The 57,270-nt window shown below is 52.3% G+C and carries 57 protein-coding genes (1 of these 57 only partly in view); 20 read left to right on the top strand and 37 right to left on the bottom strand.

Annotation, left to right across the window (positions count from 1 at the left end; translation table 11 throughout):
* The 4 genes from BZK41_RS24490 to BZK41_RS24475 all read left to right on the top strand — a co-directional run.
* A protein-coding gene (locus BZK41_RS24490) for a RecT family recombinase (RefSeq protein WP_079939900.1) crosses the window boundary here: on the top strand, positions 1–590 show its 3' portion. Its footprint begins 496 nt before the window's first position; 590 of the gene's 1,086 nt are visible here — the last part of the coding sequence; its start codon lies off the left edge, out of view; its stop codon occupies positions 588–590.
* A 39-nt stretch (positions 591–629) separates the two neighbouring features.
* Positions 630–872 (top strand): DUF4060 family protein, encoded by a 243-nt coding sequence (locus BZK41_RS24485; protein ID WP_047415379.1) that lies wholly within the window; start codon positions 630–632, stop codon positions 870–872.
* Between the two features lie 63 nt (positions 873–935).
* Positions 936–1,208, top strand: a complete 273-nt coding sequence (locus tag BZK41_RS24480) for an excisionase (protein WP_071684411.1) — start codon at positions 936–938, stop codon at positions 1,206–1,208.
* Complete coding sequence (locus BZK41_RS24475; protein ID WP_079939899.1) at positions 1,177–2,262, top strand: tyrosine-type recombinase/integrase; 1,086 nt, start codon at positions 1,177–1,179, stop codon at positions 2,260–2,262. Before BZK41_RS24480 ends, BZK41_RS24475 begins: the two co-directional genes overlap by 32 nt.
* Positions 2,263–2,598: 336 nt before the next feature.
* On the opposite strand, the gene BZK41_RS24470 is transcribed toward BZK41_RS24475, so the two are convergent.
* From BZK41_RS24470 to yobA, 3 genes are read right to left on the bottom strand one after another with little or no spacing between them, the layout of a single operon-like run.
* The gene (locus tag BZK41_RS24470; RefSeq protein WP_003833793.1) at positions 2,599–2,937 is read right to left on the bottom strand and encodes a YebY family protein; all 339 of its coding nucleotides are present in this window, start codon (positions 2,935–2,937) and stop codon (positions 2,599–2,601) included.
* Positions 2,938–2,957: 20 nt separating this feature from the next.
* Complete coding sequence (gene copD, locus BZK41_RS24465) at positions 2,958–3,830, bottom strand: copper homeostasis membrane protein CopD (protein ID WP_079939898.1); 873 nt, start codon at positions 3,828–3,830, stop codon at positions 2,958–2,960.
* Positions 3,831–3,833: 3 nt separating this feature from the next.
* Entirely contained in the window at positions 3,834–4,208 is a 375-nt protein-coding gene (gene yobA / locus BZK41_RS24460) for a CopC domain-containing protein YobA (protein WP_079939897.1), read from the bottom strand.
* 143 nt (positions 4,209–4,351) lie between these two features.
* Between yobA and BZK41_RS24455 the strand changes: the two genes are divergently transcribed.
* The 3 genes from BZK41_RS24455 to exoX all read left to right on the top strand — a co-directional run bounded on the left by BZK41_RS24455 (position 4,352) and on the right by exoX (position 6,031).
* A complete protein-coding gene (locus BZK41_RS24455; protein ID WP_003034925.1) occupies positions 4,352–4,582 on the top strand; it encodes a DNA polymerase III subunit theta in 231 nt (76 codons plus the stop codon).
* 106 nt (positions 4,583–4,688) lie between these two features.
* Positions 4,689–5,345, top strand: a complete 657-nt coding sequence (locus BZK41_RS24450) for a carbon-nitrogen hydrolase family protein (protein ID WP_079939896.1) — start codon at positions 4,689–4,691, stop codon at positions 5,343–5,345.
* Between the two features lie 23 nt (positions 5,346–5,368).
* Positions 5,369–6,031, top strand: a complete 663-nt coding sequence (gene exoX / locus BZK41_RS24445) for an exodeoxyribonuclease X (RefSeq protein WP_079939895.1) — start codon at positions 5,369–5,371, stop codon at positions 6,029–6,031.
* On the opposite strand, the gene ptrB is transcribed toward exoX, so the two are convergent.
* The 4 genes from ptrB to yebG all read right to left on the bottom strand — a co-directional run bounded on the left by ptrB (position 6,013) and on the right by yebG (position 9,682).
* Positions 6,013–8,076: an oligopeptidase B gene (gene ptrB, locus BZK41_RS24440; protein ID WP_172313296.1), complete on the bottom strand. Its 2,064-nt coding sequence runs from the start codon at positions 8,074–8,076 to the stop codon at positions 6,013–6,015. The two genes, exoX and ptrB, sit on opposite strands and share 19 nt — an antisense overlap.
* 86 nt (positions 8,077–8,162) lie before the next feature.
* Positions 8,163–8,822 (bottom strand): tellurite resistance TerB family protein, encoded by a 660-nt coding sequence (locus BZK41_RS24435; protein ID WP_079939893.1) that lies wholly within the window; start codon positions 8,820–8,822, stop codon positions 8,163–8,165.
* Between the two features lie 94 nt (positions 8,823–8,916).
* The gene (yebF, locus tag BZK41_RS24430) at positions 8,917–9,270 is read right to left on the bottom strand and encodes a protein YebF (protein WP_079939892.1); all 354 of its coding nucleotides are present in this window, start codon (positions 9,268–9,270) and stop codon (positions 8,917–8,919) included.
* Positions 9,271–9,391: 121 nt separating this feature from the next.
* Positions 9,392–9,682 carry a DNA damage-inducible protein YebG gene (gene yebG, locus BZK41_RS24425; RefSeq protein WP_003034906.1) on the bottom strand — a complete coding sequence of 97 codons (291 nt, stop codon included), beginning with the start codon at positions 9,680–9,682 and terminating at the stop codon, positions 9,392–9,394.
* A 132-nt stretch (positions 9,683–9,814) separates the two neighbouring features.
* Between yebG and purT the strand changes: the two genes are divergently transcribed.
* Positions 9,815–10,993, top strand: coding sequence for a formate-dependent phosphoribosylglycinamide formyltransferase (purT, locus tag BZK41_RS24420; RefSeq protein WP_079939891.1), 1,179 nt, complete (start codon positions 9,815–9,817; stop codon positions 10,991–10,993).
* A gap of 67 nt (positions 10,994–11,060) precedes the next feature.
* On the opposite strand, the gene kdgA is transcribed toward purT, so the two are convergent.
* The 3 genes from kdgA to zwf form a co-directional block, all read right to left on the bottom strand.
* Positions 11,061–11,702, bottom strand: a complete 642-nt coding sequence (gene kdgA / locus BZK41_RS24415; RefSeq protein ID WP_079939890.1) for a bifunctional 4-hydroxy-2-oxoglutarate aldolase/2-dehydro-3-deoxy-phosphogluconate aldolase — start codon at positions 11,700–11,702, stop codon at positions 11,061–11,063.
* A 34-nt stretch (positions 11,703–11,736) separates the two neighbouring features.
* Positions 11,737–13,548, bottom strand: coding sequence for a phosphogluconate dehydratase (gene edd, locus BZK41_RS24410; protein ID WP_079939889.1), 1,812 nt, complete (start codon positions 13,546–13,548; stop codon positions 11,737–11,739).
* Between the two features lie 233 nt (positions 13,549–13,781).
* Positions 13,782–15,257: a glucose-6-phosphate dehydrogenase gene (zwf, locus tag BZK41_RS24405; RefSeq protein WP_003833817.1), complete on the bottom strand. Its 1,476-nt coding sequence runs from the start codon at positions 15,255–15,257 to the stop codon at positions 13,782–13,784.
* A gap of 364 nt (positions 15,258–15,621) precedes the next feature.
* On the opposite strand from zwf, the gene BZK41_RS24395 reads away from it, so the two are divergent.
* Together BZK41_RS24395 and pyk are read left to right on the top strand one after the other, a co-directional pair.
* Positions 15,622–16,491, top strand: a complete 870-nt coding sequence (locus tag BZK41_RS24395; RefSeq protein WP_003034893.1) for a MurR/RpiR family transcriptional regulator — start codon at positions 15,622–15,624, stop codon at positions 16,489–16,491.
* A 119-nt stretch (positions 16,492–16,610) separates the two neighbouring features.
* Complete coding sequence (gene pyk, locus BZK41_RS24390) at positions 16,611–18,053, top strand: pyruvate kinase (RefSeq protein ID WP_003034890.1); 1,443 nt, start codon at positions 16,611–16,613, stop codon at positions 18,051–18,053.
* A gap of 44 nt (positions 18,054–18,097) precedes the next feature.
* Here pyk and lpxM read toward each other — a convergent pair whose 3' ends face one another.
* The 3 genes from lpxM to znuA form a co-directional block, all read right to left on the bottom strand.
* Positions 18,098–19,069 carry a lauroyl-Kdo(2)-lipid IV(A) myristoyltransferase gene (lpxM, locus tag BZK41_RS24385; protein WP_079939888.1) on the bottom strand — a complete coding sequence of 324 codons (972 nt, stop codon included), beginning with the start codon at positions 19,067–19,069 and terminating at the stop codon, positions 18,098–18,100.
* A 119-nt stretch (positions 19,070–19,188) separates the two neighbouring features.
* Positions 19,189–20,508, bottom strand: a complete 1,320-nt coding sequence (gene mepM / locus BZK41_RS24380) for a murein DD-endopeptidase MepM (protein WP_079939887.1) — start codon at positions 20,506–20,508, stop codon at positions 19,189–19,191.
* Positions 20,509–20,523: 15 nt separating this feature from the next.
* A complete protein-coding gene (gene znuA, locus BZK41_RS24375) occupies positions 20,524–21,468 on the bottom strand; it encodes a zinc ABC transporter substrate-binding protein ZnuA (protein WP_003844151.1) in 945 nt (314 codons plus the stop codon).
* Positions 21,469–21,546: 78 nt separating this feature from the next.
* On the opposite strand from znuA, the gene znuC reads away from it, so the two are divergent.
* Together znuC and znuB are read left to right on the top strand one after the other, a co-directional pair.
* Positions 21,547–22,302 (top strand): zinc ABC transporter ATP-binding protein ZnuC, encoded by a 756-nt coding sequence (znuC, locus tag BZK41_RS24370; RefSeq protein WP_003833829.1) that lies wholly within the window; start codon positions 21,547–21,549, stop codon positions 22,300–22,302.
* On the top strand, positions 22,299–23,084 hold the full coding sequence (znuB, locus tag BZK41_RS24365) for a zinc ABC transporter permease subunit ZnuB (protein ID WP_003034874.1): 786 nt from the start codon (positions 22,299–22,301) through the stop codon (positions 23,082–23,084). The genes znuC and znuB overlap by 4 nt, the downstream gene beginning before the upstream one ends.
* 78 nt (positions 23,085–23,162) lie before the next feature.
* On the opposite strand, the gene ruvB is transcribed toward znuB, so the two are convergent.
* The 6 genes from ruvB to aspS form a co-directional block, all read right to left on the bottom strand.
* Positions 23,163–24,173: a Holliday junction branch migration DNA helicase RuvB gene (gene ruvB, locus BZK41_RS24360; protein WP_079939886.1), complete on the bottom strand. Its 1,011-nt coding sequence runs from the start codon at positions 24,171–24,173 to the stop codon at positions 23,163–23,165.
* Positions 24,174–24,181: 8 nt separating this feature from the next.
* Positions 24,182–24,793, bottom strand: a complete 612-nt coding sequence (ruvA, locus tag BZK41_RS24355; RefSeq protein WP_043016727.1) for a Holliday junction branch migration protein RuvA — start codon at positions 24,791–24,793, stop codon at positions 24,182–24,184.
* A gap of 80 nt (positions 24,794–24,873) precedes the next feature.
* Positions 24,874–25,395 (bottom strand): crossover junction endodeoxyribonuclease RuvC, encoded by a 522-nt coding sequence (gene ruvC, locus BZK41_RS24350; RefSeq protein ID WP_003034867.1) that lies wholly within the window; start codon positions 25,393–25,395, stop codon positions 24,874–24,876.
* A gap of 34 nt (positions 25,396–25,429) precedes the next feature.
* The gene (locus BZK41_RS24345; protein ID WP_003833836.1) at positions 25,430–26,173 is read right to left on the bottom strand and encodes a YebC/PmpR family DNA-binding transcriptional regulator; all 744 of its coding nucleotides are present in this window, start codon (positions 26,171–26,173) and stop codon (positions 25,430–25,432) included.
* 28 nt (positions 26,174–26,201) lie between these two features.
* Positions 26,202–26,645, bottom strand: coding sequence for a dihydroneopterin triphosphate diphosphatase (gene nudB, locus BZK41_RS24340; RefSeq protein ID WP_003034863.1), 444 nt, complete (start codon positions 26,643–26,645; stop codon positions 26,202–26,204).
* 1 nt (position 26,646) lies between these two features.
* A complete protein-coding gene (gene aspS, locus BZK41_RS24335) occupies positions 26,647–28,419 on the bottom strand; it encodes an aspartate--tRNA ligase (RefSeq protein WP_079939885.1) in 1,773 nt (590 codons plus the stop codon).
* A 287-nt stretch (positions 28,420–28,706) separates the two neighbouring features.
* Here aspS and BZK41_RS24330 point away from each other — a divergent pair, with 287 nt between their 5' ends.
* The 5 genes from BZK41_RS24330 to cmoB are packed head-to-tail and all read left to right on the top strand — an operon-like array spanning position 28,707 to position 32,285.
* Positions 28,707–29,273, top strand: coding sequence for a hydrolase (locus tag BZK41_RS24330; RefSeq protein ID WP_079939884.1), 567 nt, complete (start codon positions 28,707–28,709; stop codon positions 29,271–29,273).
* Entirely contained in the window at positions 29,270–30,088 is an 819-nt protein-coding gene (locus BZK41_RS24325; protein ID WP_079939883.1) for a DUF72 domain-containing protein, read from the top strand. The genes BZK41_RS24330 and BZK41_RS24325 overlap by 4 nt, the downstream gene beginning before the upstream one ends.
* 52 nt (positions 30,089–30,140) lie before the next feature.
* Positions 30,141–30,536, top strand: a complete 396-nt coding sequence (locus tag BZK41_RS24320) for an MAPEG family protein (RefSeq protein ID WP_003833847.1) — start codon at positions 30,141–30,143, stop codon at positions 30,534–30,536.
* Between the two features lie 40 nt (positions 30,537–30,576).
* On the top strand, positions 30,577–31,320 hold the full coding sequence (cmoA, locus tag BZK41_RS24315; protein ID WP_079939882.1) for a carboxy-S-adenosyl-L-methionine synthase CmoA: 744 nt from the start codon (positions 30,577–30,579) through the stop codon (positions 31,318–31,320).
* Entirely contained in the window at positions 31,317–32,285 is a 969-nt protein-coding gene (gene cmoB / locus BZK41_RS24310) for a tRNA 5-methoxyuridine(34)/uridine 5-oxyacetic acid(34) synthase CmoB (RefSeq protein WP_079939881.1), read from the top strand. Before cmoA ends, cmoB begins: the two co-directional genes overlap by 4 nt.
* 230 nt (positions 32,286–32,515) lie before the next feature.
* On the opposite strand, the gene cutC is transcribed toward cmoB, so the two are convergent.
* Both cutC and BZK41_RS24300 read right to left on the bottom strand, forming a co-directional pair.
* A complete protein-coding gene (gene cutC / locus BZK41_RS24305; RefSeq protein WP_079939880.1) occupies positions 32,516–33,262 on the bottom strand; it encodes a copper homeostasis protein CutC in 747 nt (248 codons plus the stop codon).
* Positions 33,263–33,264: 2 nt separating this feature from the next.
* Entirely contained in the window at positions 33,265–33,831 is a 567-nt protein-coding gene (locus BZK41_RS24300; protein WP_003833855.1) for a VOC family protein, read from the bottom strand.
* A 238-nt stretch (positions 33,832–34,069) separates the two neighbouring features.
* Between BZK41_RS24300 and argS the strand changes: the two genes are divergently transcribed.
* Positions 34,070–35,803, top strand: a complete 1,734-nt coding sequence (gene argS / locus BZK41_RS24295; RefSeq protein WP_079939879.1) for an arginine--tRNA ligase — start codon at positions 34,070–34,072, stop codon at positions 35,801–35,803.
* 230 nt (positions 35,804–36,033) lie between these two features.
* Positions 36,034–37,971, top strand: a complete 1,938-nt coding sequence (gene mrdA / locus BZK41_RS24290) for a penicillin-binding protein 2 (protein ID WP_079939878.1) — start codon at positions 36,034–36,036, stop codon at positions 37,969–37,971.
* Here the strand turns inward: mrdA and BZK41_RS24285 are convergent.
* The 10 genes from BZK41_RS24285 to tar form a co-directional block, all read right to left on the bottom strand.
* The gene (locus BZK41_RS24285) at positions 37,943–39,082 is read right to left on the bottom strand and encodes a glycoside hydrolase family 105 protein (RefSeq protein ID WP_079939877.1); all 1,140 of its coding nucleotides are present in this window, start codon (positions 39,080–39,082) and stop codon (positions 37,943–37,945) included. The genes mrdA and BZK41_RS24285 overlap by 29 nt on opposite strands.
* A gap of 308 nt (positions 39,083–39,390) precedes the next feature.
* Entirely contained in the window at positions 39,391–39,783 is a 393-nt protein-coding gene (flhe, locus tag BZK41_RS24280) for a flagellar protein FlhE (protein WP_079939876.1), read from the bottom strand.
* Complete coding sequence (gene flhA / locus BZK41_RS24275) at positions 39,783–41,861, bottom strand: flagellar biosynthesis protein FlhA (RefSeq protein ID WP_003034666.1); 2,079 nt, start codon at positions 41,859–41,861, stop codon at positions 39,783–39,785. Before flhA ends, flhe begins: the two co-directional genes overlap by 1 nt.
* A complete protein-coding gene (gene flhB / locus BZK41_RS24270) occupies positions 41,854–43,005 on the bottom strand; it encodes a flagellar biosynthesis protein FlhB (protein WP_079939875.1) in 1,152 nt (383 codons plus the stop codon). The genes flhA and flhB overlap by 8 nt, the downstream gene beginning before the upstream one ends.
* A 158-nt stretch (positions 43,006–43,163) precedes the next feature.
* Positions 43,164–43,808, bottom strand: a complete 645-nt coding sequence (cheZ, locus tag BZK41_RS24265) for a protein phosphatase CheZ (protein WP_003034659.1) — start codon at positions 43,806–43,808, stop codon at positions 43,164–43,166.
* A 10-nt stretch (positions 43,809–43,818) separates the two neighbouring features.
* Complete coding sequence (gene cheY / locus BZK41_RS24260; protein ID WP_003034656.1) at positions 43,819–44,208, bottom strand: chemotaxis response regulator CheY; 390 nt, start codon at positions 44,206–44,208, stop codon at positions 43,819–43,821.
* A gap of 17 nt (positions 44,209–44,225) precedes the next feature.
* Positions 44,226–45,275 (bottom strand): chemotaxis response regulator protein-glutamate methylesterase, encoded by a 1,050-nt coding sequence (locus BZK41_RS24255; RefSeq protein WP_003833872.1) that lies wholly within the window; start codon positions 45,273–45,275, stop codon positions 44,226–44,228.
* Positions 45,272–46,144 (bottom strand): protein-glutamate O-methyltransferase CheR, encoded by an 873-nt coding sequence (gene cheR / locus BZK41_RS24250; protein WP_003833874.1) that lies wholly within the window; start codon positions 46,142–46,144, stop codon positions 45,272–45,274. The genes BZK41_RS24255 and cheR overlap by 4 nt, the downstream gene beginning before the upstream one ends.
* A 19-nt stretch (positions 46,145–46,163) precedes the next feature.
* Complete coding sequence (gene tap / locus BZK41_RS24245; RefSeq protein ID WP_079939874.1) at positions 46,164–47,765, bottom strand: methyl-accepting chemotaxis protein IV; 1,602 nt, start codon at positions 47,763–47,765, stop codon at positions 46,164–46,166.
* A 43-nt stretch (positions 47,766–47,808) separates the two neighbouring features.
* Positions 47,809–49,464, bottom strand: coding sequence for a methyl-accepting chemotaxis protein II (gene tar, locus BZK41_RS24240; protein ID WP_079939873.1), 1,656 nt, complete (start codon positions 49,462–49,464; stop codon positions 47,809–47,811).
* Positions 49,465–49,871: 407 nt separating this feature from the next.
* Between tar and BZK41_RS24235 the strand changes: the two genes are divergently transcribed.
* Positions 49,872–51,131 carry a dicarboxylate/amino acid:cation symporter gene (locus BZK41_RS24235; protein ID WP_079939872.1) on the top strand — a complete coding sequence of 420 codons (1,260 nt, stop codon included), beginning with the start codon at positions 49,872–49,874 and terminating at the stop codon, positions 51,129–51,131.
* Between the two features lie 76 nt (positions 51,132–51,207).
* Here the strand turns inward: BZK41_RS24235 and cheW are convergent, their stop codons facing one another.
* The 6 genes from cheW to flhD form a co-directional block, all read right to left on the bottom strand.
* A complete protein-coding gene (gene cheW / locus BZK41_RS24230) occupies positions 51,208–51,711 on the bottom strand; it encodes a chemotaxis protein CheW (protein WP_079939871.1) in 504 nt (167 codons plus the stop codon).
* A gap of 20 nt (positions 51,712–51,731) precedes the next feature.
* The gene (cheA, locus tag BZK41_RS24225; protein ID WP_079939870.1) at positions 51,732–53,768 is read right to left on the bottom strand and encodes a chemotaxis protein CheA; all 2,037 of its coding nucleotides are present in this window, start codon (positions 53,766–53,768) and stop codon (positions 51,732–51,734) included.
* Between the two features lie 4 nt (positions 53,769–53,772).
* Complete coding sequence (motB, locus tag BZK41_RS24220; RefSeq protein WP_016153441.1) at positions 53,773–54,702, bottom strand: flagellar motor protein MotB; 930 nt, start codon at positions 54,700–54,702, stop codon at positions 53,773–53,775.
* Positions 54,699–55,586 carry a flagellar motor stator protein MotA gene (gene motA, locus BZK41_RS24215; protein WP_016153442.1) on the bottom strand — a complete coding sequence of 296 codons (888 nt, stop codon included), beginning with the start codon at positions 55,584–55,586 and terminating at the stop codon, positions 54,699–54,701. The genes motB and motA overlap by 4 nt, the downstream gene beginning before the upstream one ends.
* Positions 55,587–55,710: 124 nt before the next feature.
* Positions 55,711–56,295 carry a flagellar transcriptional regulator FlhC gene (flhC, locus tag BZK41_RS24210; RefSeq protein WP_008785071.1) on the bottom strand — a complete coding sequence of 195 codons (585 nt, stop codon included), beginning with the start codon at positions 56,293–56,295 and terminating at the stop codon, positions 55,711–55,713.
* Positions 56,292–56,633, bottom strand: a complete 342-nt coding sequence (gene flhD / locus BZK41_RS24205) for a flagellar transcriptional regulator FlhD (RefSeq protein WP_003034622.1) — start codon at positions 56,631–56,633, stop codon at positions 56,292–56,294. Before flhD ends, flhC begins: the two co-directional genes overlap by 4 nt.
* Between the last annotated feature and the right edge of the window lie 637 nt (positions 56,634–57,270).

The following is a 57,270-nucleotide window of genomic DNA, read 5'->3' as shown; positions in this document are numbered from 1 at the left end:
CCAGGACTCGTAATTCAACGCTTTGGGCTGACGACCCTCGCCAGCAGCTCGCTTATCTCGCCGTGAAACGTTGGGCGAGACTGTTCTGCCCGGATGTAATTCTCGGCGTGTATACCCCTGATGAACTGGATGATCGCCGTGAAGAGCGAGAAGTTAACCCTGCTCCGGCGCAACACGTTAGCCTGTCTGAAATTTCAGGTGACACCATAACAACCACGCAGAGCAAGCAGGAAAAATCAGGAAACATCGACTCACTGGCAGATGGTTTCCGCGAACGCATCGATGCCGCACAGGATGTTGATAGCGCCAAAGCACTACGCGCTGATATCGAAAGTGCGAAGGCCACACTGGGTTCAGCCCTGTTCACTGAGCTGAAGAACAAGGCGGTGAAACGTTATTACCTGGTTGATTCACGAAACAAGGTCGAAGCAGCGATCAACTCCCTACCTTCCCCGAATGAGCCTGGAGCATCAGACCGATTTGGGGAAGTTGAGCGAGTTCTTGCGGCGGCCAAACGTCACCTGGGCGATGAGCTGCACGATCAGTTCAGCATCACCCTGGCCGATATGAAACCGGAATACGTGGGCTAACAGATTTGGGAGGGTTCGCCCTCCCATTGAGGAGATGTAATGCGACTGATTAACCGTGCAAATCAGCAATCCCCGTTAGCGCGTCAGGCATGCGACATAGCACTGGCCACTCATGCAGAACGTTACGGCGACTATGGCCGCAGCAAGATGAAGGAGACATACACGGTGAGGGTTGAAGGTGTGAAGGTCTGGGTGGAAGTGGTGAACCGTAAGGCGAGCTACGTGGCCACAGCAATGACAGGTATGCGCCGGTTGCGCGCACTTCCGGGTCAGGTGAGTTGATAACGATATTTCATTAACAGTTTTCCGGCAGCTCTATAATGAGTTGCCAGATCCGGAGGTAGTATGGCCAAGCTTCTTAATCTGCAGGAATGGGCGAATTCAACTTACTCAACCCCGCCGTCTCTTTCAACACTTCGCCGCTGGGCGCGGGAGGGGCGCATTTACCCTGCTCCGGAACTTCACGGCAAAGAATATAAGGTTCAGCCTGACGCCATCTATGTGGATCCGAGCAAGAAGAACCTTCGTCCCAAATCAAAACGCTTATCACTGCCAACTGGCGGCACTCTACTGGAGAGACTGACTCATGGCGAAAAGGCCAGTACGTTACGACGCTAACCTGCCCCGTAACCTGACCTATCGTAAAAGAGACAGGCTTTATAGCTGGCGAAACCCGATTACCGGTCAAGAATTATCTCTTGGCCGCATCGACAGAAAGGACGCTATTTCTCAGGCCATCGAAGCCAATAACTACATCGAACAGAATTATCTTCCGTCAGCGCTGCTGGACCGCATAAAGGAAACACCAACATTTACGGTGAAAGCGTGGCTTGAGCGCTACGAAGTCATTCTTGAGCGAAGAGAATTGAAGCCCAATACGATGAAGGTCAGGCGCAACCAGATCGCCACTATCAGTGATGAATTCGGACGTATGCCGCTATCGGCGGTCAGCACGAAGGATGTATCTACTTTTCTTGAGAGTTACATAATCTGTGATAAGAAGAGCATGGCCTCCGGCCTGCGTTCGGTGTTGTTGGATATTTTCAGGGAGGCGATCGTCGAGGGACATATTGAAAGGAACCCGGCAGAGCCGACAAGAACGCCGACGCCCAAAGTGAAACGTGAGCGTCTTTTGCTCGAGCAGTTTGAAATAATAAGGGATGCCGCAACCGCCCATTCCGAATGGGCTGCAAATGCATGTGACCTGGCACTTGTCACCGGGCAGAGAAGAGAGGACGTATCGTTGTTCAGATTCAGCGATATCAGGGATGGAAGGTTGTTTGTCACGCAGGAAAAGACAGGTCACAAATTGGCGTTGCCACTTGATTTGCGACTGGACTCTGCTGATTTGCTATTGCAGGATGTTATCGATCGTTGCAGGAAAAACAATCCGTCAGACTTCATGCTGTATTCAGCGGTGAGACGTGGCGGAAGGAAGCCCGGTCCGTTAACTCCAGACGGAATTACCCAGGCATTTTCTGATATCAGAGATTCTACAGAGTTAAAGTTTGGTCCCAACCCTCCTCCTTTCCATGAGATCAGGTGCTTGGCGAGCAGACTGTATGAAAGGGAGCGCGGAGAGGATTTCGCACAGAGACTGCTGGGGCATAAAAATTTAACAATGACCAAAAAATACCTGGACGCACGCGGTGCAGAATATGTTATGGTTTAGACAGGATATGGAAATTTCGAGTGATTTTCGTGGGTTTTCGTGAAGGTACCGAAAAAACACAATGAAAACAAGCATATAAAAAGAGACCGAATACGATTCCTGTATTCGGTCCAGGGAAATGGCTCTTGGGAGAGAGCCGTGCGCTAAAAGTTGGCATTAATGCAGGCTAAGTTACCCTGCCATTTAAGAATAGATGACAGCGCCAGGTTTTCCAGTCCGCGACTAAAGTGGCCGGAAAAAAAGGACGTTTGTTACGCATCCAAACGCAAAAACCGCAAGTTCTCCTGCGAGATCCTTGCGGTTTTTTATTGGAAATCAGACTGCTACATCTGACAATTAGCAGAGCTTTTCAGCACGCTCTACAAACGGTGCCAGGCTCATTTTTTCGCCCGGTTTCGCCGGATCATCAATCTGGATAATCTCGATCGGCTTTGCCGTGGTTTTTCCGCTCTCCACCTGCTGTCTGGCAACATCATTCAACGGGTATTGCACCAGCGTACTGGGATTGATGACATACAGCGCGTTACCCGGACGGCAGGTCAGCATCACCTCTTCCCGATTAAATGCCCACTTATCTTTGCCAACCTCAAAACGGCTGACGGTAATGACCTGCGGCGCAGCCAGCGCGGCTCCGGAGCTTGCCAGGAGTAATAAAGAGATAATGATTTTTTTCATGCGTTTCGCCAGTCCATCAATCAGAAAGGTTCAAGGGTTGCAAACAGGCTGACAATCGCCAGCACAACGGCTCCTATACCCCATTCCAGCTTAGTCATCCAAATAAAATAGAGAGTCATGCCGCGGTTATCCTGCCGCATACGTGGTACCAGAACATACCGATTCACCAGCGCAATCGCCACCATTAGCATGACCAGGGCACCTTTTAACAAAAGCAGTCGCCCGTAAGCCATGTGCCAGGGAACAGAAAAACCGACAATAAACAGCGCATTCATAATACCGGTAAGTAAAACACCGATAACGAAAAGATGCCCATAGCGTGAAAAGCGCATCATAGTGCTGATGGCCTGTTCCCGCCAGCGACCTTGCGCCATTCGCATACAGTAAAGTACGGGAAGCAAACCACCGAACCAGGCGGCAGCGCATACCAAATGTAAGGCGTGGTTAACCTGCTGGATTGCGCCTGGGATACCGCTGTGCAGCGTCGCATGTCCGACGCCAGCCAGCAAAATAAACTGCGCTATGGTCAGCATTAACAGCAATCTCGGCATGCTGCGCGGCACCATGATGGTCACCACCAGCGTGACCAACGCGAGGATAATCTGCCATAGCCAGACGCCGCCAAATTGCGTTTGCAATACGGCGAGCCAAACATCAGTAGAGACAACGTCCCGCCAGCCTGAGCCCATTAACCCACCCTGAATCGCCAGCATCAGCGCCGCGCTGATAAAGCTCCACGTCGCAGCATGCCGTTGCAGACGTAAAAAACGACGCATCATTAAACGACGAACCGAAACGGGTGCCAGCCATGCGCCGTAAAGCGCACAGCCAAACACCAGCATCAAAGTGGTAAAATGAATAAACCGTAGTGCGACCCAGGTAAATGCCAGCATTGGTTATTTCACGCTAAAGGTATATTGCCCCTTCGTCTTGTGACCATCCACGGAGACAACGTGCCAGTCGACCGTATATTTTCCTGCTCTAAGCGTTTGAGCAAGCGGAACAATCAGCTGCGTTTTGTCCTGCTCGCTGCGAGATGCCTTGCCCGTTTTGATCTGTTCTTTGTTAGGACCGGTCAGCGTTGCACCGCTGAATCCCGGCTCTACGCCTTCAGAAAAATTCAGCGTCAACGCCTGAGGAGATGCCGCAACTTCAGCGTTAGCCGCCGGACTTTGTTTTGTGAGGTGGGCATGCGCCAATGCCGCAGGTGTTGCCAGAACGCTGGCGAGTACGATGAGCGCGTTGCGAAGCATAGATGCAGATGAAGCCATTTCAACTATTCCTTTTTGTTATGTCTAACCTGTAGAGAATAACCTTCTACAATGGTCGAGTCGAGAATCATCATTTCTGTCTTGCCATTAACGCATACTCTTAGTAACTTTGCGCGCCGAAAGACAGAGAAAAGGAGAAGCCCATGAACATCAATCTGGCCAAACTTGAGCAAGCGGAAATGGATAAGGTCAATGTCGATCTGGCTGCGGCGGGAGTGGCATTTAAGGAGCGATACAACATGCCCGTTGTTGCCGAAGTTGTTGAACGCGAACAGCCAGAACATTTACGCGACTGGTTCCGCGAAAGACTCATCGCGCACCGCCTGGCATCCGTTTCGCTTTCACGTTTACCTTACGAGCCTAAAGTTAAATAAAACTTATATTACGTTACGATTCCTTACATGACGCCTGCTACAGTATAAGCATATTCTTAATCCACAAATTAAGGATGGTTGTAGGCACTATGAAAAGGAAATCATTATGTCATACTGGAAAATCGCAGCAGCACAATACGAACCTCTTCACACTTCAGTTACCGAACATGTCGCGCATCACCTGCAATTCATTCATGCGGCAGCTCAATGCCAATGCGAATTGTTGGTCTTCCCTTCCCTCTCATTGTTGGGTTGTGTTGATGAGAATGACGCGCTTCCTGCCCCACCCGACGAAGCGCTGTTAGAACCTCTCGCACATGCCGCCGCGACTTATCGCATGACGATAATTGCGGGACTATCGGTAGAACATAACAACCGGTTCGTGAAAGGCATTGCGCTTTTCTCCCCCTGGATGACTTCACCATTAACCTTCCATCAGAGCCACGGGGCCTGTATTGCCAGACAGCGAAATGCCATCAGCGTTGTAGATAGCCAACCGGAAGGAATTGATATCGACCCGGCTTATTCGCTGTTCACCAGCTGCCAGTCAGTCAGTGAACCGGAACTGCTCTCCTCCACATCTCGCCTACAAAGTTTCTCACATAAATTCGCCATCGCGGTGTTAATGGCCAATGCGCGAGGAAGCAGTGCGTTATGGGATGAGCGAGGACGATTGATTGTTCGCGCAGGTAGCGGTTCATTGCTGTTAACCGGCCAACGCACACCGCGGGGTTGGCAAGGTGATATCATTCCATTACGCTAGTCGTTTCGGGTCAGGAGCATGGCATGTTGCGCATAATAGATACAGAAACCTGTGGTCTACAGGGAGGCATTGTTGAAATTGCTTCTGTCGACGTGGTTGACGGAAAAATAGTCAATCCCATGAGCCACCTGGTACGCCCTGACCGCCCCATCAGCCCACAGGCAATGGCCATCCATCGCATTACTGAAGCAATGGTGGCCGATAAGCCGTGGATTGAAGACGTCATCCCGCAGTATTACGGCAGCGAGTGGTACGTGGCGCACAATGCCAGCTTTGACCGCCGCGTGTTGCCCGACATGCCCGGGGAATGGATTTGCACTATGAAGCTCTCCCGTCGGTTGTGGCCGGGGATCAAATACAGCAACATGGCGTTGTATAAATCGCGCAAGCTGAGCGTCCAGACGCCAGCGGGTCTCCACCATCACCGTGCCCTGTACGACTGCTACATTACTGCGGCACTGCTGATCGACATCATGCAGACGTCAGGCTGGACAGCCGATCAAATGGCCGATATTACCGGCCGTCCCGCGTTACTCACTACTTTTACTTTTGGTAAGTATCGCGGAAAACCGGTATCAGAAGTGGCTGAACGCGATCCGGGCTATCTGCGCTGGTTATTTAATAACCTTGACAATATGAGCCCGGAACTGCGATTAACGCTAAAACACTATTTGGAACACGCCTGAGCAGGCAGTGTTCCCTGCGCCAGTCCAATCAAAAAAGCGTACTCAAGGGCCACGCCTTCGTAAGATTTATAACGCCCGGATTTACCGCCGTGTCCAGAATCCATATCCGTGCAAAGTAGCAGCAAACAATCGTCCGTTTTCAGCTCACGCAGTTTTGCCACCCATTTTGCCGGCTCCCAGTATTGCACCTGGGAATCGTGTAATCCCGTCGTGACCAACAGATGCGGATACGCCTGCGCGGTTACATTGTCATACGGACTGTAGCTTTTCATGTAAGCGTAATACTCTTCGTCTTGCGGATTACCCCACTCTTCAAACTCACCGGTCGTCAGAGGAATTGACTCATCCAGCATCGTAGTCACCACATCGACAAACGGTACCTGAGCGATAACACCATGAAAGAGTTCTGGGCGCTCATTAATGGCGACGCCCATTAACATGCCTCCTGCGCTTCCTCCCATGCCATAACATAACTCAGGCGCGCCATAGCCCATTTTTAGCAACGCATCACAGACGTCGAGGTAATCATTAAAGGTATTTTTCTTGTGCAGAAACTTACCGTCCTCGTACCACTGTTGTCCTAATTCACCACCGCCACGCACATGGGCAATGGCATAAACAAAGCCGCGATCCAGTAAGCTCAAACGGCTGCTGCTGAAATCGGCGTCCATGCTGGCGCCATATGAGCCATAGCCATAAACCAGTAACGGATTTTTTCCTTTCAGGAAATGCTTTTGATGATAAACCAGCGAAACCGGAACCTCGGTGCCATCACGTGCAGTTATCCATACGTGTTCGCTACGGTAATTCGCCGCTTCAAATCCGGGGACCTCCGTCTGCTTAAGTACACGACGTTCCCCGGTATCCATATCCAGTTCAAACAACGTGTCCGGGGTGGTCATGGAGGAATAGCCATAGCGCAGGCGCGATGTCTCCGGCTCTGGATTATAGGCAAGCCAGGTCACATACGCCGGATCGTCAAAGGCGATCCCGACCACTTCGCGCGTTTTACGATTTATCTGCCGCAGGCTGGTTAAGCCCTGCTGACGCTCTTCTACCACCAGCCAGTCGGTGAATAGCGTAAAGCCCTCCAGCATCACGTTGTCGCGCGCAGGGATCAGCGTCTCCCAGGCTTGCTCATCACGAACGCGAGTACGGTACAGGCCGAAATTTTTCCCCTGACGGTTGGAGCGCAGATAAAAATTGTGTTGATAGTGATCGAGACTGTATTCGTGGTCTTTGCGTCGCGCTAAAAAGACCAACGGTTCGGCATCTGCCAGTTCTGCATCAAGCAACAAAACTTCACTGGTGGTCGCACTGGCAATGTGGATAACCACATAATGCAAGGATGTGGTTTTATGCAGGCTGACATAAAACATATCATCGGCTTCTTCATACACCAGCTCATCCAGTGACGATGGCGAGCCGACTGTATGTCGCCAGACCTGATACGGCAATAACGTCGTTTCGTGCTTGCGCACGTAATAGAAAGTCTGAGAATCATTCGCCCAGACCAGATCCGCTTCGACGTTTTCCAGTACTTCCGGATACCAGTTGCCGCTTTGCAGATTGCGAAAACGCACGCCATATTGCCGGCGAGAGAGATAATCTTCGGCCAGCGCCATGATGGTGTTATCCGGTGATATCGCCAGTCCTCCCAGCGTATAAAACTCGCTGTGTGCCGCGCGCTGGTTCCCATCCAATAGAGTATCCCAATCATCCCACTCTTCACTAAAGGCAGACTGACGCTGATAAATGGCATATTCGCACCCCGGTTGATAAATATACCGGTAGCGATAACCATTCTTCACATAGGGGGCTGATGTATCCTGAGGTGGGATACGGTCGATAATCTCTTTCAGGACGCGATCCTGCAAAGCCTGCTGCGAGGCCATAACCTGGCGGCCATACGCGTTTTCTTGTTGCAGATAATCCAGCACTTCTGGCTGCGAGCGGGTGTCATCTCGCAACCAGTAATAATTATCAACACGAGTATCGCCATGCTGCGTCATGGCGTGAGGAATACGAGAAGCTTTTGGTAGCATGTCATTGTTCTTTTGCTTAAACATCCTATAAGGGTGGCAAAAGACAGCAATGATGCAAGCGAAACATGCGCCTTAGCGGTAAGTAATTAACCCGGTAAAGCCTGTTTTTGTTCTTTGAGATCCTGTTCAATGCCTTCACGAACATCCTGCGGGATCTTTAATGCATCGCCCAGCGCATTGAGATAGCTACGCTCCATAAAGTGGTCGATATCAATCGCCGCACAGCTCAGGAAGTAAATTTCTAGCGCTTCTTCTTCGTTGCGGATGCCCTGCGCCAGGCGCTGAGGATCTAACGGTTGTTCAATGGCACGTTCAATCAGAACGCGGCCCTGCTCTTCCACACCCGCTTCACGGAGCTGCTGCTCAATAGCCGCTCGTTCTTTAGCATCAATATGACCGTCGCTTTTCGCCGCAAAAACCAGAGCCAGGATCAGACGCTCGGTTCGCTCATCCAACGGCGAGCTTTGTACGCCGAACTGCGGCTCATCCTGATGCGCAGCGCGAACTTTATCCTTGTACTTATTCCATAACACGGTACCTGCAACCGCACCACCGCCCACCAGAAGCGCACTGGTGCCGTATTTACTCAGTAACTTACGTGAAGATTTGTTGGCAACCAGTAATCCTGCCAGACCGCCTAACGCGCCTGGAACCAGAAGTTTACTCAGCCCTTGTTCGCCAGAAGATGACGCGGAGGATCCTTTTTGCCCAAGAAGAGATTGTAGTTGATTCAGCCAGTTAGCCATTTTGCCCCTCAAGTACAGACGAATAATCATCAAAGCGTACCCGAGGGGATGTCAGGAAGTGTTCAGGTCATCAAAAGATGTGCAAATACCTGCGTTACTGCGGCTGATACTCCGCCGTTCCGGCTTTGCAGTCGACTTTTACCTGATAGTGAATATCCGCGCTTTTACCACGAACCGTCAGGGGAACTGACCATTTCCCGTCTTTGCCCGTAATATCGGGCGTGCTAACCCAGGCGACAGGGTCGGCTTGCCCGACACGTTTTTGATCGTCAGCCCAGCGCGCGATGCGATTTTGCTGATAGTCACGTTTCACGCTTGCCGCAATACCGTCAGCATCCAGTCCTTCGCATTTGAGGAACTGAACATTCTTGCTTTCCATATTTGCCGCAAATACCGATACGCTGGCAGACAGTAACAGCAGGCTCAACAACGCTCTTTTTTTATACATTCTTTTCTCCTTAATCTCCCCTTCATCCTTCAGATTGCCTGCGGCAACGTGAAATAACGTCAGGGATTGCACAATGATTCAGGGAAAAGCATGGTACAAAACGTCAGGAGCGCAAGTCGTTTCAGGCAGCCTGAGTATCATCCCCAGCGTGCGCATCGTTTTCGACCGCCTGTGGCGAAGGCAGCTTGCCGTTTTTCAGAATGGCGCTCAGCACATCTTTTTGCTCAGCCAGCCACAGGGAAAGTGCTTCACGCTGTTCGTCTTCGAGCGCTACCGGCGATTGTTCCAGCCATGTGTCGAGCAGATCTGCTGTATCCAGCATTTTGTCATACGCATCGGCTTCCTTTTTGCTGGTAAACGACATTTTTTCCTCACCTTCCCGAATGACTACGTATTTAACTTCAACCGCCATTTTTGCAGCCTCTTAAATTACCTGTATTTATGTACAGTATATTCTTTTTACGCCCTGAAATCAACCTGGTAATAAAGACAGACGCAAACGTTTTCGTATATACTGCGCCCAGATAAAACAGGGGATTAATTTATGACGTTATTAGGCACAGCGCTGCGTCCCGCAGCAACGCGAGTGATGTTATTAGGTTCAGGTGAACTGGGTAAAGAGGTGGCGATTGAATGCCAACGCCTGGGTGTGGAAGTCATTGCCGTGGATCGTTACCCCGACGCGCCAGCCATGCACGTTGCCCATCGCTCCTACGTAATTAACATGCTGGATGGCGAGGCATTACGCCAGCTTGTCGAGCGTGAAAAACCACATTATATCGTGCCGGAAATAGAGGCGATTGCCACGGATATGCTGGTCAAACTGGAACAGGAAGGTCAACACGTTGTGCCTTGCGCGCGAGCGACCCAACTGACCATGAACCGGGAAGGAATCCGTCGGCTCGCCGCCGAAGAATTATCTTTGCCCACATCATCTTTCCGTTTTGCAGACACCGAAACACGCTTTCGCGAGGCCGTCGCCGAAATCGGCTATCCCTGCATTGTGAAGCCGGTAATGAGTTCTTCCGGTAAGGGGCAGAGCTTTATCCGTTCAGCCGATCAGCTCACCGAGGCCTGGAACTATGCTCAACAGGGAGGCCGGGCAGGTGCCGGGCGCGTTATCGTCGAAGGTGTAGTGAATTTTGATTTTGAAATCACCCTGCTAACCGTCAGCGCCGTTGATGGCGTGCATTTCTGCGCGCCGGTAGGTCATCGTCAGGAAGATGGTGATTATCGCGAGTCCTGGCAGCCGCAGCAGATGAGTGAACTGGCGCTGGCGCGCGCGCAGGAGATTGCCCGCAAGGTGGTGCTGGCGCTGGGTGGTCACGGACTGTTTGGCGTGGAGCTGTTTGTCTGCGGTGATGAGGTGATTTTCAGCGAAGTCTCCCCTCGCCCTCACGACACGGGTATGGTGACCTTAATTTCGCAGGATCTGTCTGAGTTTGCCCTGCACGTTCGCGCATTTCTCGGTCTGCCCGTTGGTGAAATCCGCCAGTATGGACCTTCTGCTTCCGCCGTTATCCTGCCGCAACTCACCAGCCAGAATATCACGTTTGATAACGTGCAAGCCGCTGTAGGTGCGGGTATGCAAGTGCGTTTCTTTGGCAAGCCGGAAATCGACGGGAGCCGTCGTCTGGGTGTTGTGCTGACCACAGCACAGAGCATTGAAGATGCGGTGATACGCGCGAAAGACGCAGCCGCACAGGTGAAAGTCGCAGGATAAAAACCAGACCAGTAGGTCGGATAAAGCATTGCTGCCGTATCCGACCTACGGTTTACGCATTAACGGATTACTGCTTCGCGCCTTCTACTGCTTCACGAGCCAGTTTGGTAATACGATCGTAATCACCCGCTTCCAGTGCATCCGCCGGAACCAGCCAGGAACCACCGATGCACAGCACGCTTTTCAGTGCCAGGTAGTCGCGGTAGTTCGCCGGAGAGATCCCCCCGGTTGGGCAGAAACGCACCTGAGAGAACGGACCCGCAATTGCCTGCAGCGCTTTGGTACCACCATTTGCTTCAGCAGGGAAGAATTTGAACTCTTTCAAACCGTAGTCCATACCCAGCATCAGTTCAGACACGGTGCTGATACCAGGGATCAGCGGAATAGTGCCTTCCGTTGCGGTTTTCAGCAGCGGCTCGGTCAGACCCGGACTGATAGCAAACTGTGCACCGGCTTCGGTAACTTCAGCCAGCTGTTGTGGATTCAGTACAGTACCTGCACCAACGATAGCGTCCGGAACTTCTTTTGCGATCGCGCGAATGGCATCCATCGCACATGCGGTACGTAAGGTCACTTCCAGAACGCGCACGCCGCCTGCAACCAGCGCTTTTGCCATCGGCACTGCGTGTTCCAGTTTATTAACCACGATAACCGGTACAACCGGGCCAGTGGTCAGGATTGCTTCTGCACTTGTCTTCCAGTTTTTCATCAGAGTTTTCTCTCGCCTGATTACAAAATAAGTCTTAAAAAGTGATACAGGTTGCGCCCTGTTCCGCACCGGACAGCTTTTCACGCAACGCGCTGAACATTTCACGGCCTGTGCCCACGCGCGATGCGCTGAGATCAGGAATGTGAGGCTGACGAGAAGCAAGTTCCTCTTCATCAACCAGCAGCGTCAATTCACCTGTCTGTCCATTCACACGAATGATGTCGCCATCGCGTACTTTTGCCAGCAGCCCGCCATCATAGGCCTCTGGGGTTACATGGATTGCTGAAGGCACTTTACCTGAAGCACCTGAAAGTCGTCCATCGGTAACTAACGCAATTTTGAAACAACGGTCCAATAATACACCAAGTGGCGGCATGAGTTTATGTAATTCTGGCATTCCGTTTGCTTTTGGTCCCTGATGGCGCACAACAACTACGCAATCACGGTCGAGCAGTCCCGCATCGAAGGCCGGCAATACATCATGCTGACTTTCAAAAACAACCGCGGGTGCTTCAATTACCTGATTTTCTACCGGTACCGCCGACGTTTTCATCACCGCACGTCCGAGGTTACCGCTCAGCACTTTGGTGCCGCCGTGGTGGGAGAACGGTTGATCAAAGGTGGCAATCACGTTGCTATCCAGCGACTTCTCAGCCCCTTCACGCCAGTCCAGTTCACCCTCGTTGAGCCAGGGTTCCATGGTGTAACGCGATAAACCGAATCCAGCAACGGTATTCACATCTTCGTGCAGCAGACCCGCGTTCAGCAGTTCACGCATTAACACCGGCACGCCACCCGCCGCCTGGAAGTGGTTGATATCTGCCGGACCATTCGGGTACAGACGCGCCATCAGCGGCACGATATCGGACAGATCGGAGAAGTCATCCCAGTTAATCAGAATCCCGGCTGCACGCGCCATCGCAACCAGGTGCATCGTATGGTTGGTTGAGCCCCCGGTCGCCAGCAGCGCAACAATACCGTTCACAACCACTTTTTCGTCGATCATTTTACCGATCGGCATCCATTCATTGCCGTTGCCGGTCAGACGCGTTACCTGCCGAGCAGCCGCGGCGGTCAACGCTTCGCGCAGCGGCGCATCCGGGTGTACGAATGAGGAGCCTGGCAGTTGCATCCCCATAAACTCCACCACCATCTGGTTGGTGTTTGCCGTGCCATAGAACGTACAGGTCCCCGGTGCGTGATAAGACGCCGCTTCGGATTCAAGCAGCGCCATGCGATCGACTTTGCCTTCAGCGTACAGCTGACGGATACGCACTTTTTCTTTGTTCGCCAGGCCACTCGCCATCGGGCCGGAGGGAATAAAGATCGAAGGCAGATGACCAAATGACAGTGCCGCCATCACCAGACCTGGGACAATTTTGTCGCACACGCCAAGGAATAACGCACCGTCGAACATATTGTGTGAGAGGCCGACAGCAGCCGACATCGCAATCACTTCGCGACTCAGCAACGAAAGCTCCATCCCATCCTGTCCCTGGGTTACACCGTCGCACATCGCAGGAACACCGCCAGCAACCTGGCCTACCGCATTGGCTTCATGCAGCGCTTTACGAATGATGTCCGGATAATGTTCGTACGGCTGATGCGCGGAAAGCATGTCGTTATAGGAGGTAATGATCGCGATATTGTTACGCAGCATGCTTTTCAGCGAGGCCTTGTCATCCGGCTGGCAGGCAGCAAAACCATGCGCCAGGTTACCGCACGCCAGTTGTGAACGATGAACGGTAGTCGATTTCGCTAGTTCAATACGGGCAAGATAGGCGGAACGCGTGTCACGAGAACGTTCGACAATACGTTTTGTTACGCGTAACAAATTCGGATTCATAGAGGCTCCTAAAATTTATCTGTCAGAGCGTTGGATCAACAATGTGTTTCAGTTGGGTTAAAAGCAGCTGAATCGCTTGTTAGCCGTAGCTCAGGGGCAAAATCGTTTCAGGCAGTGTAATAAAAAAAGCCCCGCGGGTGAATCCACGCGAGGCTTAAAAGTGCAAAAATTATTCTACAATCTGTGTTAGATCATGTTACCGGTAAAATAACACCTATGGGCTAGATGATATTTTACTCGAATTCGTTCCAGGAACGGCCATCACGGGTAATCATGGCCACAGAGGCAACCGGTCCCCAGGTTCCGGCCTGATACGGCTTCGGTGCGTCGTTGTCCATTGCCCAGGCTTCGGTAATGGAGTCGACCCACTTCCAGGCTTCTTCAACTTCATCACGGCGCACAAACAACGCCTGAATGCCGCGCATCGTTTCAAGCAGCAGGCGCTCATAAGCGTCGGCCAGATGCGTTTGGTTGAAGGTTTCGGAGTAGCTCAGATCAAGTTTGGTAATTTGCAGGTTGTGCTTGTGATCCAGCCCTGGCACTTTGTTCAGTACCTGGATATCGACACCTTCATCAGGCTGCAAACGGATGGTCAGCTTGTTCTGAGGCAGATCCTGCCAGGACTCTCTGAACAGATTCAGCTCAGGCGTTTTGAAGTAAACCACCACTTCAGAGCACTTGGTCGGTAAACGTTTACCGGTACGCAGGTAGAACGGTACGCCCGCCCAGCGCCAGTTATCGATATCCACACGGATCGCCACAAACGTTTCCGTGTTGCTGCTCTTGTTCGCGCCTTCTTCTTCCAGGTATCCCGGAACTTTTTTGCCCTGGGCAAAACCGGCAGTGTATTGACCACGAACAGTCTTTTCACGTACGTTCGAACGATCGATGCGACGCAGTGATTTCAGTACTTTCACTTTCTCATCACGGATGCTGTCGGCGCTCAGATCGGACGGCGGAGACATCGCGATCATGCACAGGATCTGCAGCAGGTGGTTCTGGATCATGTCGCGCATTTGACCGGCCTGGTCAAAGTAGCCCCAGCGCCCTTCAATGCCCACTTCTTCGGCCACGGTAATTTCTACATGGTCGATAGTGCGGTTATCCCAGTTGTTCACAAACAGGGAGTTGGCAAAACGCAGTGCCAACAGGTTCAGTACCGTCTCTTTGCCGAGATAGTGGTCAATGCGGTAAACCTGACACTCTTCGAAATACTCGCCAACCTGATCGTTGATTTCACGGGATGTTGCCAGTGACGTTCCCAGCGGTTTTTCCATCACCACACGGGCAGGCTTAGCATTCAGCTTTGCTTCACCCAGACCTTTGCAGATCGCGCCAAAGGTGCTCGGCGGCATTGCGAAATAGTTGATGGTGGTACGCGATTTTTGATCCAGCATTTTGCCCAGACGTTTAAACGCGGCGGTGTCGTTGACGTCCAGGTTACAAAACTCAAGACGACCGCTGAGGGTTTCCCACAAGCTTTCATCAATTTTTTCTTTCATGAAGGTTTCGAGCGCTTCGCGCACAACCTTGGTATAGGCTGCTTTGTCCCAGTCGGCACGCCCAACCCCAATAATGCGGGTATCCGGGTTAATCTGGCCGGCCTTTTCCAGTTGATACAGGGAAGGCAGCAATTTCCGTCGCGCCAGGTCGCCCTTCGCGCCGAAAATGACCAGATCACATGCCTGGGCTGTTTGCGTTACCGCCATGTCATTCTCCTCAATTAAGTGCCTGGTGCTTTTGCCAGACACTGGTTGTAATTTTATTACAGTGCACTGTACTGCTTTTACGTGAATCCGGAAACCGTAAACGCTTATCCAGCCGTGCTGTTACCGCGAACAGCCGCTTTATTGGCGTATAACCCATCAAAATGGATAAAAAAGTCGTCTTTTTCGTACCCATGAAGAAGTATGAAAATCCGACTCCGATCATGTAATGAAAAAAAACAACAACTATTCTGTCCATTTTGCCCCGTTACTGCACTAGCAGGGGTACTATCTACCAGAGTTACCGCTCGATTTCCCCTTATCGTTGAAATCGTTTTTGCCCATGACCCATGAGTCTACCTACATCATGAATATGCTGGAAAAAATCCAGTTAAAACTGGAACATTTGAGCAAGTCAGAGCGTAAAGTCGCCGACATTATTCTTGCCTCTCCCGAGCGGGCAATTCACTCAAGCATCGCCGCGCTTGCTGTAGAAGCCAACGTCAGTGAACCGACGGTGAACCGTTTCTGTCGTAGCATGGATACGCGCGGCTTCCCTGATTTTAAACTGCATCTGGCACAAAGTCTGGCAAATGGTACCCCTTATGTTAATCGCAATGTGGATGAGGATGACAGCGTAGAATCTTATACGGGGAAAATCTTCGAATCGGCAATGGCAAGCCTTGACCACGTTCGCCAGTCGCTGGATAACGCGGCAGTAAACCGGGCGGTAGACTTGTTAACCCAGGCGAAGAAAATCGCCTTCTTTGGTTTAGGTTCTTCCGCCGCGGTAGCGCACGACGCGATGAACAAATTTTTCCGCTTTAACGTACCGGTAATCTATTCCGACGACATTGTCCTGCAACGAATGAGTTGTATGAATTGTAGCGACGACGACGTCATTGTGCTTATTTCTCATACCGGAAGAACCAAAAGTCTGGTTGAACTGGCGCAGTTAGCAAGGGAAAACGACGCTATGGTTATCGCCCTCACCTCTCCCGGCACGCCACTGGCGCGTGAAGCCACGCTGGCTATTACCCTCGATGTACCGGAAGATACTGACATTTATATGCCCATGGTCTCTCGACTTGCTCAACTGACCGTGATAGATGTGCTGGCTACAGGATTTACTTTGCGCCGAGGGGCAAAATTTAGAGATAACTTGAAGCGTGTCAAGGAAGCGCTCAAGGAATCGCGTTTTGATAAAGAATTACTCATCAAGAGTGATGACCGCTAAAAGCAATAACAATGTTCTACCCTTTTATCATCCGGGTCGTTCATTTTACCGTTAATGTTTGAGAACGGCCGGATTAATGTTCACGCAACACCTAGTTGTTTCAGTCAACGGAGTATTACATGTCCAGAAGGCTTCGCAGAACCAAAATCGTTACCACGTTAGGCCCGGCAACTGACCGCGATAACAACCTTGAGAAGATTATCGCCGCGGGTGCGAACGTAGTACGTATGAACTTTTCCCACGGCTCTCCAGAAGATCACAAACTGCGGGCGGATAAGGTCCGTGAAATTGCCGCAAAACTGGGACGTCATGTAGCTATTTTGGGTGACCTGCAGGGACCTAAAATCCGCGTATCTACCTTTAAAGAAGGTAAAGTTTTTCTTAATGTTGGCGACAAGTTCCTGTTAGACGCCAACCTCGGTAAAGGCGAAGGCGACAAAGAAAAAGTCGGCATTGATTATAAGGGTCTGCCTGCAGACGTTGTGCCTGGCGATATCCTGCTGCTCGACGACGGTCGCGTACAGCTTAAAGTGCTGGAAGTTCAGGGCATGAAAGTCTTCACCGAAGTCACTGTCGGTGGCCCGCTGTCCAATAACAAGGGCATCAACAAACTGGGCGGCGGTCTCTCTGCTGAAGCCCTGACCGAAAAAGACAAAGCCGACATCATTACCGCAGCGCAAATCAGCGTTGACTATTTGGCTGTCTCCTTCCCGCGCTGCGGCGAAGATCTAAACTATGCCCGCCGTCTGGCGCGCGACGCCGGTTGCGATGCGAAAATTGTCGCCAAGGTAGAACGTGCAGAAGCCGTCTGCGACCAGAATGCGATGGATGACATCATCCTGGCTTCTGACGTAGTCATGGTAGCCCGTGGCGATCTGGGTGTTGAAATCGGTGACCCTGAGCTGGTAGGTATTCAGAAAGCGTTGATTCGCCGTGCGCGTCAGCTGAACCGTGCGGTCATCACCGCCACGCAGATGATGGAGTCGATGATCACCAACCCAATGCCGACTCGTGCGGAAGTAATGGACGTGGCTAACGCCGTCCTCGACGGCACCGATGCCGTGATGCTCTCTGCCGAAACAGCAGCAGGTCAGTACCCGGCGGAAACCGTCGCAGCAATGGCTCGCGTTTGCCTGGGTGCAGAGAAGATCCCTAGCATCAACGTCTCTAAACACCGCCTTGACGTGCAGTTTGATAACGTTGAAGAAGCGATTGCAATGTCAGCGATGTATGCCGCTAACCACCTGAAAGGGGTTACCGCTATTATCGCTATGACGGAGTCCGGTCGTACTGCGCTGATGACTTCTCGTATCAGTTCCGGCCTGCCAATTTTCGCGATGTCTCGTCATGAACGTACGCTGAACCTGACCTCTCTGTATCGCGGCGTCACTCCGGTACACTTTGACAGCGAAACAGATGGCGTCGTTGCCGCCAATGAAGCAGTGAACCTGCTGCGCGATAAAGGCTATCTGGTTTCCGGCGACCTGGTGATTGTGACTCAGGGCGATGTGATGAGCACCATTGGCTCAACTAACACCACGCGTATTCTGACTGTCGAATAACGCAGCGTTTGATGTAAAAAAGCCTCTCGTTTGAGAGGCTTTTTTTATTTCTTCGGATAGAGATCTTTACGCTTATAGGGCTCAATCTCGCCGGGTTTACGCGTCTTAAGCAGTTTCAGTATCCAGGTGTATTGTTCGACATGAGGCGTGACAAAAATCTCCACCTCTTCGTTCATGCGTCTGGCAATGGTGTGGTCATCCGCTGTCAGGATGTCATCCATCGGAGGACGGACCTTAATCGTCAGGCGGTGCGTTTTTCCGTCATACACCGGAAACAGCGGCACTACTCGCGCATGGCAAACCTTCATCAGGCGACCAATTGCCGGTAACGTTGCTTTATAGGTAGCAAAAAAATCGACAAACTCGCTGTGCTCAGGCCCATGGTCCTGATCCGGCAGGTAGTATCCCCAATATCCCTGACGTACAGACTGAATAAACGGTTTGATGCCATCATTACGCGCATGCAAACGACCACCGAAGCGACGGCGTACCTTGTTCCAGACGTAATCAAACACCGGGTTTCCCTGATTGTGGAACATCGCAGCCATTTTCTGTCCCTGGGAAGCCATCAGCATCGCCGGGATATCTACGCCCCAACCATGTGGAACGAGAAAAATCACTTTTTCATCGTTACGGCGCATCTCTTCGATGATTTCAAGACCCTGCCAGTCAACCCGATTCTGAATTTTCTCCGGACCGCGTAGGGCCAGCTCCGCCATCATGACCATCGCCTGAGGGGCTGTCGCGAACATCTCATCGACAATGGCTTCGCGCTCAGCTTCGCTGCGTTCTGGAAAACAAAGGGATAAATTGATCAGTGCTCTGCGACGTGAGCTTTTTCCCAAGCGTCCAGCCAGCCGTCCAAGCTTAGCCAGAATAGGATCGCGAAACGAAGCAGGCGTTAACGCAATCCCAGCTATCGCCGCTACACCCAGCCAGGCGCCCCAGTAGCGCGGATGGCGAAATGATTTATGAAACTCAGGGATATACTCAATATTCTTTTTTTTCGTTTCCATGCTCTTCCAGTGTCTGGTGCCGCGAAAAGTAAATCTGCTGATAGTGTAGCGGCGCACCGTGCGCCGTACAAAATAAAAAAGCCGGCACGCATCGCGTACCGGCTTTATCAGTGTGCTAATTAATCAAAACGTAGCTGAGGCATAACTTCTTTCACCTGCGCCAGGTAGTCGGTGCGATCCGAGCCTGTCAGACCTTCTGTGCGCGGCAGTTTCGCCGTCAGAGGGTTCACGGCCTGCTGGTTGATCCACACTTCGTAGTGCAGATGCGGACCGGTTGAACGCCCGGTGTTACCTGACAGCGCGATACGATCGCCACGTTTCACTTTTTGACCTGGTTTGACCAACAGCTTACGCAGGTGCATATAGCGGGTGGTGTAGGTGCGACCATGACGTACCGCTACATAATATCCGGCGGCGCCGCTACGCTTCGCCACAACCACTTCACCATCGCCTACCGACAGTACCGGCGTCCCCTGCGGCATCGCAAAGTCGACACCTTTGTGCGGCGCTACGCGTCCAGTCACCGGATTCAGGCGACGCGGGTTAAAGTTCGAGGAGATGCGGAACTGTTTCGCCGTCGGGAAACGCATGAAGCCTTTCGCCAGCCCGGTACCGTTACGGTCATAGAACTTACCGTCTTCAGCACGGATGGCGTAATAGTCTTTGCCTTCAGAACGTAAACGCACACCCAGCAGTTGGCTTTGCTCGCGCTTACCGTCCAGCATTTCGCGAGACATCAGCACCGAGAACTCATCGCCTTTTTTCAGTTTGCGGAAATCCATCTGCCACTGCATGGCCTTAATCACCGCGCTGATTTCAGAGCTGGTCAGTCCGGCCTCTTTGGCGCTAGCGACGAAGCTTCCGCCCACAGTGCCTTTGATACGGCTGTTAACCCAATCGCCCTGCTGCATTTCGCTACTCATTTTGAAACCTGTCGCAGTGCGATCGTAAGTGCGGGTTTCACGGCGGGACACTTCCCAGGTCAGGCGCTGCAGATCACCTTCCGCACTTAAGGTCCAGGAAAGCTGCTGACCAATTTTCAGATTACGCAGTTCTTTATCGGAAGCAGCGAGCCGACTGATGTCGCCCATATCGATGCCGTACTGATTCAGAATGCTGCTCAGCGTATCGCCCGTGGAGACGACATACTCATGCACGCCAGCTTCACCAGACGTTTTGTCATCCAGTTCATCCTGCGGAATGGCTTCGTCTTCCTGCGCGGCCTGATCGATAGGTTCACTGGCCTCAGGCAACAGTGAGCGAATCTCGCTTTTTTCCAGCTCGATAGTTTTAACGATGGGTGCAGAATCGGGATGGTAAACATAAGGCCGCCAGACGGCGACGGCCAATGTCAGTACGGTAAGCGACCCCAGCATAACGCGATGGGGTCGCGGCAGATTATTAAATGCCAGAGCGACAGAGCGGGCTATCTGTTGCACGTATTCACTTCCTCATTAATCTCCTTTCAGGCAGCTCGCATACTGGTTGGCTAATTGGTTCAAAAACGCTGAATAGCTTGTTTTACCCAGTTTGATATTCGTTCCGAGCGGATCCAACGTTCCCATTCGAACGGATGTCCCTCTCGCGACGGCTTCAACGACCGCTGGCCTGAACTGTGGCTCAGCAAAAACGCAGGTTGCTTTTTGCTCAACCAACTGTGTTCTTATTTCATGTAAACGCTGCGCACCAGGTTGAATCTCAGGGTTCACGGTAAAGTGACCAAGCGGTGTTAGTCCGTAGTGTTTTTCGTAGTAGCCATAGGCGTCATGAAAAACGAAATAACCTTTTCCCTTGAGCGGTGCGAGCTCGTTACCTACCTGCTTATCGGTTGCGGCTAATTGTGCCTCAAAATCCTTCAGGTTGGCGTCAAGTTTGGCTCGACTTTGCGGCATAAGTTCCACTAATTTTTCATGGATTGCAACCGCTGAGGCCCGCGCTATCTCTGGGGAAAGCCAAAGATGCATATTGTAATCGCCATGATGGTGATGCTCGTCACTTTTTTCACTGCCAGCATCATTGTGTCCATGATCGTCATCGTCGTCATCAGCACCTTTCATGAGTAACGGTTTCACGTCATTAAGCTGCGCAATCGTTACCTGTTTCGCGTTAGGAATATTCTTGACTGATTTTTCCATGAACGCTTCCATCTCAGGTCCAATCCAAACAACTAAGTCCGCGCCCTGTAAGCGTTTTACGTCTGATGGACGCAGTGAATAGTCGTGTTCGGAAGCCCCGTCAGGCAGCAGAACCTCAGTGTCTGTTACCCCGTCTGCAATAGCTGAAGCAATAAATCCCAGCGGCTTGAGCGAGGCCACCACAGCGGCATTTGCTGCCTGTGTTGCACTACCCCAAAGAGCAGCGGATAATGCTGCGAAAAGAAGCGTATTTTTATGTAACATAATGCGACCAATCATCGTAATGAATGTAAGAAATGTGATATTATAACATTCTATAACTTCTGCAAGACTAAAATTGAAATGACGACTTTGGTTTCACTGGAAAATGTCTCGGTCTCTTATGGTCAACGCCGCGTCCTGTCTGACGTATCGCTTGAACTTCGACCCGGTAAAATTTTAACGCTTCTCGGCCCAAATGGTGCCGGGAAGTCTACGCTGGTGCGCGTTGTATTAGGACTGGTAGCGGCTGATGAGGGAGTTATCAAGCGTAATGGTCAATTGCGGATTGGCTATGTACCGCAAAAACTGTACCTCGATACTACGCTTCCGCTGACGGTAAGTCGGTTTATGCGCTTACGTCCCGGCACCAAAAAAGAGGATATCCTTCCGGCACTGAAGCGCGTTCAGGCCGGGCATCTGATGGATGCGCCGATGCAAAAGCTCTCTGGCGGGGAAACGCAACGCGTCCTGTTGGCGCGTGCTTTATTGAATAAACCCCAGCTACTGGTGCTTGATGAACCAACCCAGGGCGTGGATGTCAATGGGCAGGTCGCACTGTACGACCTTATCGACCAGTTGCGACGTGAACTGGATTGCGCCGTACTGATGGTTTCCCATGACTTGCATTTGGTGATGGCCAAAACCGATGAGGTACTGTGCCTGAACCATCATATTTGCTGTTCCGGTGCGCCGGAAGTGGTTTCTATGCACCCGGAATTCATCTCAATGTTCGGGCAACGCGGCGCTGAACAACTCGGAATTTACCGTCATAATCACAATCACCGCCACGATTTACAGGGTCGTATCGTCTTACGCCGGGGAAATGGTCACTCATGATTGAATTGTTATTACCCGGCTGGTTAGCCGGGATCATGCTGGCCTGTGCCGCTGGCCCACTCGGCTCGTTTGTAGTCTGGCGTCGGATGTCATATTTCGGTGATACGCTGGCCCACGCTTCGCTGCTGGGGGTTGCCTTTGGCCTGCTGCTGGATGTAAATCCTTTCTATGCGGTTATCGCCGTCACCCTGTTGCTGGCTGGCGGTCTGGTATGGCTGGAGAAGCGCCCTCACCTCGCGATCGATACTTTACTGGGCATTATGGCGCACAGCGCGTTGTCATTGGGGCTGGTTGTTGTCAGCCTGATGTCCAACATCCGTGTGGATCTGATGGCTTACCTGTTTGGTGATTTGCTCGCCGTGACGCCAGAAGATCTTATCTCCATCGCCATTGGCGTGGTTATTGTTCTGGCGATTCTGTTCTGGCAGTGGCGCAACCTGCTGTCGATGACCATCAGTCCGGATCTGGCATTTGTCGATGGCGTGAAGCTGCAACGCGTGAAGCTGCTGCTGATGCTGGTTACGGCGTTAACGATTGGCGTGGCGATGAAGTTTGTCGGGGCGCTGATTATCACCTCACTGCTTATTATCCCTGCGGCGACCGCCCGTCGCTTTGCCCGTACGCCGGAACAGATGGCAGGGGTTGCCGTTGGTGTGGGAATGATAGCGGTTACAGGCGGGCTGACCTTTTCGGCCTTCTATGACACCCCGGCAGGTCCTTCCGTGGTACTGTGCGCCGCGCTGCTGTTTATTTTCAGCATGATGAAAAAGCAAGCGAGCTAAGCATGCGTTGCCCGGTGGCGCTACGCTTACCGGGCCTACAAAATCGCCCAGGCCTGATGAGCGTCGCGACATCAGACACTAAGGCAACTGTGGCGGCGTAATGCCAAAATGGTTCCAGGCGCGCACGGTTGCCATTCTTCCGCGCGGCGTACGCTGCAGAAAACCTTGCTGAATCAGATACGGCTCCAGCACGTCCTCAATGGTTTCACGCTCTTCTCCGATCGCCGCAGCAAGGTTATCCAGCCCTACCGGTCCACCGAAGAATTTATCGATCACCGCCAGCAGCAGCTTACGGTCCATATAATCGAACCCTTCCGCATCCACATTGAGCATATCTAATGCCTGGGCGGCAATATCTGCTGAAATTGTTCCGTCATGCTTCACTTCGGCGAAATCGCGTACCCGGCGTAATAAGCGGTTGGCGATACGCGGCGTACCGCGGGCGCGGCGTGCCACTTCCAGCGCGCCTTCATCGCTCATTTCCAGGCCCATAAAACGTGCGCTACGCCCAACAATGTGCTGCAGGTCAGCCACCTGATAGAACTCCAGGCGCTGCACAATACCAAAACGGTCACGCAGCGGAGAGGTTAACGACCCGGCGCGCGTCGTCGCCCCGATCAGCGTAAACGGCGGCAGGTCGATCTTGATCGAACGGGCAGCTGGCCCTTCACCAATCATGATATCCAACTGATAATCTTCCATCGCAGGATACAGCACCTCTTCCACCACCGGTGACAGACGATGTATTTCATCGATAAACAGCACATCGTGGGGTTCAAGGTTGGTAAGCATTGCCGCCAGGTCACCCGCTTTTTCCAGTACCGGACCGGAAGTGGTGCGCAGATTAACGCCCATTTCATTGGCGACAATATTGGCAAGCGTGGTTTTACCAAGACCTGGAGGACCGAAAATCAGCAGGTGATCGAGAGCGTCACCGCGCAGCTTCGCCGCCTGGATAAAAATCTCCATTTGCGAACGGACCTGAGGCTGGCCAATATACTCCTCCAGGAATTTGGGGCGGATCGCACGATCCACCAGATCTTCAGGGGCCGTGCTGACAGCCGAAATCAGGCGATCTGCTTCAATCATCCTTTACCTCACAATGCCGCGCGAAGCGCTTCGCGAATCAGGGTTTCACTGCTGGCATCAGGGCGGGCAATTTTGCTCACCATGCGGCTGGCTTCCTGTGGTTTATAGCCCAACGCCACCAGCGCAGCAACCGCTTCCTGCTCAGCGTCGTCCGTTGTCGGGCTTGCCGGAGAAGTCAGGACCAGATCTGCCGCTGGTGTAAAGAGATCGCCATGCAAACCTTTAAAGCGATCTTTCATTTCAACAATCAGGCGTTCAGCGGTTTTCTTACCAATACCCGGTAATTTCACCAGCGCGCCCAGCTCTTCGCGCTCAACGGCATTAACGAACTGCTGAGCAGACATACCGGAGAGGATCGCCAGCGCCAGCTTCGGTCCCACGCCATTGGTTTTGATTAACTCTTTAAACAGCGTGCGTTCTTGCTTGTTGTTAAAGCCATACAATAGCTGAGCATCTTCTCGCACCACAAAATGGGTGAAAATAATCGCTTCTTGCCCGGCTTCCGGCAACTCGTAGAAACAGGTCATCGGCATATGCACTTCATAGCCTACCCCGCCCGTTTCCAGAAGGACCAGCGGGGGTTGTTTTTCAAGAATGATGCCTCTGAGTCTGCCTATCACGTGACGCTCCTGCGTTAAGGGCTAAAAGGTAATGCGCTATCATAAAAAAAGGCTGGATAGATATCCAGCCTCATTTGTCACTAACGTAATCGACCTCGCGCTAAATTCAGCCTCGACTCGCTCATTTGCATGGCGTTCTGACTGACATGGCAGTGGGTAATGGCAATCGCCAGCGCATCCGCGGCATCCGCTTGCGGATTCGCCGGAAGTTTTAGCAGCGTGCGAACCATGTGCTGGACCTGGCTTTTTTCAGCGCTACCGATCCCCACCACGGTCTGTTTCACCTGGCGGGCCGCGTATTCAAAGACCGGAAGATCCTGATTGGTCGCCGCAACGATTGCCACGCCGCGTGCCTGTCCCAGCTTTAGCGCCGAGTCGGCGTTCTTCGCCATAAAGACCTGCTCAATGGCAAAATAGTCCGGCTGGAACTGGGTGATGATTTCCGTCACGCCCGCGTAAATCAACTTCAGACGTGACGGGAGATCGTCAACTTTGGTACGAATGCAGCCGCTCCCGAGGTAGGTCAGCTGTCTGCCGACCTGACGGATTACGCCATAACCGGTGATGCGCGACCCCGGGTCAATGCCGAGAATAATAGACATCACGCACCTCCTGTCAGGTTGCGGTACAGCCACCTCATTCTAAGGTAGCTGCAACCTCATCAGAGATCTCGCCGTTATGGTAAACTTCCTGCACGTCGTCGCAGTCTTCCAGCATATCGATCAGACGCATCAGCTTCGGCGCTGTTTCTGCATCCATATCTGCTTTAGTGGATGGAATCATAGACACTTCAGCCGCGTCCGCTTTCAGACCAGCCGCTTCCAGCGCGTCACGCACTTTGCCCATCTCTTCCCACGCGGTGTAAACGTCAATTGCGCCGTCGTCGAAGGTCACAACGTCTTCAGCACCTGCTTCCAGCGCTGCTTCCATGATGGCGTCTTCATCGCCTTGTTCAAAGGAGATCACGCCTTTTTTGCTGAACAGGTAAGCCACTGAACCGTCGGTACCGAGGTTGCCGCCCGTTTTCGTGAACGCGTGACGCACTTCCGCAACGGTACGGTTACGGTTGTCAGACAGACATTCAATCATAACGGCTGTACCGCCAGGACCGTAACCTTCATAGATGATGGTTTCCATGTTGGAATCTTCATCACCACCCACGCCGCGCGCAATTGCACGGTTCAGGGTGTCACGGGTCATGTTGTTAGCCAGCGCTTTATCAACCGCTGCACGCAGACGCGGGTTAGCGTCCGGATCGCCGCCGCCCAGTTTAGCCGCCGTCACCAGCTCACGAATTATTTTGGTGAAAATTTTACCGCGTTTAGCATCCTGCGCTGCTTTACGGTGTCTGGTGTTGGCCCATTTACTATGACCTGCCATAAATAATATCTCCAAAAAGCGCGCCTTTTCAGGCGACGTTAATTACAAACTCTTCAATCGCCTGCCGGTTACTCCACGACTTGGTTAATTGGGCGGCTTCAACCGCATTAACCCAACGATAGGTCAGATGTTCGGTGAACACGATCTCTCGTTCTGAGGGAAGTGCCAGGCAAAACCAGGATTCAGTATTACGTTCAATTCCCGGTGCATAGCGATGACGTAAATGGCTAAAAATCTCAAACTCCACCGTGCGCTGACAGTCAATTAAGGTCAGTTGCTCAGATGCAACATCAATGGCGACCTCTTCCTTTACTTCGCGCATAGCGGCTTGCGACGCGGTTTCACCTTCTTCAAGGCTGCCGGTGACCGACTGCCAGAAATCAGGATCGTCGCGTCGCTGTAACATCAGCACTCTCCCGGTGTCCTTTGCATAAATCACGACTAACACCGAGACAGGCTGTTTATATGTCATATCAGTTATTCTCGGCCTTCTTAACAACCTGAATGCTCAGTTCCGCCAGCGCTGCTTCGTTGGCAAAGCTTGGCGCTTCAGTCATCAGACACGCTGCAGCCGTGGTTTTCGGGAAAGCGATAACGTCACGAATGTTATCAGTACCGGTCAACAGCATAGTCAGACGGTCCAGACCAAATGCCAGGCCCGCATGCGGCGGTGTACCGTATTTTAGCGCATCCAGCAGGAAGCCGAATTTCTCACGCTGCTCTTGCTCGTTAATGCCCAGAATACCGAATACGGTTTGCTGCATGTCGCCGTTGTGAATACGCACGGAACCGCCGCCCACTTCGTAGCCGTTGATGACCATATCGTACGCGTTGGCAACCGCGTCTTCCGGCGCAGCTTTCAGCTCAGCGGCCGTCATATCTTTCGGCGCGGTGAACGGGTGGTGCATGGCGGTCAGTCCGCCTTCACCATCGTCTTCAAACATTGGGAAGTCGATAACCCACAGCGGCGCCCATTTGGCTTCGTCGGTGATGTTCAGGTCTTTACCCAGTTTCAGACGCAGCGCGCCCATCGCGTCGGCAACTACTTTCTTGTTGTCGGCACCGAAGAAAATCATGTCGCCGTCTTGCGCACCGGTACGCGCCAGAATCGCTTCCACGATTTCTGCGTTCAGGAACTTAGCAACCGGGCTGGTGATACCTTCCAGACCTTTCGCACGTTCGGTGACTTTGATGTAAGCCAGGCCTTTCGCGCCGTAAATCTTAATAAAGTTACCGTAATCGTCGATCTGCTTACGGCTAAGTGCAGCACCGCCCGGTACACGCAGAGCAGCTACGCGGCCTTTCGCATCGTTTGCCGGACCAGAGAACACTGCGAACTCAACGTTTTTCACCAGATCGGCAACGTCAACCAGCTCCATCGGGTTACGCAGGTCTGGTTTATCGGAACCGTAACGACGCTCAGCTTCGGCAAAGGTCATGATCGGGAAATCACCCAGATCCACACCTTTCACTTCCAGCCACAGGTTACGCACCAGCGCTTCCATCACTTCACGCACCTGCGGTGCGGTCATGAAGGAAGTCTCAACGTCGATCTGGGTAAATTCTGGCTGACGGTCAGCACGTAAGTCTTCATCACGGAAGCATTTTACGATCTGATAGTAGCGATCAAAGCCAGACATCATCAGCAGCTGTTTAAACAACTGAGGTGATTGCGGCAGTGCGTAGAATTTACCTTTATGTACGCGAGAAGGTACCAGGTAATCGCGCGCACCTTCCGGCGTCGCTTTAGTCAGCATCGGTGTTTCGATGTCGAGGAAGCCGTGGTCGTCCATAAAGCGACGCACCAGACTGGTGATTTTGGCACGCGTTTTCAGGCGCTGCGCCATTTCAGGGCGACGCAGATCTAAATAGCGATACTTCAGTCGCGCTTCTTCAGTGTTGACGTGGTTAGAGTCCAGCGGCAGCGAGTCTGAACGGTTGATGATGGTCAGGTCGGAGGCCAGCACTTCAATTTCGCCCGTCGCCATATCGGCGTTGACGTTTTTCGCGTCACGCGCACGCACGGTGCCCGTAACCCTGATGCAGAACTCATTACGCAGTTCGGAGGCCAGCTTTAACGCGTCCGCACGGTCCGGATCGAAAAATACCTGCACGATACCTTCGCGGTCGCGCATATCGATAAAGATCAGGCTACCAAGATCACGACGACGGTTGACCCAACCACACAGAGTCACCTGCTGCCCCTCGTGGGACAGACGTAGCTGTCCGCAATATTCTGTACGCATGAGATATCCCTTAACTTTGCCGCAGGCGGATTGTCACCTGTCTCGCAGATGACGAAGTCGCAGCTTTAGCTGAATGTCACAACTGAATGAAAAAAGGCGGCTATTATACTGGAAATTCTGCCGCACGATAAGAGCCTACTGGGATAGACTCTCAGTTCGGTACTGACTGTACGCCTGTTTCCTGGACGGGCATTGCGTAATCTCACAAAAAATAACAAAAATTGTCGCCCCTTTCACACTGATTCGCGATTAAGGTGTAACGGAATTCTTTTATTACTGGAGTGACCATGCTGGAATTGAACGCTAAAACAACCGCCCTTGTCGTGATTGATTTACAGGAAGGGATCCTGCCTTTCGCTGGCGGGCCTCATACGGCACATGATGTGGTTACCCGCGCCGCGCAGTTGGCGGAAAAATTCCGTGCCCACGGTTCCCCGGTGGTAATGGTGCGCGTCGGCTGGTCTGACGATTACGCCGAAGCGCTGAAACAACCCGTAGATGCTCAGACTCCGGCAAAAGCGTTGCCCGAAAACTGGTGGGATTACCCGGAGGCTCTGGGGAAATGCGCCAGCGATATCGAAGTGACTAAACGCCAGTGGGGAGCCTTCTATGGCACCGATCTGGAATTGCAGCTGCGTCGCCGGGGTATTGATACCATCGTTCTGTGCGGGATCTCGACGAACATTGGCGTTGAGTCGACGGCGCGAAATGCGTGGGAGCTGGGTTTCAGTCTTATCATTGCAGAGGATGCCTGTAGCGCCGCCAGTGCTGAGCAACACAAGGGCAGCATGACCCATATTTTCCCGCGCATTGCGCGCGTTCGCATCGTGGAGGAGATTCTGCAAGCGCTATGATCTACATCGGTTTACCCCAGTGGTCGCATCCAAAATGGGTGCGTCTGGGGATCACCAGCCTTGAAGAGTATGCCCGCCACTTTAACTGCGTGGAGGGCAACACTACGCTGTACGCGCTGCCAAAAGCCGATATTGTTTCCCGCTGGCAGGCACAGACTACCGATGCGTTTCGATTTTGTTTTAAATTTCCGGCGACTATTTCGCACCAGGCAGCGCTGCGTAATTGTGATGACCTGGTACAGGAATTTTTTACACGCATGTCGCCACTGGAATCGCGTATTGGACAATACTGGCTGCAATTACCCGCGACTTTTGGCCCACGCGACCTGCCTGCCCTGTGGCAGTTTCTCGATGCGCTCCCGAAATCCTTTACCTACGGTGTGGAAGTTCGCCATCCGGAGTTCTTTGCCAAAGGCGAAGCCGAACAGCTATTTAATCGCGGTTTACACGAGCGTGGAGTAAACCGGGTGATTCTGGACAGTCGACCGGTACATGCCGCAATCCCACATACCGAAGCCATACGTGACGCCCAGCGCAAGAAACCGAAGGTTCCGGTGCATGCCGTGGTGACGGCAAACCATCCGATGGTACGCTTTATCGGTAGCGATAATATGGCGCAAAACAGCGAACTTTTTGCCGTCTGGCTGACCAAGCTGCCGCAATGGCAACGCACCACGACGCCGTATCTGTTTTTGCATACACCGGACATCGCGCAAGCCCCGGAGCTTGTTGATACGCTATGGGCGGATTTACGCAGTGCTCTGCCAGAGATCGGATCAGCTCCCTCTATTCCACAGCAATCTTCTCTTTTCTGAAAATGCCACCTATCATAGTCAGTGCCAGCAGCCATTTTAAAAGGGAGTTTGTATGGTAAGCGCGCTTTATGCCGTATTGGGTGCGTTATTGTTAATAAAGTTCTCCTTTGACGTCGTTCGCCTGCGCATGCAATATCGCGTTGCCTATGGCGATGGAGGTTTTAGCGAGCTGCAAAGCGCTATCCGCATTCACGGTAATGCGGTGGAATATATTCCCGTCGCGTTAGTGCTGCTGTTATTTATGGAAATGAACGGCGCAGAGACGTGGATGGTGCATATTTGCGGGCTGATGTTGATTGCCGGACGTCTGATGCATTATTACGGATTCCACCACCGGCTTTTCCGCTGGCGCCGTTCGGGCATGAGCGCAACCTGGTGTTCGCTGTTGCTAATGGTGCTGGCAAATCTTTGGTATATGCCCTGGGAGTTGGTTTTCTCCCTGCATTAGCGCACAATACGCCACTTTATTTTTCCCGGATTTTTACGTTATGTCTCACCGCGACACGCTTTTTTCTGCGCCTATCGCCAGTCTGGGTGACTGGACCTTTGATGAACGGGTAGCTGAAGTCTTCCCGGATATGATCCAGCGTTCCGTTCCTGGCTATTCCAATATCATTTCTATGATTGGCATGCTGGCCGAACGTTTCGTGCAACCCAACACGCAGATCTACGATCTGGGCTGTTCTTTGGGCGCGGCGACGCTCTCGGTGCGTCGCAATATTCATCACGAGAATTGCAAAATTATTGCCGTCGATAACTCCCCAGCGATGGTTGAGCGCTGCCGTCGTCATATTGACGCCTATAAGGCACCGACCCCGGTTGAGGTTGTCGAAGGCGATATTCGCAACATTACTATCGAAAACGCTTCGATGGTGGTGCTGAATTTTACCCTGCAATTCCTTGAGCCACCTGAGCGCCAGGCATTGTTGGATAAGATTTATCAAGGGCTGAATCCCGGCGGCGCGCTGGTGCTGTCTGAAAAATTCAGCTTTGAAGACGCTAACGTTGGCGAACTGTTGTTCAACATGCACCACGACTTCAAACGGGCCAATGGCTACAGCGAACTGGAAATTAGCCAGAAGCGCAGCATGCTGGAAAACGTGATGCTGACCGACTCGGTCGAAACGCACAAAGCACGGCTGCATCAGGCAGGCTTCGAACACAGCGAATTGTGGTTCCAGTGCTTCAACTTTGGTTCTCTGGTGGCGCTGAAAGCTGAGGTTAGTGCATGATCGACTTTGGTAACTTTTATCAGCTGATAGCCAAAAACCATCTTTCCCACTGGCTGGAAACGCTTCCGGCACAAATCGCTGCCTGGCAGCGCGATCAGCACGGTCTTTTTAAGCAATGGTCAAACGCCGTCGAGTTTCTGCCCGAGCTGACGCCGCATCGTCTGGACTTACTGCACAGCGTTACTGCAGAAAGCAAAGAGCCGCTCAGCGAAGGTCAGCTTAAACGTATCGACACCCTGATGCGTAACCTGATGCCATGGCGTAAAGGACCGTACTCGCTGTACGGCGTCAACATTGATACCGAATGGCGTTCCGACTGGAAGTGGGATCGTGTCCTGCCGCACTTGTCTGATCTCACCGGTCGTACCATTCTTGACGTCGGCTGCGGCAGTGGCTATCACATGTGGCGCATGATTGGCGCGGGGGCACATCTGGCGGTTGGCATCGATCCTACGCAACTGTTCCTGTGCCAGTTTGAGGCGGTACGTAAACTGCTGGGCAATGACCAGCGCGCTCACCTGCTGCCGCTGGGCATTGAGCAACTTCCAGCGCTCAACGCCTTTGACACTGTGTTCTCCATGGGCGTGCTTTATCACCGCCGCTCGCCGCTGGAACATCTGTGGCAGTTAAAGGATCAGTTGGTTAAAGATGGCGAACTGGTGCTGGAAACGCTGGTCGTCGAAGGTGATGAAAATACCGTACTGGTGCCGGGCGATCGCTACGCACAGATGCGTAACGTCTACTTTATTCCATCTGCGCTGGCGCTAAAAAGCTGGCTGGAAAAATGCGGTTTTGTTGATGTGCGCATCGCCGATGTCTGCGTCACCACCACCGAAGAGCAGCGCCGCACCGAGTGGATGGTAACCGAGTCGCTGGCCGACTTCCTCGATCCGAACGACCACAGCAAAACGGTGGAAGGCTACCCTGCTCCATTACGCGCGGTATTGATTGCGCGTAAGCCCTAGTCATTTTTGACTGGTGGCACATTTTCTCCAAAATAGTTCGGTTTGCGACAAGGCGGCGACGCAGCAAATCCTCGGGAGCGTAGATAACTACGTGACCGGGGTGCGCGAGGAAAGCCAACGCAGTAGCAGACCGAAATATGCAGGAGAAGGATAAAAAAAGGCCCCTGTTGAAATTGCAGGGGCCTGGTACGAGCAAGCATCATATTGGGCGACATGATGCAACGGTAAAATCAGCTGGCCTGATGGTGTGCAATGATTGCTTTCATTTCAGCAACCGCCGTCCCGTCTACCGCATAGCGAGAATACTCATCCGCCTGCGCATCCGAAGACATCGACAACCCCGAATTGCGATAACGCATTGGTGAAGCCAGCCATACTCCGGCAGAACTGTGGACTTCCTGCACCCCAGCATCAAGGAACAGGGACAAATTCGAGGCGCGAACCCCCGCTCCGGCCATAATGATTGGAGCACCGGGCTGCGCAATAAGTTCCATTATTTTTGTTAAACCTTGCGCCGCATCTGATTTTTGCCCTGAAGTGAGTACTCTGGAGATGCCCAAACCAGCTAATTTTTTAAGCGCATTGAGTGGGTTAGCACACATATCAAAGGCCCGATGAAAAGTGACTTGCAGCGAACCGGCGGCAATCATTATTTTCTCCATGCGCGGCATATCGACATTGCCATCCGCATCTAAAATGCCGGTCACCAGCCCTGAGAATCCCAGTTCCCTGACCATCGCAATATCATCCAGCATTGCAGCGAATTCACCTTCGGTGTAGCAAAAGTCCCCTCCGCGTGGGCGAATAATGGGATTGACGGGAATCGAAATGTGCTGGTGAACAGAACGCAAGACACCCAGTGACGGCGTTAAGCCCCCTTCTTTGGGTGCCGAGCAAAGCTCAATACGATCCGCGCCGTTTTGCTGCGCCGTACGCGCACACTCCATGCTGTAACAGCAGATTTCCAGTAAAGCCATGCTCACTCCTGACGTTCGCTTGCCACGATGGTTTCAATCGACCACGGATGGAATTTTATCGTTACGCTGCCATCGCTGACCGCCAGCGTCGGATTCGGTAAACGCTCACGTTCACCTTTTGGCGAGCTGGTTTTCACAAATATGCCCGGTTGACTCAGACCGTGATCGGAAAGCAGCGCCAGCGCGCGCGCATTCAACGTTTCCGCCTCTCCCGGCAGAACAATTTCAATATGTTCCCAGCCTTCATGTGGGTAGCGTTTTTCGCCCGGCCACGGCAGCTCGACGATGGAAAATTGCCAATGTTGCACACAAACCGGCTCATGCAGTTTAAAAAGACAAATAGGTCTGCCGTTAATGATGTTTTCTGACAACAATTCACCGCACTGCTCAAACCCACGACGCCAGCGTTCTGCGGTGGTATTTTGATGGCAACGCAAGGAAATGTGATCGGCTTCCAGACCTGTGATATCCAGCCCAAGACGGGTAGAAAGTTCCGTTAATGCCTGCGTGAAATGCGGTAAATCTGCAGAAATATCCTGTAGTTCTGCAACGGTTTGCCAGTTTGCCATATTAAAAGCTCATATCCATGTTCAAAGTCGCTAATTTACTCTGTTGCGCTGCGCCATCCAACAGCTGTTTTTTCCGAACACATCATGAAAAAATTTACACCATTGCATTGTTTATATTTCAGGCTACTGGCGGTACACACAATGCTGACGCCAACGGGCATTTGCAGTATACTCCCGCCCTTAATTCTTAAACTGGTGCGGTGAATTTTAGGCCGCTTCATAAATGTAAGGTATTCCGGTGAATATTCAGGCTCTTCTCTCAGAAAAAGTCAGTCAGGCCATGATTGCTGCAGGCGCGCCTGCAGATTGCGAACCGCAGGTTCGTCAGTCAGCAAAAGTACAGTTCGGCGACTATCAAGCTAACGGCATGATGGCTGTCGCTAAAAAACTGGGTATGGCGCCGCGACAACTGGCTGAGCAGGTGCTGACTCATCTGGATCTCAACGGGATTGCCAGCAAAGTTGAAATTGCAGGCCCGGGCTTTATCAATATTTTTCTCGATCCGGCATTTCTGGCGCAGCACGTTCAGCAGGCGCTGGCTTCCGATCGTCTGGGCGTCACTCAACCGGCTAAACAAACCGTCGTGGTTGACTACTCCGCGCCTAACGTAGCGAAAGAGATGCACGTTGGTCACCTGCGTTCCACCATCATTGGTGACGCGGCGGTGCGTACGCTGGAGTTCCTCGGTCACAAAGTTATCCGCGCCAACCACGTTGGCGACTGGGGTACTCAGTTCGGTATGCTCATTGCATGGCTGGAAAAACAGCAGCAGGAAAATGCGGGAGAGATGGCGCTGGCTGACCTGGAAGGTTTCTACCGTGATGCGAAAAAACATTACGACGAAGATGAAGCCTTCGCGGAACGCGCCCGTAGTTATGTCGTGAAACTACAAGGCGGCGACGAATACTTCCGCGAGATGTGGCGCAAACTGGTCGACATTACCATGTCGCAGAACCAGTTAACCTACGATCGCCTCAACGTTACCCTGACCCGTGACGACGTCATGGGCGAAAGCCTGTACAACCCGATGCTGCCTGGTATCGTGGCCGATCTCAAAGCTAAAGGCCTGGCTGTTGAAAGCGAAGGCGCTACCGTCGTATTCCTTGATGAGTATAAGAACAAGGAAGGCGAACCGATGGGCGTTATCATTCAGAAGAAAGATGGCGGTTATCTCTACACCACAACCGACATCGCCTGCGCCAAATATCGTTACGAAACCCTGCATGCCGATCGCGTACTGTATTACATCGACTCCCGTCAGCATCAGCACTTAATGCAGGCCTGGACCATCGTACGTAAAGCTGGTTATGTGCCGGATTCAGTGCCGCTGGAACACCACATGTTCGGTATGATGCTCGGCAAAGACGGTAAACCGTTCAAAACCCGCGCGGGCGGCACGGTTAAACTGGCCGATCTGCTGGATGAAGCGCTGGAGCGCGCACGTCGTCTGGTCGCGGAGAAGAACCCGGACATGCCTGCCGACGAGCTGGAAAAACTGGCAAATGCGGTCGGTATCGGCGCGGTAAAATATGCGGACCTGTCCAAAAACCGTACTACCGACTACATCTTCGACTGGGACAACATGCTGGCGTTCGAAGGTAACACCGCGCCATATATGCAGTACGCCTATACCCGCGTACTGTCCGTGTTCCGTAAAGCAGATATCGACGAAAGCGCGCTGGCAAATGCGCAGGTCGTTATCAGCGAAGATCGCGAAGCTCAACTGGCGGCGCGTCTGCTGCAGTTTGAAGAAACGCTGACCGTCGTTGCGCGTGAAGGTACGCCACACGTGATGTGTGCTTACCTGTACGACGTTGCTGGTCTGTTCTCCGGCTTCTACGAGCACTGCCCTATTCTCAGCGCTGAAAACGAAGAGATTCGCAACAGCCGACTGAAACTGGCACAGCTGACGGCGAAAACCCTGAAGCTGGGTCTGGATACACTGGGTATCGAAACCGTAGAACGTATGTAATCACCTCCAGTACTGTGAAAGCCCGCGCTATGTCGCGGGCTTTTTTATTTTCCCGAATGACCACCCTCGTAGTCAGCGCTCTCAGGCCGGCGAGAAACGGCTACGCTTACTGTAATTTGTAACAACCCACAAGGAATGACACATTTCCCTAGAGATATGGAACATCTTTTGCCTGTCATCCCGTCTAAGCCTCCGTATCATTAGGCGGCGAATTAATCGGGTACGGGTCAATGACATTCAGAGATTTTGAGGCGGAAGAAAAACTCTTCCAGCGGCGTGTATTGGTGGCCTTTGGCCTGGTAGTCATCTGTTTTGGCATCCTGATTTACAATCTGTATAACTTACAAATCTGTCAGCACCAGTATTACACCACCCGGTCGAATGCAAACGACATCAAAATGCTGCCCGTCGCCCCAACGCGTGGCATGATTTACGATCGCAACGGCATCCCGCTGGTGCGCAACGTTACCTGGTACGATATTTCCGTTACGCCTTATAAAATCAGCGATATGAATGCGTTAATCCAGCAGCTTACGCCGATCGTTGACCTCACTCCTGATGACATAGACCAGTTTCGCCATGAGCTGAAAGCCAGCAGCCGCTATCGTCCTGTGGTGCTAAAAAATGCGCTTACCGATGTCGAAATCGCCCGTTTTTCGGTAAACCAGTTTCATTTTAGCGGCGTCAACATCAATAGCTACGAAGACCGCCAGTATCCCTATGGCGCGGCGCTGGCGCATGTCCTGGGTTATGTTTCAAAAATCAATGACAACGACCTGAAAGCACTGGATCAAAAGGGTCAGGCAGAGAACTACGCCGCCGATCACAACATTGGTAAGCAAGGTATTGAGCGCTATTACGAAAACGAACTGCATGGAAAGACCGGTTATCAGGAGGTGGAAGTAGATAACCACGGACGCATCGTACGCCTGATCAAAGATGTGCCGCCCGTTGCCGGAAAAGATATCCATCTGACGCTGGATTTACATTTACAGCAATATATTGAGAGCCTGTTGGCTGGCCAGCGTGCCGCCGTTTTGGTTGAAGATCCACACGACGGTTCCGTACTGGCGATGGTCTCAAACCCCAGCTATGACCCTAATCCGTTTGTCAAAGGCATCAGCTATCAGGACTATAACAAGCTACTCCAGGATAAAGACCTGCCATTAATCAACCGCGTCACGCAGGGGTTGTACCCTCCCGCTTCAACGGTCAAACCGTATATGGCGATGTCGGCATTACTGAATGGTGTGATCACGCCGCAGACCAGTTTCTTCGGTGCTCCTACCTGGACGCTACCCGGCACCGAGCGACATTACCGTGACTGGAAAAAAACGGGCCACGGTATGCTGGATGTCACCAAAGCGATAGAAGAGTCTGCCGATACGTTCTTCTATCAGGTGGCGTATATGATGGGGATCGACCGGATTAACAGCATGCTCAGCCAGTTTGGTTACGGTAAACCGACCGGCATCGATCTTGATGAGGAGTATAACGGCCTGCTCCCGAGCCGTGAATGGAAGCAAAAAGTGCACAAAAAAGCCTGGTATCAGGGGGATACTATTTCAGTTGGCATCGGCCAGGGCTACTGGATTGCCACGCCTATCCAGATGGTAAAAGCCATGGTCGCACTGATTAACAACGGTAAGGTTATCGTCCCTCACCTGCTGCTCGATGAAGAGAGCGGCAAAACCATCACGCCGTATCAGGCTCCAGAAGCACCGTCACAAATCGCCTCAGCCTCATCGCCCTACTGGGGACTGGTGCGTCAGGCGATGTTCGGCATGGCGAATGAACCCAATGGTACAGGTTATAAGTTCTTTCACACCGCGCCTTATGGCATTGCGGCGAAAAGTGGCACCTCACAGGTCTTTAGCCTGAAAGAAAATCAAACCTACAATGCGAAGATGATCCCTGTCCGATTGCGCGACCACGTGTTTTATACCGCATTTGCACCCTATAAGAACCCGAAAGTCGCGGTGGCATTAATTCTGGAAAACGGCGGCAGCGATGGTGTCACCGCCGCGCCGGTAATGCGTCAAATCATGGATCATCTGTTTGCCCCGCAGGACAACACGGTACAAACAGTGACGACTGAACCATCAGGTCCGATAGCGGTATCGCCATCGAACACCGATATCAAAAATACTTTCGCAAGTATTCGGTAAGACACAGCATCGCCATCGCCTGTCCGTAAGGCATGGAGGTCCGAGGAATATTGCGGTAGAAATCGAGATTGTGTCCCATCCCGGTACCAAACGAGGTGTGCAGCAGTTCACCTTCCGGTGAAATATGCTGCACAATGCCGCGAATGGCTTTTTCGGCCACCAGCGCATACTCTTGCCCAGCATAGCGTTTACGTACTGCTTTGAGGATCCCATAGGCAAATCCGGCAGTTGCCGATGCTTCCAGATACGACTGCGGGTCGTCCAGCAAGGTATGCCACAACCCACTTTCATCCTGGCATTTCGCCAGCGCCGCGATTTGCGCGTTCAGGACCTGTACCAGATAGCGGTGAACAGCATTGTTTTCCGGTAAATCAAGTAATTCAAGGAAGTCCGGGATCACGATAGTTAACCAACTGTTGCCACGCGCCCAGCGGGCATTGGCAAAGTTGTGATTTCCTTCATAGCTCCAGCCGTGGAACCACAGCCCTGTTTCTTTATCCATCAGATTTTGCACGTGCAGCAGGAACTGATACGTTGCCTCTTCGATATAGTCCGGGCGATTGAGTAGCTTGCCAATCTTCGCCAGCGGTAAAACCGTCATCATCAGCGTGTCATCCCACATCTGCTGGTGGTTTTCTTCCGCCAGCGTGATGTGTTGCATACCACCGAATGCGGTACGCGGCATCTCATGCATTGCCCACTCAGCCCAGCTGTCGAGCCACGGCAGATACGCGGGATTACGCGTCTCTTCATAGCGATACGCCAACGTTAAAAATGGCGCCATGGTATTCACATTTTTGGTGGTTGCGCCTTCGGCAAAGCGATCGGTAAACCAGCTGTCGATGATATCGCGCATCGTTTCATCGCCGGTTTGCAGATAGTACTGATACATCCCGTATAAACCGATGCCGTGGGTCCACTCCCATCCCGCCCAGCCCTTGGTATCAATTACGCGTCCATCGTCCAGACGCAGCAAGAACTCGCCGGTTTCGTCATGAATATTGACCAGGTTATGCGTCACCTTTTTGATCAGTGTTTTTAATTCATCCCTGGCAATAAAATGTTCTGGCTGGCGCAATAACGGGCTATGTTTAACCGGGTAAACAATCATTTACTTAACCTCTGTCAATGTCGGATTCAATGCTGTGACCTGCCCCTGTTGCGGCGCAGCAGCTTTATTTGGGAGGCCCCGCAATCCTCGCTTTGACAATGGGCATCCTTATAGAGTCACAGTAAAAGCTAACAGGAAGTGAAACCTTTCTATTTCTGCCAGAGGGATTCGTGAAATGGCAACAATACAAAGAGCCCGGCAACGTACGTCACTTATTTTATAAAACGTCGTTTCCATTTAATTGAATGAGAAGATTGAATGTTGAAACAACCAGCAGTTTCCACTACTGGTCTGAATGACGGAGGGTGTTAACGGTAGTTCACAATCACCTGATTGCTCTGAATGCGTAACGCGGGGATCAGGCGACCACCGCCAGGGACTTCCCAGACAAAATGCATCGGTTCAATGGCCGGAACATTATTGAACCCGTTGGTGGTTCCACTTTGCCCGTCCAGCTCGACACATCGGGACTGAGAACATAAACGCACCCGCAAACCTGCGGGCGTGGGGCCATTCAGCTCATAGCGCCAGGCCACCAGCGTCATCAAACCCGAGACCGGCTGGCTGGGAACTAAAGGCGCAGACGAGGCTGACTGGCCACGGTGATTTAAGGTGATCCCCATTCCGCTAGCCTGCCAGGCCCCTTCTCCGGCGGCCTGCGCCATCAGAGGAAAAAATAACAACCACAGTAACTTTCGCATTATTTACCTCCAATGGTCGCCGTCATGCGGATATGGCGGTTATCGGAAAGCTCCATGTTCGATAACACCACCAACTGCGGGATGCTGCGACGTAAAAACCGCGCCAGTAACGGACGTAACGCGTGATTAACCAGCAAGACCGGCGGCGCGCCCAACATTTCCTGTCGGGACAGCGCTTCCTGAGTCTGGGCCAGCAGTCGGTCTGCCAGCCCAGGCTCCAGGCCGCCGCCGCCCTGCAGTGCTTGCAGCAGCAAACGCTCGAGTGGAGTATCAAGACCGATAACCTGAACCTCTTCATTACCCGGGAACCACTGCTGAGTGATGGCGCGTCCTAACGCAACACGGACGACCGCGGTAAGCTCATGCGGATCGTTTTGCAGCGGCGCGTGTTCCGCCAGCGTTTCAAGGATGGTGCGCATATCGCGAATCGGTACTTTCTCATCCAGCAAGTTCTGCAGCACTTTATGCAGCGTGGTGAGTGTCACAACACCCGGCACCAGATCTTCCGTCAGCTTCGGCATCTCCTGCGACACACGATCCAGTAGCTGTTGCGCCTCCTGACGGCCAAACAGCTCAGCGGCGAACTGCCCAATCAGGTGGTTTAGATGCGTAGCGACAACAGTACTGGCTTCAACCACCGTAAAGCCCTGAATTTGCGCCTGTTCTTTCAATGCGCTTTCAATCCAGATAGCGTCCAGTCCGAAAGCCGGATCGACCGTTTTCTCACCCGGCAGCGACCCGGCGGCAGTACCTGGGTTAATGGCCAGCCAACGTCCCGGATAGGCGTCACCGCTGCCAATTTCCACCCCTTTCATCAAAATTCGATAGCGGGCCGGCTGCAGATCCATGTTGTCACGGATATGTACCACCGGCGGCAGGAAGCCCATATCCTGGGCAAATTTCTTACGAATACTGCGAATTCGCCCCAGCAATTCGCCATCCTGCTGAAAGTCCACCATTGGGATCAGGCGGTAACCTACCTCCATGCCCAGCGAATCTTCCAGCTGCACGTCGTTCCATGTGGCTTCCACCACGGAGTTGTTTTCCGGCATTTTCACCGGCTGCGGTTCATCCGGCGCTTTTTGCTCGCGACCGCGCATCCACCAGGCCAGGCCCAGTAATGCGGCAGTAAACATCAGAAACACCAGGTTCGGCATGCCCGGAACCAGGCCCAAAAGTCCAAGTACCGCCGCACTGAGCAGCATAACGCTGGGGTTGCTGAACAGTTGGGTCACCATCTGTTCACCTACGTCCTGGTCGGTACTCACGCGGGTCACGATAACGCCCGCCGCGGTAGAGATAACCAGCGCGGGAATTTGTGCCACCAGCCCGTCACCGATGGTCAGCAGGGTATAACTTTCCGCAGCGCTGCCCATGCTCATACCATGCTGCAACACCCCAACTAACAGACCGCCGACTACGTTGATCACCATGATCAAAATACCGGCGATGGCGTCTCCACGGACGAATTTACTCGCACCGTCCATTGAGCCGTAAAAATCCGCTTCCTGGGTCACTTCCGAGCGTCGTTTTTTAGCTTCATCTTCGCCAATCAGACCGGCATTCAAATCCGCATCAATCGCCATCTGCTTGCCGGGCATTCCGTCCAGTACAAAGCGCGCGCCTACCTCGGCGATACGTCCTGCACCTTTAGTGATTACCATAAAGTTAATGATGACAAGAATCACGAAGACCACGATACCAATCGCGAAGTTACCGCCCACCAGGAAGTGACCAAAGGCTTCAACCACCTTCCCCGCCGCCGCCGCGCCAGTGTGTCCTTCCATCAAAATGATACGGGTCGACGCGACGTTCAGGGCCAAACGTAATAATGTGGTAAACAGCAAAATCGTCGGGAATGCGGCAAACTCCAGCGTACGCTGGGTGAACATCGCCACCAGCAGCACCATGATCGACAGCGCAATGTTAAATGTGAACAGCAAATCGAGGACGAAAGCCGGCAGCGGCAGCACCATCATCGACAGGATCAGCAGGATGAGGATCGGTCCGGCAAGGATTTGCCATTGCGTGGATTTCAGGTTGCTGGGCAGACGCAGCATCGCGACCAGATTAGCCATCAGTATTCTTCTCGTTCATGAAATCCAGTGCTTCAGGCACCGGAAGGTTTTCAGGTTGTGGTGGACGCTTGCCGCCAGCCAGACGCCAGCGTTTTAGCTGCCATACCCATGCCAGTACTTCGGCAACGGCGGCATACAATTGACCCGGTATTTGCTGACCTATTTCAGCATGGCGATAGAGCGCACGCGCCAGTGGTGGCGCTTCTAACGTAGGAACACGGTGCTCTGCGCCAATTTCACGAATGCGCAGCGCAACCAGTCCGGCCCCCTTAGCGACAACTTTCGGGGCACTCATTTTGTTCTCGTCATACTTCAACGCCACTGAGTAGTGCGTAGGGTTAGTGACAATAACGTCTGCTTTTGGTACATCCGCCATCATGCGACGCTGAGCGGCCGCGCGCTGCATTTGACGAATTTTGCCCTTAACGTGCGGGTCACCTTCGCTTTGCTTAAATTCATCACGGATATCCTGACGCGACATACGCAGTTTTTTCAGATGGCTATAGATCTGGAAAAAGACGTCGAACCCCACCATCGGAATGACGCCAAGCACCACCAGTAGTGCACACATACCGACTAAATCCAGGGCGTTGCCCATCGCCGTAATCGGTGACTCCGCCATCAGACGCATCATCGCTGGCCAGTTATGCCAGAGATAAAATCCGGCCACGCTTCCCACTAACGTGGACTTCAGTATCGCTTTGAGCAGTTCTGCGCCGGTTTGCGCGGAAAACATGCGCTTAATGCCCGGTAACGGATTCAGCTTAGAGAATTTGGGTTGCAGGGATTTACCGCTGAAGATCAAACCGCCAAGCATCACCGGAGAGATTAAAGCCACCAGAACGACGCCGGTAATCAACGGCAACAGCGCAATCATCGCGTCTTTAATCAGCAGGATGATTTGGCTCAGGATCAGATTCGGGTCGTTGACCATACTGTGGTCAAAACGTAATCCGGTCGACAGCATGCCAGCCAGTCTGCGGGCAAGCGACTCCCCACCAATCCAGATAATGCACACACCCACCAGCAAAATAAGTAGTGAGGTCAGCTCTTTGGATCGGGGGATCTGCCCTTCTTCCCGTGCTTTTTCAAGTCGGTGGGGTGTGGGGGCTTCTGTTTTGTCGTCGTCGCTTTCTTCTGCCACGCATCAGACCCTGGATAGAGATATAGGCGAGAATGATGCCAGAACAGCTATCCAGCAATGGGAAGAGTAAGCGGTAAAAAAGACGGGATTTATGGCTTTAAGCAGAATTGCGCGTAAGCCGGATGAGAGGTCCACGCCTCACATCCGGCAAATACTCATCAGAACCCGAGGCTATCCAGCAGGTCGTCAACCTGATCCTGACTTGCCACTACGCCAGCTTTCGAGGCGTCAACCTGCGGGCCGTTAAGCAAGCTTTCGTTTTCACGTTTTGGACGAGCGCCCTGTTCCGGAATGTTTTCCAACAGAACCATCAGCAGCTGACGTTCAATTTCCTGGATAACATCCATCATGCGCTTGATGACCTGTCCGGTGAGATCCTGGAAATCCTGCGCCATCATGATGTCCAGCAACTGGGCATTGGTAAAGCTGGTATGTCCGGGCACATCACCAAGGAATTGACGGGTATCGGTGACCAGTTCTCGAGCGTCGGACAGTTCGATCGGATTTTCGAACCATTCATCCCAGCGTTTGGTCAGGTCTTTGGCCCCTTTTTCCATCGCGTCCTGATGCGGCTGCGAAGCTTCTACACTGTTCAGCGCGCGCTCTGCCGCCTGAGCGGTCATCTGTACAACGTAATCGAGACGATCGCGGGCATCGGGAATCGCTTCTGCCGCTTCGGCAATGGCCTGATCCAGCCCCAGTTCACGCAAGCTGTCGCGCAGCATTCGGGTCAAACTGCCGATGCGCGCGATGATGTCCCCTGCAGAGTGCTCGTCAGCAGGTTTAATTTGTGGTTGCATCATCATCACACCCTCACATGCCCAGTTTCTCAAAGATTTTATTCAGTTTTTCTTCCAGCGTCGCCGCTGTGAACGGTTTCACGACATAGCCACTGGCACCTGCCTGTGCTGCCGCAATGATATTCTCTTTTTTGGCTTCTGCCGTGACCATCAGTACCGGCAGAGAAGCCATCCCGCCATCGGCACGGATGGTTTTCAGCAGTTCCAGCCCATCCATGTTCGGCATGTTCCAGTCAGAAATAACAAAACCGAATCCCCCAGCCTGCAGCTTGTTCAGCGCATCCACGCCGTCCTCAGCTTCTTCAACATTGTTGAATCCCAGCTCTTTGAGCAAGTTACGCACGATGCGACGCATGGTGGAAAAGTCATCCACAACCAAAAACTTAAGCTCTTTATCCGCCATAAAAATAAACTCCTGATTCAAATACGTATTGCCTGTCCGGCACTAATTTTCACCAGCATTTGCTGGCTCACCTGGCTAAGATCGACCACTTCGCTTACGCCACCCATATTGATGGCCTCGCGCGGCATGCCGAACACCACACAACTTGCTTCGTTTTGCGCAATGGTCCAGGCTCCCGCCTGGTTCATCGCTAACATTCCGGCTGCGCCATCGTTGCCCATACCGGTCAGGATCACCCCGACGGCATTGCGCCCCGCATGTTTCGCCACCGAATGGAACAGCACATCCACTGAGGGTCGATGCCGATTAACCGGCGGACCGTCATGAATTTTGATTTGATAGTTCGCGCCGCTGCGCGCCAGTTCCATATGCTTGTCACCCGGCGCGATATATGCATGCCCCGGGAGTACGCGCTCTCCGTCTTCAGCTTCTTTCACGGTTATCTGACACAGTTTGTTCAGACGTTCGGCGAACGAACGGGTAAATCCAGGCGGCATATGCTGGGTAATAAGAATACCGGGACTTGAAAGCGGCAATGGCTGGAGTACATGGCGAATTGCCTCTGTTCCTCCGGTTGAGGCGCCAATCACCAACAGTTTTTCCGAACTGAGTAATGGCCCCGCTTTCAAGGTCGTCGGTGCCGCCATGGGCTTATGGGCCGCCAGTTTTGCCCGCGATGCGGTGCGGATTTTCTCCGCAATCATCTCGCTATACGCCAGCATTCCTTCGCGGATCCCCAGTTGCGGTTTGGTGACAAAATCAATCGCCCCCAGTTCCAGGGCCCGCAGCGTGACCTCTGAACCTTTACCGGTCAGTGAAGAAACCATCACCACCGGCATTGGACGCAGGCGCATCAACTTCTCAAGGAAGTCGAGGCCGTCCATGCGCGGCATTTCCACGTCCAGCGTCAGGACGTCGGGATTGTATTTTTTGATTAAATCCCGGGCGACCAACGGATCCGGCGCCGTCGCCACCATTTCCATATCACTGTGGCTGTTAATAATTTCGGTCATGATTTGACGCATCAATGCAGAATCATCTACCGACAACACCCTGATTTTACTCATGCTTTATCCTTACCTGGCGCATGCGCATACACGGTCTGTCCACGCAGGCTAAACTCGCGCACGAGGTTGCTAAAGTTTTCTGAATGACCTGCAAACAGCAGCCCATCGGGTTTAAGAAGAGGAACAAAACGGTGCAAAATGTCCTGCTGCGTCGTTTTATCGAAATAGATCATCACGTTACGGCAAAATATGGCATCAAAAGGGCCTGGCACGTTGTACTGCTTATCCAGTAAGTTCACGCTGGAAAACTCAACATGACCTGCCAGTTCCTGCCGAACGCGTACCAGCCCTTCATGCGGTCCGGTGCCGCGCATGAAATAACGCTGCAGCTGCTGGGGTGACAGCGTCTTTAGCTCATCGAGGCGATAAATGCCATTTCTGGCCTTTTCCAGCACTTCGGTATCAATGTCGCTGGCAAAAACACGCCAGCGGCCCGGTGCCATACCTAAGGTATCGGCAAGCGTAATCGCAATGCTGTAGGGTTCTTCTCCGGTTGACGCCGCCGCGCTCCAGACGCGGTATTCACCGTTGCGCCGACGAGCATGATCTGACAGCACCGGAAAATGATGCCCTTCGCGAAAAAACGCGGTCAGGTTGGTAGTCAGGGAATTAATAAAAGCCTGCCATTCAGCACTGTTCTGGTTAGCTTCCAGCATGCTGAGATAGCGACCAAAGTCATCCAGCCCCAGGGTACGCAGACGACGAACAAGGCGGTTATAAACCATGTCCCGCTTATGGTCGGCCAGTACGATCCCCGCACGCTGGTAGATTAATTGACATATCCGACGAAAATGCGCGTCAGACAGCGCGAGGCGCTGTGTCATCTGTAACAATAATGACGTTTGCCCGGAGGGCAGAGATGATGTCATAGCGCCTTCTCAATCACATTCAGGATACAACGGGCGCAACCTGAGGCTGCGCCAACTCTTGTTTTGCTACGGTTTGCTCTTCAAGTTTAAAAAATGCGACACAGGCAGAAAGATGATCGGCCTGCGTCGCAAGTTGTCCGGCGGCGGATGCGGCTTCTTCCACCAGCCCGGCGTTTTGCTGCGTCACTGAGTCCATCTGGCTGACGGCCTGCGCCACCTGCTCAATGCCTCTGCGCTGTTCATCGGATGCCGAGGCAATCTCGCCCATGATGTCGTTAACCCGGGTCACCGAACTGACTATTTCCGTCATAGTGCGCGACGCCATATCCACCAGCTGCGAGCCCTGATGCACCCGGGTGACAGATTCCTCAATGAGCCCCTTAATTTCTTTCGCCGCCTGCGCGCTACGGCTTGCCAGATTACGCACTTCACCAGCGACGACGGCAAAACCACGTCCTTGCTCCCCCGCCCTGGCGGCCTCTACCGCGGCATTCAACGCCAGGATATTGGTCTGGAAGGCAATGCTGTCAATCACGCCAATGATGTCGCCGATTTTCTGCGAGCTGGCAGAAATCTCATGCATGGTGCTGGCAACCCGGGACGTCTGCTCGCCACCTTTATGCGCTGTGTCTGCCGCACTTTTGGCAATTCCTGACGCCTGGCGCGCGTTATCAGCGTTCTGGCCGACGGTGGCGGTCAGTTGTTCCATGCTGGCTGCCGTTTGTGCCAGCGCAGCCGCCTGCTGTTCGGTTCGCGAAGATAAATCGTTATTGCCCATCGCGATTTCTGAAATACCGCTATGCATGGCTGAGCTGCCCTGACGAACGTCACTTACCGTTTCGCGTAACGCCTTTTGCATCTTCTGCAGGCTGGCAAAAATGGCCGAGATCTCATTGCGCCCATAAACCGCTACCGGTCGTGCCAGATTTCCCGCGGCAATACTGTCAAAATGGCTGCCAATAATCGCCAGCGGCTGAACGATCATCTTGCGCGACCAGAACAGCGCACCGCTGGTGAGCAGTGCCGCCAGTACCACCATGGTGGCGAAAATCACCCCCGACATGTGATAATTGCGCTGACTCTGCTCTCCTGCCGTTTGCAACACGCTGTCGATGTTGCTCTGCCACGCATTCACATTCGCATCAAAAGCATCCTGAGCCGCCTGCACCGGCGCAGTCAGAAAATCTGACAACTGATTGTTTTCAAGCCAGGTGGCTTGATGCGCGAGAGCGCTATGCCACTGGTTGAAATTTTTCTCAGTTGCGCCTAACAGCGCCTTGCCTTGTTCCGTCGCATCCGACGTCGCTATAAAGCGTTTAAACATCAATTCAGATTGCGCCAGGCTATCGCGCGCGAGGGTCATCAGCGTTTTGATGTCCTCTGGCGGATAGCTCAGGGCGGTCAGCGTCCCTGCCTTATTAAGGGCCGTACTGGCCTGTAATAACACAGCGCGGGTTTGTGCCAGCGCAGCGCGTTGCTGATTACTCCGTTCGACCTGATTCAGGTTCTGAAAACCGTCCCGAAATGCCCAGAAGGACAAGCCATTACTGCCAATCTGCAAAACACCGCAGAGGATTAAAATCAAAAACAGCGTGGTCGAAATTCGAATACGATTAAACATCAACGCTCCCATCGGGCGGCACTGGCCGCGGTTTAACTATCAGTCAAAATGTTTCCCAATTCGTATCTTGTTCAATGCTCTGGCGCGGATAGGATGCGCCCGGGGCTGCTGGTAATCGTGTATCGCGCGGTTTTGTCGAGGCCGGACGTGACGCAAGACGGAAAGTCGATACCGACTGCGTCAGGCGACTGGCCTGTTCTTCAAGAGCGGCCGCTGCGGCAGCTGACTCCTGTACCAAAGAGGCGTTCTGCTGCGTCACGCGATCCATTTCAGAGACCGCGAGCGCAACCTGATCAATCCCCCGGCTTTGCTCGTCGGAGGCTGAGGCAATCTCACCCATGATATCGGTCACCCGCGTCACGGCATTGACGATGTCGTTCATCGTTTCCCCAGCGCTTTCTACCAGTACAGAACCGGTATCAACCCGGGAAACGGAATCTTCAATCAACGCTTTGATCTCTTTTGCCGCCTGCGCACTGCGGCTTGCCAGATTACGCACCTCGCCCGCTACCACGGCAAAGCCACGGCCTTGCTCACCGGCGCGTGCTGCTTCAACCGCCGCGTTCAGTGCGAGAATGTTGGTCTGAAAGGCAATGCCATCGATGACGCTGATGATGTCGGCGATTTTCTTCGAGCTATCGGCGATTTCGTGCATGGTGTTCACCACGCTATCAACCACTTTGCCGCCATGCTGCGCGGTGTCAGAAGCGCTTTTCGCCAGTTGCGAGGCCTGACGCGCGTTGTCCGCGTTTTGCTTCACGGTTGCGGTCAGCTGTTCCATGCTGGCTGCGGTCTCTTCCAGCGCAGAGGCCTGCTGTTCCGTACGAGATGAAAGATCGGTGTTTCCGCTGGCAATTTCGCTGGTACCGGAATAAATCGCATCAGAGCCTTCACGCACCAGAGTGACGGTTTCCGTCAGTGAGCGCTGCATATGATCAACCGTACTGGCCAACTCGCCGATTTCGTTACGACCGCTAACGGTGAGAGTTGCGGTCAGGTTACCGCTGGCGATTTCCCGAATATGGGCAATAACGCGGGAAAGAGGATTAAGCAGGGTATGACGGATACCGTACCAGACCACCACCAGAATCAGTACCAGCACGACGGCCAGCACGCCAAGCTGCCATTGGGCGAAATGGTAATCCCGCGCGCTTTGATCAAATGCCTGAACGTAAAGCTTTTCGCTAACGCTGGCGTACTTGCCCAGCGCCTCGCCGAGCGCGTTTTGCATTCCCTGCGTAGGCTGCGCAAAGTAGGCGTCCATATTGCCGCTTTCCAGAAACTGAACCAGCTCTGCCAGGGCCGCATGGTACTGCTGATATTTTTCCTCAACGTTGCCGCTGGCTTCTGCCATTTCCGGCAACGGTGTGATGTTTTTAAATTTTGCGTAATGCGTTTCAGCCTGCGCCAGCGATGCTTTCGCATTCTTCAGCAGATCGTTTTTGGCGCTGCTTTGCTGGTTAGACGCATCCATCATCATGCGCGCAGAAGAACGGCTTAAATTGATTCGTGTTTGCAGCATCAGATCCCATGTTGAGGTGAGTTCACTTTGCTGCTGTCGAAGATCGTTCGAAATAACAAAACTTTGCTGATTCTGCTGCAATGAAGAAAACAACAGACCACCGGAAACAAGCTGTAGCAGTGCGAAAACCCCCAGCACCATCATCAGCATTGTGACAACGCGGATACGGTTAAACATAAGGCACCTTCCTGAAAACGAGTTATCAACGTTATCGGCAGTGGCTGAGATAACTTTACGTTTGCGAAAAGGAAATCCTGAAGGGATGTGAAGCCTGGCGAGGGGAAGGTAAAAACGCGTGCGCAACAACCACAAATCATTCACATAAAAACACCACATTTATCATGCAAATAACATTTATATTCATCGGTAAGCACGGTCAGATTGGCTGAAACACGCTTTTTTGTGTGATTGAGATCACACAATAACTTTGTAAATACCACAACAAAATGGATAAAAAATTAAAAAAAGTTGTATCCGCTTACGCTTTAATCCAATTTATATGATGAATACTTCGTTACCACTTAATAAGTATAAAAAATGAGTAACCGATCAATAAATGTTAAATCCTTACTGAGGGCTTTTTAGTGGCAAATGCAAACAAACTCACGTTGTTTATCGTGATCTTCATGCTGGCGGGGATCCTGTCGGGTGCGGTGATCCACTCTTATGCCTCCCCCGGCGTTGTAACCGCCTGGGCCGATAATATTACGCTTCTCACCGACATCTTTTTACGTCTGATTAAGATGGTGATCGCGCCTTTAGTATTCAGCACCCTGACCGTTGGTATTATGCGTCTGGGGGAAACGTCCACCATCGGTCGTGTGGGCGGGAAAGCGATGATCTGGTTTATCAGCTCTTCTATATTGTCTATTCTGGTCGGTCTGTTTGTGGTTTCCCTTGAGCAACCCGGCAGCGGGCTGAACCTGGCGATCCCGCAGGAAGCCACCGACACCGGTCTCGCCGTGGGCGGCATGAGCCTGAAAGGTTTTCTGACGCATACCATTCCAACCAGCATCGCCGAAGCGATGGCTAACAATGAGATCCTGCAAATTGTGGTGTTCTCGATGTTCTTCGGTATTGGTGGCGCATCCCTTGGTGAGAAATTCAACGCCCCGCTGGTTGCGGCGCTGGATGTCGTTTCCCACATTATGCTGAAAGTGACTGGCTACGTGATGTACGTTGCACCGCTGGCTATTTTTGCCGCCATCTCTTCCGTAATCTCCACCCAGGGGCTGGGGATCCTGCTTAACTATGCGTCGTTTATCGGCGGCTACTATGTGGCGATTTTACTGACCTGCCTGGTTCTGCTGGCGGTGGGTTATGTCATGCTGAAAAAAGAGGTATTTCGCCTGGTAAGCATGCTGAAAGACCCGGTTCTGGTCGCATTCACTACCAGCAGCTCTGAGGCCGCTTATCCGAAAACGCTGGAGCAATTAACTAAATTTGGCTGCTCACCCAACATCGTGTCATTCGTGCTGCCTATCGGTTATTCGTTTAACCTGGTTGGTTCCATGGTCTACTGTTCATTTGCCTCCATGTTTATCGCGCAGGCCTATAATATTCACCTCTCCTTCGCAGAAATCACCGTCCTGATGCTGACGCTGATGCTGGCGTCCAAAGGGATTGCCGGTGTGCCGCGTTCAGCACTGGTGGTGCTGGCTGCAACCATCCCGAGCTTTAATATTCCGGTCGCCGGGATCCTGTTACTGATGGGAATTGACCACTTCCTGGATATGGGACGTTCAGCAATCAACGTATTAGGTAACGGGATTGCAACGGCGATGCTGGCGCAGGATGAAGGTTTACTGGAAGAAGAACCGGAGCTGGTTGAGCGGGAAGCGTAAGAGGGAAACCTGCCGGATGCACTACGCTAATCCGGCCTACAACAGCACTCATTGTAGGCCGGATGAGTTATGGTGATTATGCGACGTGGGAAGCGGCAATATCCAGCAGCGCCATTTCTTCGCTGTTCAGCAGCTTCTCAATGTTGACCAGAATCAGCATCCGGTCACCCAGCGCACCTAATCCCGTCAAATATTCCGTCGACAGCGTAACCGCAAACTCCGGTGCAGGACGGATTTGATCCGTCGTCAGCGACAGGACATCCGAGACGCCATCAACCACAATCCCAACCACCCGCTGCCCCAGATTCAGCACAATCACCACGGTGTTTTCGTTGTAATCCACATCGCTCTGGCTAAATTTCACGCGCAGGTCGACGATAGGCACAATCACACCACGCAGGTTCGTAACGCCTTTGATAAACGAAGGCGTGTTAGCAATGCGCGTCACCTGATCATAACCACGGATTTCCTGCACTTTCAGGATATCGATACCGTACTCTTCATCCCCCAGCGTAAACACGAGGAATTCCTGACCTGACGGTTCGCCGGCCAGTTTAGTTACATTACTCATACCGGTCATATTATTCCCTTCTCACTCAATCAGGCGGCTGTGATCGCCACACGTTGTTCGCGGTTTAACCCCTGCAATGCAGAGACATCGACAATCAGCGCGACGCTGCCATCGCCGAGGATCGTTGCAGCAGAAATACCTGGCACTTTGCGGTAGTTACTTTCCAGGTTTTTGACCACCACCTGGTGTTGGCCAATTAACTGATCGACCAGCAGCGCATAGCGACGTCCTGCACTTTGTAAAATCACTACAATGCCCTGAGTTGCTTCTGTTTTTGCGCCTTCAACCTCGAAGACTTTCCACAGCTCAACCAGCGGTAAATATTCGCCACGCACTTCCAGCACGCGCTCTCCTCCGGCCAGCGGATGGAGATCTTCTTCGCGCGGTTGCAGCGATTCCATCACGGCATTCAGTGGCAGAATGAAGACCTCATCCGCCACGCGCACGGACATCCCGTCGAGGATCGCCAGCGTCAGCGGCAGCAGAATGCGAATAGTAGTCCCCTGTCCCTGTTTAGACTGGATCTCAACATGGCCGCCCATCTCCTGGATATTTCGCTTCACCACATCCATACCCACGCCGCGTCCGGAAACATCCGTCACCTGTTCAGCGGTCGAAAAGCCTGGCGCGAAGATCAACATACCCACTTCGTCATCGCTCATGTTTTCGTGAATCGGCATGCCCTGAGAGACAGCTTTAGCCAGGATACGTTCGCGGTTCAGGCCAGCGCCATCATCGGTCACTTCAATACAAATATTCCCGCCTTGATGCTCCGCGGAAAGCGTCAGATTGCCAATTGGGCTTTTGCCTGATTCAAGGCGTTTTTCCGGCAGTTCGATACCATGGTCGAGGCTGTTACGCACCAGGTGCGTCAACGGATCGATGATGCGTTCAATCAGGCTCTTATCGAGTTCGGTTGAGCTACCTACCTGCGTCAGCTCGACCTGTTTACCCAGCTTACCGGCCAGATCGCGCACCAGACGAGGGAAACGACTGAACACATACTCCATCGGCATCATACGAATCGACATCACCGACTCTTGCAAATCTCGGGCGTTACGTTGTAACTGACCCATACTGGTGATGAGATCGCCATGATTGACAGGATCCAGTTCGTTAGAGCGCTGGGCCAGCATCGACTGCGTGATCACCAACTCACCGACCAGGTTAATAAGCTGATCAACCTTTTCAACCGCTACGCGGATACTGGTCGACTCGCTGGCGCGGGCTGGTTTTTCACGTTCCACGCGGCTATGTGGTGCTTCACTGGCGGTAGCTTTCACCGCAGGTGCCACAGCAACCGGCTGCGGCTCAGTGACAACAGCCACCTCTTCAGGTTCAACTGCCACAGGCGCTGCACTGACGGTTTCGAATTCAATTTGGTCAGCTTCAATGACAAAGCAGAGCACCGCGATGATGTCATCTTCTGCAAGGTTGCCATCAAGCGTTGCTGATAACGTGTCGCTACCTTTTACCACATCGGTTAAGGTCGCCAGATTCCCCAGTTCCTCTTCCAGTAAATCCACTTCGCTGGCTTTCAGACGCGAGAGAGTAATGCGTTTTTTGCTCTCTTCACTGGCGGGTTCAGGCTTTTCAACCGCCTCTTCCTGCATCGCGGCGCTGTCAACAACGCTCAGTTTTGCTGAGTTGACAACTGCCGGTGCGGTTTCACCTTTCGCTTCGAGCGCTAACTGCCGTAACGCCTGGCAGATGTACTCAAAACTTTCGGCATCAGGCTCCACTGAGCTTTTATAGGCGTCGAGCTGTTCCTGCATAATATCTTTCGTTTCCAAAAACAGGTTGATAATGTCGGCATTGAGCTGCATCTCGCCACGCCGCGCTTCATCCAGCAGGTTTTCCATCAGATGGGTCGTTTCCTGCAAAATGGTAAAGCCGAAGGTGCCCGCCCCGCCTTTAATCGAGTGCGCTGCACGAAAAATGGCATTCAGCTGTTCGGAATCCGGGGCTTCAGGAACCAAATCAAGAAGGTGTTGCTCCATATCAGCCAACAGTTCGTCAGCTTCATCAAAAAATGTCTGATAAAAATCGCTAATATCCATGCTCACGCTATCACCTCGGATTGGCTGGTGGCGATGTGGGAACGCTTGCCGGCGGAAGTTCCGCTGGCTGTTGTAAGACACTTACCGGCTCATTCTGGCTTTCAGCGTTTTCATGCAAAATGGCCTCTTCCGCCTGCTTATTGAGAACCAGCAGGCTAATACGGCGGTTGATAGCGTCTTCGGGACCGCGATCGCTCAGACGCATCGTGGCGGCCATACCTACCACACGTAATACTTTTCCATCATCCAGACCGCCGCTAACCAGCTCGCGACGCGATGCATTTGCGCGATCGGCGGACAATTCCCAGTTGCTGTACCCTTTCTCACCATTCGCGTAAGGGTAATCATCCGTGTGACCGGAAAGGCTGATCCGGTTAGGGATCCCGTTGAGCACCGGAGCAATCGCGCGCAGGATATCGCGCATGTACGGCTCAACTTCAGCGCTACCGGTCTTAAACATCGGGCGATTCTGACTGTCGATAATCTGTATCCGCAGCCCTTCCTGAACTAAATCAATCTTTAAGTGCGGACGCAGCGCTCGCAGTTTGGGATCGGATTCAATCAGTTGATCGAGATCGCCGCGAAGTTTGCTCAAACGGCTCTGTTCCATACGTTTTCTCAGGTCATCAATATTCGGCTGCTTGTTCACCTCGCCCTGCTGCTGGGTGTAATCATCCCCACCGCCAGGAATCGGGCTTTGGCTATTCGAAATACGATTTCCCCCGGTCACTGCGGTGGCCAGCGGCGTACGGAAATATTCGGCAATCTGGATCAATTCTTTAGGGCTGGAAATAGAAATGAGCCACATCACCAGAAAGAAGGCCATCATCGCGGTCATAAAATCGGCGTAGGCGATTTTCCACGAACCATGCGCCCCACCACCGTGACCTTTATGTTTGCGTCGCTTTACAACGATAATGGGATGGGCCTGATTTTTCATGCGTCCTCGGTCGTCTGCTGCGCAGTTGGATTTCTCACCGCACGAACATGCTCTTCCAGCTCGATAAACGATGGTCGTTCGCTGGAATACAGAGTCTTACGACCAAACTCGACGGCAATTGGCGGCGCGTAACCATTCAGATTGGAGAGCAGCGTTATCTTCACGCACTGCATCATTTTGGTTGTTTCAGCGCTTTTCTGCCGCAGAACGCTGGCAAGCGGAGAAATAAATCCATAGGCCAGTAAAATACCCAGGAATGTCCCTACCATCGCATGCGCAATCAGCGAACCCAGCTCAGCCGCCGGACGATCGGCAGAAGCCAGCGCATGGACAACCCCCATGACCGCCGCCACAATGCCGAACGCTGGTAATGAATCACCCACCATTGCCAGACTGTTAGCCGGAACTTCGGCCTCACTTTCGTGAGTCTCAATTTCTTCGTCCATCAGCGCTTCAATTTCAAACGTGTTCATATTGCCGCTGATAATCAAACGCAGATAATCGACAATGAAATCAAGCATTACGGCATCCGCAAGAATGCGCGGATAGCTAGCGAAGATTTCGCTCTCTTTGGGGTTTTCGATGTCGCGTTCAAGCGAGAACATGCCCTGCTGACGTGACTTGGCCATCAGGCGATACAGCAGCGCCAGCAGATCCATATACATCGCTTTGGTGTATTTTGAACGACGAAAAAGCATCGGGATCGCTTTCATCGTCCCTTTGATGGCTTTCCCGTTATTGCCGACGATGAATGCCCCAATACCCGCGCCACCGATAATCACCAGCTCAGCCGGTTGATAGAGTGCCCCAAGGTGTCCGCCGGTCATCATGTAACCGCCGAAAACTGTACCAATAACAACCAGGTAACCTAATAAGATAAGCACGACATCATCCTTTCGCAATTGACTATGACAGGATGCGCAGTCGGGCAATTAACGTAAGGCCAGGACAAAAAAAAGCAGCGGTAATCGCTTACCGCTGCTGGAGTGTTTATCCACACCGTATCAGTTAAACAGCCTGTTCGATCTGTTCATCCAGCAGTTGTGGAATAATATCGGCAGCATTCTGGGAAAGTTTACGTCTTTTTACGGCCCGTGATGGCGGCTGGCATAAACTGCAGGCAAAGCTACCTGCGGGTTGGTGTGCATGGGTGATAAAATTCCCACCGCAGCAATTGCATTGGGACAACTCCAGCAATCCGCTGTCGACAAAACGAACCAGCGTCCATGCGCGAGTTAGCGCCAGCAGCGGCCCCTCTTCCGGCTGCGGGCACTGCTCAAGATATAAACGGTACGCTTTGATCACGGCATCCACGCCGCTGCACAAACCGGTTTTGAGCAGGAATTGCCATGCGTTGCAAAACATTGAAGCATGAATGTTTTGTTCCCACGTCATAAACCAGTCGGTGGAGAACGGCAGCATCCCTTTTGGCGGAGGGCTACCGCGTAATTCTTTGTACAGCTTGATAAGTCGACCACGGCTTAATTGCGTTTCGCTTTCCAGCATTTGCAAACGGGCGCCCAATGTGATTAATTCCATTGCTAACTGGATATCACGCGCTTCCTGAACAATGCTTTTTTCGCTCATCATCAAGCCCTTTTCTTACGTGCTGCATCATCAATGTCGCTTAACAGGCGTGTTGAAAGCATGATACCGGTATGAATTTGCTGAAGATCGTCAACGCGGGAGTCTTGCGTCAGGCGAGTAACAGTCTGGTGATCGTCGAAACGGAAATGACATACCAGTTGGTTTGTTTCGGCCAGTTTGACCATTTGAGGAAGTGTTAATGTTGCCAACGTGTCCGCCATTTCCTCGCTGATACCAAGGCGAAACATCGCAGATGCTTTGTCCTGAACGATCAAACGCTGTGCAAGCAATAAATATGACAAATTGATGTCATAAATGTGTTTCAGCAACTCGGATGTATGCATTATTTGCATCCATAATAACCAACATTGTTTTCATGCGGCAAAACCGCACCCCGTGATGTCGCCGGGAAGGCCCGGTAAAAAAAAAGCAAAAGGTCAAATACATAGCAGCGTGACGACACTTACGCGTTGTCTAAACATTCCTTCTTAAGAAGGCAGCGTCCCTTACAAGCTCACATCAATTCTTACAAATGTCTAAGATTTTTCCTAATTCGACGCAACTCTACCCGCCGTCAGTTACACATACAACGGAGCTATACTGCGAATTTAAAGAATATGTGATCAAGATCACATAAATCAGCCAAACACTTAACATAAATCCATCAGCGCGGCTTTTACTTTGCTTATTTTCTGACCCCATATTCTTCATTTCAATTCCTGGCGTACGAATATTCTTGCATTAAAAGCGAATAGTATTTTGTTCACAAACGTTAATATCACGTCGTGAAATAGCGAGTTGGATCACATATTTAATGTAAAACATTATTTTAATTAAATGCTTTGTAAACAAAGACTTAAATAATAAGGTTGATTAATTAATACCAGACAGTGATAACCACTTAAATGTTAAAATATGTTTATTTTTTATTAACACATTGTTTTCATTAGCAGTGGGTTTTACTTAAGTCACCTGAACATA

Origin of the sequence: Citrobacter sp. A316 (assembly GCF_002042945.1) — a bacterium.
Taxonomy (GTDB): domain Bacteria; phylum Pseudomonadota; class Gammaproteobacteria; order Enterobacterales; family Enterobacteriaceae; genus Citrobacter; species Citrobacter portucalensis.
Note: the sequence above shows the minus strand (reverse complement) of the source record. Positions and strands in the feature narration are given on the sequence as shown.

What these genes read in the sequence shown, in the direction of transcription:
- BZK41_RS24435 (WP_079939893.1), bottom strand. Translation starts at nt 8,822, where the DNA reads ATGGCTAACTGGCTGAATCAACTACAATCTCTTCTTGGGCAAAAAGGA.
- znuC (WP_003833829.1), top strand. Translation starts at nt 21,547, where the DNA reads ATGACGACTTTGGTTTCACTGGAAAATGTCTCGGTCTCTTATGGTCAA.
- yebG (WP_003034906.1), bottom strand. Translation starts at nt 9,682, where the DNA reads ATGGCGGTTGAAGTTAAATACGTAGTCATTCGGGAAGGTGAGGAAAAA.
- BZK41_RS24320 (WP_003833847.1), top strand. Translation starts at nt 30,141, where the DNA reads ATGGTAAGCGCGCTTTATGCCGTATTGGGTGCGTTATTGTTAATAAAG.
- flhA (WP_003034666.1), bottom strand. Translation starts at nt 41,861, where the DNA reads ATGGCTAATCTGGTCGCGATGCTGCGTCTGCCCAGCAACCTGAAATCC.
- zwf (WP_003833817.1), bottom strand. Translation starts at nt 15,257, where the DNA reads ATGGCGGTAACGCAAACAGCCCAGGCATGTGATCTGGTCATTTTCGGC.
- cheZ (WP_003034659.1), bottom strand. Translation starts at nt 43,808, where the DNA reads ATGATGCAACCACAAATTAAACCTGCTGACGAGCACTCTGCAGGGGAC.
- BZK41_RS24330 (WP_079939884.1), top strand. Translation starts at nt 28,707, where the DNA reads ATGCTGGAATTGAACGCTAAAACAACCGCCCTTGTCGTGATTGATTTA.
- lpxM (WP_079939888.1), bottom strand. Translation starts at nt 19,069, where the DNA reads ATGGAAACGAAAAAAAAGAATATTGAGTATATCCCTGAGTTTCATAAA.
- BZK41_RS24480 (WP_071684411.1), top strand. Translation starts at nt 936, where the DNA reads ATGGCCAAGCTTCTTAATCTGCAGGAATGGGCGAATTCAACTTACTCA.
- flhD (WP_003034622.1), bottom strand. Translation starts at nt 56,633, where the DNA reads ATGCATACATCCGAGTTGCTGAAACACATTTATGACATCAATTTGTCA.
- BZK41_RS24470 (WP_003833793.1), bottom strand. Translation starts at nt 2,937, where the DNA reads ATGAAAAAAATCATTATCTCTTTATTACTCCTGGCAAGCTCCGGAGCC.
- copD (WP_079939898.1), bottom strand. Translation starts at nt 3,830, where the DNA reads ATGCTGGCATTTACCTGGGTCGCACTACGGTTTATTCATTTTACCACT.
- cutC (WP_079939880.1), bottom strand. Translation starts at nt 33,262, where the DNA reads ATGGCTTTACTGGAAATCTGCTGTTACAGCATGGAGTGTGCGCGTACG.
- BZK41_RS24450 (WP_079939896.1), top strand. Translation starts at nt 4,689, where the DNA reads ATGTCATACTGGAAAATCGCAGCAGCACAATACGAACCTCTTCACACT.
- cheY (WP_003034656.1), bottom strand. Translation starts at nt 44,208, where the DNA reads ATGGCGGATAAAGAGCTTAAGTTTTTGGTTGTGGATGACTTTTCCACC.
- BZK41_RS24345 (WP_003833836.1), bottom strand. Translation starts at nt 26,173, where the DNA reads ATGGCAGGTCATAGTAAATGGGCCAACACCAGACACCGTAAAGCAGCG.
- cheR (WP_003833874.1), bottom strand. Translation starts at nt 46,144, where the DNA reads ATGACATCATCTCTGCCCTCCGGGCAAACGTCATTATTGTTACAGATG.
- tar (WP_079939873.1), bottom strand. Translation starts at nt 49,464, where the DNA reads ATGTTTAACCGTATCCGCGTTGTCACAATGCTGATGATGGTGCTGGGG.
- BZK41_RS24285 (WP_079939877.1), bottom strand. Translation starts at nt 39,082, where the DNA reads ATGATTGTTTACCCGGTTAAACATAGCCCGTTATTGCGCCAGCCAGAA.
- tap (WP_079939874.1), bottom strand. Translation starts at nt 47,765, where the DNA reads ATGTTTAATCGTATTCGAATTTCGACCACGCTGTTTTTGATTTTAATC.
- cmoB (WP_079939881.1), top strand. Translation starts at nt 31,317, where the DNA reads ATGATCGACTTTGGTAACTTTTATCAGCTGATAGCCAAAAACCATCTT.
- BZK41_RS24455 (WP_003034925.1), top strand. Translation starts at nt 4,352, where the DNA reads ATGAACATCAATCTGGCCAAACTTGAGCAAGCGGAAATGGATAAGGTC.
- BZK41_RS24485 (WP_047415379.1), top strand. Translation starts at nt 630, where the DNA reads ATGCGACTGATTAACCGTGCAAATCAGCAATCCCCGTTAGCGCGTCAG.
- ptrB (WP_172313296.1), bottom strand. Translation starts at nt 8,076, where the DNA reads ATGCTACCAAAAGCTTCTCGTATTCCTCACGCCATGACGCAGCATGGC.
- BZK41_RS24300 (WP_003833855.1), bottom strand. Translation starts at nt 33,831, where the DNA reads ATGGCAAACTGGCAAACCGTTGCAGAACTACAGGATATTTCTGCAGAT.
- cheW (WP_079939871.1), bottom strand. Translation starts at nt 51,711, where the DNA reads ATGACCGGTATGAGTAATGTAACTAAACTGGCCGGCGAACCGTCAGGT.
- BZK41_RS24255 (WP_003833872.1), bottom strand. Translation starts at nt 45,275, where the DNA reads ATGAGTAAAATCAGGGTGTTGTCGGTAGATGATTCTGCATTGATGCGT.
- yebF (WP_079939892.1), bottom strand. Translation starts at nt 9,270, where the DNA reads ATGTATAAAAAAAGAGCGTTGTTGAGCCTGCTGTTACTGTCTGCCAGC.
- BZK41_RS24475 (WP_079939899.1), top strand. Translation starts at nt 1,177, where the DNA reads ATGGCGAAAAGGCCAGTACGTTACGACGCTAACCTGCCCCGTAACCTG.
- motB (WP_016153441.1), bottom strand. Translation starts at nt 54,702, where the DNA reads ATGAAAAATCAGGCCCATCCCATTATCGTTGTAAAGCGACGCAAACAT.
- edd (WP_079939889.1), bottom strand. Translation starts at nt 13,548, where the DNA reads ATGAATCCGAATTTGTTACGCGTAACAAAACGTATTGTCGAACGTTCT.
- znuB (WP_003034874.1), top strand. Translation starts at nt 22,299, where the DNA reads ATGATTGAATTGTTATTACCCGGCTGGTTAGCCGGGATCATGCTGGCC.
- aspS (WP_079939885.1), bottom strand. Translation starts at nt 28,419, where the DNA reads ATGCGTACAGAATATTGCGGACAGCTACGTCTGTCCCACGAGGGGCAG.
- flhe (WP_079939876.1), bottom strand. Translation starts at nt 39,783, where the DNA reads ATGCGAAAGTTACTGTGGTTGTTATTTTTTCCTCTGATGGCGCAGGCC.
- purT (WP_079939891.1), top strand. Translation starts at nt 9,815, where the DNA reads ATGACGTTATTAGGCACAGCGCTGCGTCCCGCAGCAACGCGAGTGATG.
- BZK41_RS24325 (WP_079939883.1), top strand. Translation starts at nt 29,270, where the DNA reads ATGATCTACATCGGTTTACCCCAGTGGTCGCATCCAAAATGGGTGCGT.
- znuA (WP_003844151.1), bottom strand. Translation starts at nt 21,468, where the DNA reads ATGTTACATAAAAATACGCTTCTTTTCGCAGCATTATCCGCTGCTCTT.
- pyk (WP_003034890.1), top strand. Translation starts at nt 16,611, where the DNA reads ATGTCCAGAAGGCTTCGCAGAACCAAAATCGTTACCACGTTAGGCCCG.
- BZK41_RS24395 (WP_003034893.1), top strand. Translation starts at nt 15,622, where the DNA reads ATGAATATGCTGGAAAAAATCCAGTTAAAACTGGAACATTTGAGCAAG.
- mrdA (WP_079939878.1), top strand. Translation starts at nt 36,034, where the DNA reads ATGACATTCAGAGATTTTGAGGCGGAAGAAAAACTCTTCCAGCGGCGT.
- ruvC (WP_003034867.1), bottom strand. Translation starts at nt 25,395, where the DNA reads ATGTCTATTATTCTCGGCATTGACCCGGGGTCGCGCATCACCGGTTAT.
- kdgA (WP_079939890.1), bottom strand. Translation starts at nt 11,702, where the DNA reads ATGAAAAACTGGAAGACAAGTGCAGAAGCAATCCTGACCACTGGCCCG.
- cmoA (WP_079939882.1), top strand. Translation starts at nt 30,577, where the DNA reads ATGTCTCACCGCGACACGCTTTTTTCTGCGCCTATCGCCAGTCTGGGT.
- nudB (WP_003034863.1), bottom strand. Translation starts at nt 26,645, where the DNA reads ATGACATATAAACAGCCTGTCTCGGTGTTAGTCGTGATTTATGCAAAG.
- exoX (WP_079939895.1), top strand. Translation starts at nt 5,369, where the DNA reads ATGTTGCGCATAATAGATACAGAAACCTGTGGTCTACAGGGAGGCATT.
- yobA (WP_079939897.1), bottom strand. Translation starts at nt 4,208, where the DNA reads ATGGCTTCATCTGCATCTATGCTTCGCAACGCGCTCATCGTACTCGCC.
- ruvB (WP_079939886.1), bottom strand. Translation starts at nt 24,173, where the DNA reads ATGATTGAAGCAGATCGCCTGATTTCGGCTGTCAGCACGGCCCCTGAA.